At 63.1% G+C, this 57,049-nt stretch carries 52 protein-coding genes (1 of these 52 cut by a window edge); 27 read left to right on the forward strand and 25 right to left on the reverse strand.

Translation table 11 applies throughout. The features are described 5' to 3' along the window. Window positions 1-502: the start of a hemerythrin domain-containing protein gene (locus tag GGR38_RS17855; RefSeq protein ID WP_183627511.1), read on the reverse strand. It extends 626 nt beyond the left edge of the window; only the first 502 of its 1,128 coding nucleotides appear in the window; the start codon lies at window positions 500-502; the stop codon falls past the left edge of the window. Between GGR38_RS17855 and GGR38_RS17860 the strand changes: the two genes are divergently transcribed. Both GGR38_RS17860 and GGR38_RS17865 read left to right on the forward strand, forming a co-directional pair. Continuing rightward, entirely contained in the window at window positions 464-892 is a 429-nt protein-coding gene (locus GGR38_RS17860; RefSeq protein ID WP_183627512.1) for a hypothetical protein, read from the forward strand. The genes GGR38_RS17855 and GGR38_RS17860 overlap by 39 nt on opposite strands. A gap of 246 nt (window positions 893-1,138) precedes the next feature. Next, window positions 1,139-1,777 carry a Crp/Fnr family transcriptional regulator gene (locus tag GGR38_RS17865; protein ID WP_183627513.1) on the forward strand — a complete coding sequence of 213 codons (639 nt, stop codon included), beginning with the start codon at window positions 1,139-1,141 and terminating at the stop codon, window positions 1,775-1,777. 23 nt (window positions 1,778-1,800) lie between these two features. Here GGR38_RS17865 and GGR38_RS17870 read toward each other — a convergent pair whose 3' ends face one another. The 5 genes from GGR38_RS17870 to GGR38_RS17890 form a co-directional block, all read right to left on the reverse strand. Continuing rightward, window positions 1,801-2,466 (reverse strand): Crp/Fnr family transcriptional regulator, encoded by a 666-nt coding sequence (locus GGR38_RS17870; RefSeq protein WP_183627514.1) that lies wholly within the window; start codon window positions 2,464-2,466, stop codon window positions 1,801-1,803. A 104-nt stretch (window positions 2,467-2,570) separates the two neighbouring features. Next, complete coding sequence (locus GGR38_RS17875; RefSeq protein ID WP_183627515.1) at window positions 2,571-2,888, reverse strand: DUF2171 domain-containing protein; 318 nt, start codon at window positions 2,886-2,888, stop codon at window positions 2,571-2,573. 11 nt (window positions 2,889-2,899) lie between these two features. Continuing rightward, window positions 2,900-3,460, reverse strand: coding sequence for an SRPBCC family protein (locus GGR38_RS17880; protein ID WP_183627516.1), 561 nt, complete (start codon window positions 3,458-3,460; stop codon window positions 2,900-2,902). Further along, a complete protein-coding gene (locus GGR38_RS17885; protein ID WP_183627517.1) occupies window positions 3,460-4,053 on the reverse strand; it encodes a DUF4142 domain-containing protein in 594 nt (197 codons plus the stop codon). The genes GGR38_RS17880 and GGR38_RS17885 overlap by 1 nt, the downstream gene beginning before the upstream one ends. 52 nt (window positions 4,054-4,105) lie before the next feature. Beyond that, on the reverse strand, window positions 4,106-5,290 hold the full coding sequence (locus GGR38_RS17890) for a zinc-dependent alcohol dehydrogenase (RefSeq protein ID WP_183627518.1): 1,185 nt from the start codon (window positions 5,288-5,290) through the stop codon (window positions 4,106-4,108). 240 nt (window positions 5,291-5,530) lie between these two features. On the opposite strand from GGR38_RS17890, the gene GGR38_RS17895 reads away from it, so the two are divergent. The 3 genes from GGR38_RS17895 to GGR38_RS17905 all read left to right on the forward strand — a co-directional run bounded on the left by GGR38_RS17895 (window position 5,531) and on the right by GGR38_RS17905 (window position 8,240). Next, window positions 5,531-5,896: a PRC-barrel domain-containing protein gene (locus GGR38_RS17895; protein WP_183627519.1), complete on the forward strand. Its 366-nt coding sequence runs from the start codon at window positions 5,531-5,533 to the stop codon at window positions 5,894-5,896. Window positions 5,897-6,058: 162 nt separating this feature from the next. Continuing rightward, entirely contained in the window at window positions 6,059-7,309 is a 1,251-nt protein-coding gene (locus GGR38_RS17900; protein WP_183627520.1) for an NRAMP family divalent metal transporter, read from the forward strand. Between the two features lie 79 nt (window positions 7,310-7,388). Further along, a complete protein-coding gene (locus GGR38_RS17905) occupies window positions 7,389-8,240 on the forward strand; it encodes an SDR family oxidoreductase (RefSeq protein WP_183627521.1) in 852 nt (283 codons plus the stop codon). 21 nt (window positions 8,241-8,261) lie between these two features. Here the strand turns inward: GGR38_RS17905 and GGR38_RS17910 are convergent, their stop codons facing one another. Both GGR38_RS17910 and GGR38_RS17915 read right to left on the reverse strand, forming a co-directional pair. Next, complete coding sequence (locus tag GGR38_RS17910; RefSeq protein WP_183627522.1) at window positions 8,262-9,656, reverse strand: class II fumarate hydratase; 1,395 nt, start codon at window positions 9,654-9,656, stop codon at window positions 8,262-8,264. Between the two features lie 161 nt (window positions 9,657-9,817). Next, the gene (locus tag GGR38_RS17915; RefSeq protein ID WP_183627523.1) at window positions 9,818-10,033 is read right to left on the reverse strand and encodes a hypothetical protein; all 216 of its coding nucleotides are present in this window, start codon (window positions 10,031-10,033) and stop codon (window positions 9,818-9,820) included. Between the two features lie 280 nt (window positions 10,034-10,313). On the opposite strand from GGR38_RS17915, the gene GGR38_RS17920 reads away from it, so the two are divergent. Continuing rightward, window positions 10,314-10,973: a sigma-70 family RNA polymerase sigma factor gene (locus GGR38_RS17920; protein WP_183627524.1), complete on the forward strand. Its 660-nt coding sequence runs from the start codon at window positions 10,314-10,316 to the stop codon at window positions 10,971-10,973. A gap of 157 nt (window positions 10,974-11,130) precedes the next feature. On the opposite strand, the gene GGR38_RS17925 is transcribed toward GGR38_RS17920, so the two are convergent. Then, window positions 11,131-11,571 (reverse strand): response regulator, encoded by a 441-nt coding sequence (locus GGR38_RS17925; RefSeq protein WP_183627525.1) that lies wholly within the window; start codon window positions 11,569-11,571, stop codon window positions 11,131-11,133. Window positions 11,572-12,039: 468 nt separating this feature from the next. Here GGR38_RS17925 and GGR38_RS17930 point away from each other — a divergent pair, with 468 nt between their 5' ends. The 6 genes from GGR38_RS17930 (at window position 12,040) to GGR38_RS17955 (ending at window position 19,119) form a co-directional block, all read left to right on the forward strand. Further along, complete coding sequence (locus tag GGR38_RS17930; protein WP_183627526.1) at window positions 12,040-14,148, forward strand: catalase; 2,109 nt, start codon at window positions 12,040-12,042, stop codon at window positions 14,146-14,148. A 12-nt stretch (window positions 14,149-14,160) separates the two neighbouring features. Next, window positions 14,161-14,466, forward strand: coding sequence for a plasmid stabilization protein (locus GGR38_RS17935; protein ID WP_183627527.1), 306 nt, complete (start codon window positions 14,161-14,163; stop codon window positions 14,464-14,466). 232 nt (window positions 14,467-14,698) lie between these two features. Further along, window positions 14,699-15,040: a hypothetical protein gene (locus tag GGR38_RS17940; RefSeq protein ID WP_183627528.1), complete on the forward strand. Its 342-nt coding sequence runs from the start codon at window positions 14,699-14,701 to the stop codon at window positions 15,038-15,040. Between the two features lie 133 nt (window positions 15,041-15,173). After that, window positions 15,174-15,929: a trehalose-phosphatase gene (otsB, locus tag GGR38_RS17945; protein ID WP_183627529.1), complete on the forward strand. Its 756-nt coding sequence runs from the start codon at window positions 15,174-15,176 to the stop codon at window positions 15,927-15,929. An 8-nt stretch (window positions 15,930-15,937) separates the two neighbouring features. Next, on the forward strand, window positions 15,938-17,728 hold the full coding sequence (locus tag GGR38_RS17950; protein ID WP_183627584.1) for a glycoside hydrolase family 15 protein: 1,791 nt from the start codon (window positions 15,938-15,940) through the stop codon (window positions 17,726-17,728). Beyond that, on the forward strand, window positions 17,725-19,119 hold the full coding sequence (locus tag GGR38_RS17955; RefSeq protein ID WP_343059160.1) for an alpha,alpha-trehalose-phosphate synthase (UDP-forming): 1,395 nt from the start codon (window positions 17,725-17,727) through the stop codon (window positions 19,117-19,119). The genes GGR38_RS17950 and GGR38_RS17955 overlap by 4 nt, the downstream gene beginning before the upstream one ends. A 67-nt stretch (window positions 19,120-19,186) precedes the next feature. On the opposite strand, the gene GGR38_RS17960 is transcribed toward GGR38_RS17955, so the two are convergent. The 4 genes from GGR38_RS17960 to GGR38_RS17975 are packed head-to-tail and all read right to left on the reverse strand — an operon-like array spanning window position 19,187 to window position 22,246. Then, entirely contained in the window at window positions 19,187-19,819 is a 633-nt protein-coding gene (locus tag GGR38_RS17960; RefSeq protein WP_183627530.1) for an NrsF family protein, read from the reverse strand. Window position 19,820: 1 nt separating this feature from the next. After that, window positions 19,821-20,378, reverse strand: coding sequence for a sigma-70 family RNA polymerase sigma factor (locus GGR38_RS17965; RefSeq protein ID WP_221227148.1), 558 nt, complete (start codon window positions 20,376-20,378; stop codon window positions 19,821-19,823). Between the two features lie 41 nt (window positions 20,379-20,419). Further along, window positions 20,420-21,649 carry a protein-disulfide reductase DsbD family protein gene (locus GGR38_RS17970; protein WP_183627531.1) on the reverse strand — a complete coding sequence of 410 codons (1,230 nt, stop codon included), beginning with the start codon at window positions 21,647-21,649 and terminating at the stop codon, window positions 20,420-20,422. Window positions 21,650-21,688: 39 nt separating this feature from the next. After that, window positions 21,689-22,246: a peroxiredoxin gene (locus GGR38_RS17975; RefSeq protein ID WP_172340894.1), complete on the reverse strand. Its 558-nt coding sequence runs from the start codon at window positions 22,244-22,246 to the stop codon at window positions 21,689-21,691. Between the two features lie 248 nt (window positions 22,247-22,494). On the opposite strand from GGR38_RS17975, the gene GGR38_RS17980 reads away from it, so the two are divergent. Beyond that, window positions 22,495-24,597 carry a methyl-accepting chemotaxis protein gene (locus GGR38_RS17980; protein WP_183627532.1) on the forward strand — a complete coding sequence of 701 codons (2,103 nt, stop codon included), beginning with the start codon at window positions 22,495-22,497 and terminating at the stop codon, window positions 24,595-24,597. Here GGR38_RS17980 and GGR38_RS17985 read toward each other — a convergent pair whose 3' ends face one another. Beyond that, window positions 24,598-25,791 (reverse strand): MFS transporter, encoded by a 1,194-nt coding sequence (locus GGR38_RS17985; RefSeq protein ID WP_183627533.1) that lies wholly within the window; start codon window positions 25,789-25,791, stop codon window positions 24,598-24,600. Window positions 25,792-25,886: 95 nt separating this feature from the next. Here GGR38_RS17985 and GGR38_RS17990 point away from each other — a divergent pair, with 95 nt between their 5' ends. After that, window positions 25,887-26,663: an AraC family transcriptional regulator gene (locus GGR38_RS17990; RefSeq protein WP_183627534.1), complete on the forward strand. Its 777-nt coding sequence runs from the start codon at window positions 25,887-25,889 to the stop codon at window positions 26,661-26,663. Between the two features lie 3 nt (window positions 26,664-26,666). Here GGR38_RS17990 and hmpA read toward each other — a convergent pair whose 3' ends face one another. Further along, a complete protein-coding gene (gene hmpA, locus GGR38_RS17995) occupies window positions 26,667-27,833 on the reverse strand; it encodes an NO-inducible flavohemoprotein (RefSeq protein WP_183627535.1) in 1,167 nt (388 codons plus the stop codon). Between the two features lie 21 nt (window positions 27,834-27,854). Further along, a complete protein-coding gene (locus tag GGR38_RS18000; protein WP_183627536.1) occupies window positions 27,855-28,280 on the reverse strand; it encodes a group III truncated hemoglobin in 426 nt (141 codons plus the stop codon). Between the two features lie 89 nt (window positions 28,281-28,369). On the opposite strand from GGR38_RS18000, the gene GGR38_RS18005 reads away from it, so the two are divergent. Beyond that, the gene (locus GGR38_RS18005) at window positions 28,370-28,795 is read left to right on the forward strand and encodes an RrF2 family transcriptional regulator (protein WP_183627537.1); all 426 of its coding nucleotides are present in this window, start codon (window positions 28,370-28,372) and stop codon (window positions 28,793-28,795) included. Between the two features lie 216 nt (window positions 28,796-29,011). After that, window positions 29,012-30,001: an aromatic ring-hydroxylating oxygenase subunit alpha gene (locus tag GGR38_RS18010; RefSeq protein WP_183627538.1), complete on the forward strand. Its 990-nt coding sequence runs from the start codon at window positions 29,012-29,014 to the stop codon at window positions 29,999-30,001. A gap of 16 nt (window positions 30,002-30,017) precedes the next feature. Here the strand turns inward: GGR38_RS18010 and GGR38_RS18015 are convergent, their stop codons facing one another. Then, on the reverse strand, window positions 30,018-31,310 hold the full coding sequence (locus GGR38_RS18015) for an MFS transporter (RefSeq protein WP_183627539.1): 1,293 nt from the start codon (window positions 31,308-31,310) through the stop codon (window positions 30,018-30,020). A gap of 307 nt (window positions 31,311-31,617) precedes the next feature. On the opposite strand from GGR38_RS18015, the gene copC reads away from it, so the two are divergent. Further along, the gene (copC, locus tag GGR38_RS18020; protein ID WP_183627540.1) at window positions 31,618-32,004 is read left to right on the forward strand and encodes a copper homeostasis periplasmic binding protein CopC; all 387 of its coding nucleotides are present in this window, start codon (window positions 31,618-31,620) and stop codon (window positions 32,002-32,004) included. Beyond that, window positions 32,004-32,909: a copper homeostasis membrane protein CopD gene (gene copD / locus GGR38_RS18025; protein WP_183627541.1), complete on the forward strand. Its 906-nt coding sequence runs from the start codon at window positions 32,004-32,006 to the stop codon at window positions 32,907-32,909. The genes copC and copD overlap by 1 nt, the downstream gene beginning before the upstream one ends. Window positions 32,910-32,945: 36 nt before the next feature. Here copD and GGR38_RS18030 read toward each other — a convergent pair whose 3' ends face one another. Next, window positions 32,946-35,156 carry a xanthine dehydrogenase family protein molybdopterin-binding subunit gene (locus tag GGR38_RS18030; protein WP_183627542.1) on the reverse strand — a complete coding sequence of 737 codons (2,211 nt, stop codon included), beginning with the start codon at window positions 35,154-35,156 and terminating at the stop codon, window positions 32,946-32,948. Further along, the gene (locus GGR38_RS18035) at window positions 35,153-35,614 is read right to left on the reverse strand and encodes a (2Fe-2S)-binding protein (RefSeq protein WP_183627543.1); all 462 of its coding nucleotides are present in this window, start codon (window positions 35,612-35,614) and stop codon (window positions 35,153-35,155) included. Before GGR38_RS18035 ends, GGR38_RS18030 begins: the two co-directional genes overlap by 4 nt. Before the next feature lie 193 nt (window positions 35,615-35,807). On the opposite strand from GGR38_RS18035, the gene GGR38_RS18040 reads away from it, so the two are divergent. After that, the gene (locus tag GGR38_RS18040; RefSeq protein ID WP_183627544.1) at window positions 35,808-36,656 is read left to right on the forward strand and encodes an aldose 1-epimerase; all 849 of its coding nucleotides are present in this window, start codon (window positions 35,808-35,810) and stop codon (window positions 36,654-36,656) included. Here GGR38_RS18040 and GGR38_RS24575 read toward each other — a convergent pair. The 3 genes from GGR38_RS24575 to GGR38_RS18055 all read right to left on the reverse strand — a co-directional run bounded on the left by GGR38_RS24575 (window position 36,647) and on the right by GGR38_RS18055 (window position 42,163). Then, window positions 36,647-38,023: a putative 2OG-Fe(II) oxygenase gene (locus tag GGR38_RS24575; protein WP_183627545.1), complete on the reverse strand. Its 1,377-nt coding sequence runs from the start codon at window positions 38,021-38,023 to the stop codon at window positions 36,647-36,649. The genes GGR38_RS18040 and GGR38_RS24575 overlap by 10 nt on opposite strands. Further along, the gene (locus GGR38_RS18050) at window positions 38,020-39,534 is read right to left on the reverse strand and encodes a tryptophan halogenase family protein (RefSeq protein WP_183627546.1); all 1,515 of its coding nucleotides are present in this window, start codon (window positions 39,532-39,534) and stop codon (window positions 38,020-38,022) included. The genes GGR38_RS24575 and GGR38_RS18050 overlap by 4 nt, the downstream gene beginning before the upstream one ends. Before the next feature lie 97 nt (window positions 39,535-39,631). Then, the gene (locus GGR38_RS18055) at window positions 39,632-42,163 is read right to left on the reverse strand and encodes a TonB-dependent receptor domain-containing protein (protein WP_183627547.1); all 2,532 of its coding nucleotides are present in this window, start codon (window positions 42,161-42,163) and stop codon (window positions 39,632-39,634) included. Between the two features lie 453 nt (window positions 42,164-42,616). Here GGR38_RS18055 and GGR38_RS18060 point away from each other — a divergent pair, with 453 nt between their 5' ends. From GGR38_RS18060 to GGR38_RS18075, 4 genes are all read left to right on the forward strand, one after another. Further along, on the forward strand, window positions 42,617-44,044 hold the full coding sequence (locus tag GGR38_RS18060; protein WP_246404926.1) for an MFS transporter: 1,428 nt from the start codon (window positions 42,617-42,619) through the stop codon (window positions 44,042-44,044). Beyond that, a complete protein-coding gene (locus tag GGR38_RS18065; protein WP_343059161.1) occupies window positions 44,034-46,082 on the forward strand; it encodes an alpha-galactosidase in 2,049 nt (682 codons plus the stop codon). Before GGR38_RS18060 ends, GGR38_RS18065 begins: the two co-directional genes overlap by 11 nt. Window positions 46,083-46,176: 94 nt before the next feature. Next, window positions 46,177-47,346 (forward strand): glycoside hydrolase family 68 protein, encoded by a 1,170-nt coding sequence (locus tag GGR38_RS18070; RefSeq protein WP_343059162.1) that lies wholly within the window; start codon window positions 46,177-46,179, stop codon window positions 47,344-47,346. Window position 47,347: 1 nt separating this feature from the next. After that, entirely contained in the window at window positions 47,348-48,211 is an 864-nt protein-coding gene (locus GGR38_RS18075; protein ID WP_183627549.1) for an ROK family protein, read from the forward strand. A gap of 4 nt (window positions 48,212-48,215) precedes the next feature. On the opposite strand, the gene GGR38_RS18080 is transcribed toward GGR38_RS18075, so the two are convergent. After that, window positions 48,216-49,217: a LacI family DNA-binding transcriptional regulator gene (locus GGR38_RS18080; protein ID WP_183627550.1), complete on the reverse strand. Its 1,002-nt coding sequence runs from the start codon at window positions 49,215-49,217 to the stop codon at window positions 48,216-48,218. Window positions 49,218-49,420: 203 nt separating this feature from the next. On the opposite strand from GGR38_RS18080, the gene GGR38_RS18085 reads away from it, so the two are divergent. Both GGR38_RS18085 and GGR38_RS18090 read left to right on the forward strand, forming a co-directional pair. Then, a complete protein-coding gene (locus tag GGR38_RS18085; RefSeq protein ID WP_183627551.1) occupies window positions 49,421-50,749 on the forward strand; it encodes an acetyl-CoA hydrolase/transferase family protein in 1,329 nt (442 codons plus the stop codon). A 107-nt stretch (window positions 50,750-50,856) separates the two neighbouring features. Further along, window positions 50,857-53,031, forward strand: a complete 2,175-nt coding sequence (locus GGR38_RS18090; RefSeq protein WP_183627552.1) for a carboxylesterase family protein — start codon at window positions 50,857-50,859, stop codon at window positions 53,029-53,031. 43 nt (window positions 53,032-53,074) lie between these two features. Here the strand turns inward: GGR38_RS18090 and GGR38_RS18095 are convergent, their stop codons facing one another. Next, entirely contained in the window at window positions 53,075-53,701 is a 627-nt protein-coding gene (locus GGR38_RS18095; protein ID WP_183627553.1) for a hypothetical protein, read from the reverse strand. Between the two features lie 251 nt (window positions 53,702-53,952). Between GGR38_RS18095 and GGR38_RS18100 the strand changes: the two genes are divergently transcribed. Together GGR38_RS18100 and GGR38_RS18105 are read left to right on the forward strand one after the other, a co-directional pair. Beyond that, complete coding sequence (locus GGR38_RS18100) at window positions 53,953-55,152, forward strand: LysR family transcriptional regulator (RefSeq protein WP_183627554.1); 1,200 nt, start codon at window positions 53,953-53,955, stop codon at window positions 55,150-55,152. 40 nt (window positions 55,153-55,192) lie between these two features. Next, on the forward strand, window positions 55,193-55,792 hold the full coding sequence (locus GGR38_RS18105; protein ID WP_183627555.1) for a DUF938 domain-containing protein: 600 nt from the start codon (window positions 55,193-55,195) through the stop codon (window positions 55,790-55,792). Here GGR38_RS18105 and GGR38_RS18110 read toward each other — a convergent pair. Then, a complete protein-coding gene (locus tag GGR38_RS18110; RefSeq protein ID WP_183627556.1) occupies window positions 55,789-56,970 on the reverse strand; it encodes a cytochrome P450 in 1,182 nt (393 codons plus the stop codon). The two genes, GGR38_RS18105 and GGR38_RS18110, sit on opposite strands and share 4 nt — an antisense overlap. Window positions 56,971-57,049: the final 79 nt, after the last annotated feature.

Raw genomic sequence — 57,049 nt, forward strand, 5'->3', positions numbered from 1 at the left:
CATCGCGCCCAAACTGGCGCGTTTCATCCCGGCGAGGGCGCTGCTGGTCAGCGCGGTCGATGGATATCGGCGGAGTGGCGGCAAGCGGCCCGGCACTTTCAAGCTGGCTGCGCCTTGCGGTAATCCGTCTGGCCAGTTCGGGCGTGTCGATGCCGCAGGCCTGCGCCTTCTGGAAAATGCCGCCCGCCTGCTCTTCTTCGCAGACATGGTGCCGCACCTGTTCGGCCAACACGCGGAATTTGGCGTCGCGATAGGGATCGTTCGACCGCCCGTGCATCAGATCGCCTATGAGGATCTTGACGCTGTCATGCTCGACCTGAGCATCATCGAGCGTGTCTTCCTCGGAAAAATGCTCGCGGCAGGCGGGATAGAAGATCTCCTCTTCGAGGATCGTGTGGATGATCAGCGCCTGCGATACGCGTTCGATGATGTCTGATCGGCGCCGTTCATCGGCATCTTCATATTGATTGAAGAGTTTTTCGACGGCCCGGTGGTCGGCCATCAACAACGCGCTAACATTTTCGCCCGCCTGAGGCTGCGTCTTCTTGACTGCCTCGTCGCCGGATTGTTCCTGGCCGGACGCAGACGCGGCTTTGGCTCCGGCGGCGGCATTGGGCTGCTTTCGCCCGACGCTCTGCGCTTTGGCGGCATCGGCGGTTTTGGATATATCCGACTGTTCGGGCGTGCTGGTAGCCATCAGGCTCTCCTCTTCTTGGATCAGGAAGATCCGATACCGGCAGGCGGTTTCGCGCTGCCGGTATCGGGGAGAACAGCCGACCGGGATGAACGATCCGCAACACTTGCACAGGTTAGCATGATCCGGCCCGAACCGGCCCCGGATCAACGTACCGGCATTTCTGCACGGCTGAACGTCCCCATGGCGGGCTCTTAACATATGTGAATCCGCATGGCTGACTTCGGGTCCACACCGCATAATGAGAGGCGCAGGATGAAAGGCGCGCAAGGCGAGGACCGCATTCTTCGCAGGCGAGCGCCACGCTTCTGGCGCGTCACCAACCCATCATCGCCCCTCTGACTGTTGAGCCGCATCCGTTCGCCGACGCCATGCTCAACCCCAATATCTCCGGACGGGCGCCCCGTTCGCCGGGGCAATATGATCAGGTACGGGAGTGTACCAATGACCGCAGCAAAACTGGAAACGACGCCCACGCGCAATGAGATCCGCCGTCACAAGCATCTGGCGCGTCGCCATGAAAACACCGACCGGATTTTTCGGGTAGAGGAAGGCTGGGCATGTCAGTATCGCCTACTACCCGATGGACGGCGACAGATCATCGCCCTGTTTCTGCCCGGCGATTATTGCGAGGCGCAATGGGTGCTGACCGGCCATGCCAACTGGCCGGTGGTGGCTTTGACCGATATGTTCGTGACGGAAATTCCGTTTCGCGATATCCGCGCCCACAGCGGCCACGAATTCGACGGCATGAAAAGCATGCTCGGTTCGATCATGCACACTTTGAAAAGCCACGAGAAATGGATCGTCAACCTGGGACGGATGAGCGCCACCGAGCGGATCTGCGCCTTGCTGCATGATCTTGTTGAGCGGTTGCGCCCCACTGGCAAGGTCGTGTCGGATCACTGCCCGATGCCGCTTACGCAATATGATCTGGCCGATATTGTCGGGATTTCCTCGGTACACGTCAATCGCGTGCTCCAGATGCTGCGCGGAGAAGGAGTGATATCGCTGGAGGCAGGACGGCTTGCCCTGCTAAATCCGGCTGAGTTGCGGCGGCTGGGCGGTCCCGCCCATGCCTGAGCCGCAGCGGCGCGTGAACAGGCTCAAAACGACATTTGCAGATAGTTGGGCCGAAACCCGCATGCCCGCGCCAGCCGGAACGGATCGGGGATTTCGATGAACTGGTCGCGCCACCGGATCAGATCTTCCCGGCGCATCTGTTTGATGACGCGATTGACATGCACCGCGCTGACGCCCGCCGCTTCGGCCAGTTCGATCTGTGTCAGGGGACAGAAATAGCCGGTCCCCTGCGTCATGCCCACAGCCTTTAGCCGCAGATACAATTCGCATATCAGGCAACCGATGCGCTCGGGCGCGGCACGCGCGCCCAGATTGACCGTCCATTCGCGCTGAATGGCCAGCGAGATCTGCGCATCCATCGCCAGCGCGCGGCGGATACCGATCGATTCCTGCTCGACCGCATCGAGTTGACCGGGTTGAACCATCGCGCAATGCAGATCGTTGATGGCCGCTATCGAATGGTCCAGCGGCATGGTCATGATCGCTTGAGGGATGCACAGATCCCCCGGCAGAAGAAAGCCGACGATCTGGCGCCGACCGTTTTCCAGCATCTTGTAACGGGCGGCCCAGCCCTCCATGACAATCTTGACAAAGACCGGGCGAACGCCCTCGCGGATCATGTCCTGTCCCGCCCCGACATACAGCATCTGTCCGTCGAGCAGAAAATCCAGCAGTTGTTCATCGCGCATGGTCAGATTGGCATAATGAGCCAGTTTGCGCGAAAAAGGCGGCCCCGGGACGTATCCCGAAGCTCGCCGTGTGTTGGGTCGTCCATCTTCCGGCTGATCCATCCTCAGGCGTCTCCCCCGCTCCGGCTGCTGTCGGCCAGCGCCTCTCCACCTTCCTCTTCTTCCAGCAGAGCCGCGTTGGCCGCATTGGCTGAAAGCCGCACCCGGTCCGTTTCAACCGCTGCGATCAGTCCGACCGAGATATAATGGTGGTGGCCGCCGGAACCTTGCGCTGACGATGCGCCTTGCCGCCCGGCATGCGATCCGCAGTCGGACAGCGTCATCTTGATCCGGTTGCCTTCGACCCTGTCCACCGTGCCCAGATGCACGTTATCGGCGCCGACAATGTCCATATGTTCCCTGATTGCGCTCAAATCGGTCATGTTCCTGTCCTTCACCAATGGCCCCCGCCCTGTTGCGGAAGCTCGTTCAACAAGCGGCGATGGCGTGCGGCCGTGGCGATTTCGCGTGCCTCCATCATCTGTTTGAAACTGCGCAGGATGCGGCGCACATGCGAACGGACCAGCGGGCCGGGGTGCAATATCGCGACGCGTCCGCCCGTTTTGGCCGACAATTCAAACGCCATGGTCATGCGCAGGATCGTGCCGCGCGCTCCGGCGTCGACGAAATCGATCCTGCCGCCGTTTTCCACATCCCCGCCCGGCATCGCCTGCCAAAAGATAGTGTTGCCCGGCCGGTCTTCGCTGATAACCGAGATCCAGCTGGCGCGCAGACCTGCCGGTCCTTCGATGGTCCAGCGCGCGTGATCTCCATCCAGCGGAACGATCGAGACGACCGGGCCTACGATAGGCGCCACATTGGTCAAATCCCGCCAGAACGCGTAAAGCTCTCCTCGCGAGCGGGCGATGGTGACGGTCTCGGCGAAAAGTTCGCGGTCCGGCTCGATATCGCGCGAAGAGGTGACGGGCGCATCGTCTTTTTCAGACGCACTCATCAGGCGCCGTCCTGTGGTTTCGTCAGCTTATCCAGCTCATCCAGATGTTTTTGCACCACCGGCGCAATCGCGCCTGCGGCCTCCTTCAGCGCGGGCGTATCGCCATCGGACGCATAATGCCGGTGGAGATCGAGCGCGTCATTATGCGCGCTGCGCTGGCTGGTGAGATAGAGCTGATCCACGTCAGCGGCGGCGGCGGACTTGATGGCGTCCAGCTTCTGCTGCTGATCCTGGCTCAGGCTGGTGGCTCCGGCGGCCAGTTTGAGCTTTTCAGCGGCGCCGCGCAATTTGCGGCTCGATTCCTGATGGGCCGAAATCATCATGTTGGCGAAGTTGCGCACGGCCGGATTTTTGCTGGTTTTGAGCAAGGCCCGCGAGGATTCGATTTCGAAACTGTCCCCGGCGGCCGCCTTGTCGAGATAGGTGCGCGCATCCGTAGGCTGAAGCGTCAGATGCGGCAGAGTGACATCGGGCCCGCTGTCGGTTGCCACCGTGCCTTCGGTCGCATTGACATTTTCAGGGCCATTTTCAGGCTTCTTGTCACATGCCGCCAGCATCAGAACGGGGGCGATAATCAAAAGACTGTACTTCATGGATTGTCTCCTTTCCGATCGGAAAGCGCGATCCTGCCGCGCCTTGCGACGATCACAGCCGATAAGCTCGGGTGCTCAGCACCACCTTGGTCACTTCATTTCGTGCATAGTGAAACTGAAGATAGGCATCGGCGGCCTGCTCAAGATCATGCCGGTGGCTGATCAAAAGAGCGCCGTCGATTGCCTCATCGAGAACCAGCCTCAGCAATTGAGGCATATGGCGCTGCACGTCGGCCTGACCGCTGCGCAGTATCAGACCCTTGCGCATCAGCGCCCCAAGCGGGAATTTATCGATCATACCGCCATAGCATCCGGACATGGAAATTCGTCCACCCCTGCGACATGCCATGATCGCCTGATAAATGACGTGCGCCGGGTCCATGGTGGGGGAAATCGAACTGTTGACCGGATCGGCGATCATCTCGAAAAATGTGCCATGCGCGTCCATGCCCACCGCATCGATGCAGGCGTCCGGACCAACACCGCCCGTCATGTCGATCAGCGCTTCGTGGACATTGGTATGGCTGAAATTGACCGCCTCGGCCCCCAATGCGCGAGCCTGTTCCAGACGGTTGGCGTAATGGTCAATGGCAATCACCCGCTCGGCGCCCATAATGCGGGCTGCCTGCACCGCGCAAAGCCCGACCGGGCCACAGCCCCAGACCGCCACCGTATCGCCCGCTTCGATGGCCGCGTGCTGGGCGGCCTGCCATCCGGCGGGCAAGGTGTCGGCAAGCAGCAGCAACCTGTCATCAGCCACGCCGTCGGGCACGACAAGCGGACCGGTATCGGAAAACGGCACGCGCACGAATTCCGCCTGTCCGCCCGAATAGCCGCCGGCCATCCGTCCGCAGCCAAATCTGGCGGCAGAGGGAAGCCCGTAATGCGGGCTGGCAAGATCCTGATTTTCAGGCGGATTACCGTTTTCGCAGGCTGAATATTGCTGCTTGGCGCAATGATAGCATCCCCCGCAGGCGATCGTGGAGGGCACGACTACCCGCTGTCCCCGGCGCAAGGTCGAGGCGGCACCGATCTCGACCACTTCGCCCATGAATTCCTGCCCCAGAATATCTCCGGCGCTCATGGCGGGGATCAGACCATCATAAATATGCAGATCGGACCCGCAGATCGCGCTTGACGTGACGCGCACGATGGCATCGCGCGGATTGACGATACCGGGATCGTCCACCGTATCGACGCGGACATCATGTTTGCCATGCCAGGTCAGCGCACGCATGATCCGTTCTCCTGTCGCGCCATAGCTCCGGTCATCCCCTTATCCGGGCCCGGTCCGGGGCCATCTTCCTGCTGCGGTTAACGTCCGGCGGGCCGAGATGATCCATGCCCATGCGCTAACGTGGATTAGGATGATGTGCGCCGCGGGGTGGAACAAGGTCAGCTCCGCCCTGTTCCGGTTCATGTCAGGCTGCGGCAAACCGGCGCGCCGGCATGTTTCATACCCTTCAGGAGATTCATCATGCCCGAAACCACGGACACCTACGAAACGCACGACCTGATTTCCTCCGACCGGGTCGAAGGCACCGTCGTCTATAATCTGCAAGGCGAACGGCTGGGCACGATCAGCCGGTTCATGGTCAACAAGCGCACCGGCAAGGCCCAGTATGCCGTCCTGCAATTTGGCGGATTGCTGGGTCTGGGCAGCGACTATTACCCCCTGCCCTGGCAGATCCTGACCTATGATCCGACGCAGGGCGGCTATGTCGTCAACATCAACCCGGAGCAGCTGGAAAACGCCCCCCATTACAGCGATGCCGACACGCCCACGTATGACAACGATTATAACTGGCGCGTCTATTCGCATTACGGGCTGACCTATGCCTGATGGCCATCGAGAAATGGCACCACATCTGGCCAACCCGACATGAAACGCATGACGGGCAGGAGCCGTTAAAGGAAGGAAGCGCGCTGTCACAGCCGCTTCCTTCTTCACATCCACCGCTTATGCCGAGGAAACAGATGCCGCAAACGCGATCAGAAGTCAGCCATGAGTAAGACGAAGCTGACCGACCGGCTTGGTCCGGGGCTGATCACCGGGGCCGCCGACGATGACCCCAGCGGCATTGCCACCTATGCCATAGCGGGCGCGCAATTCGGCACCTCGCTGCTCTGGACGATGCTCTTCACCTATCCGCTGATGGTGTCGGTCCAACTGGTCTGCGCGCGGGTCGGGCGGGTCACGGGGCATGGCCTCTCGCACAGTCTGGGCGCGGTTTTGCCCCGCTGGGGCATGGCGGCTATCCTGCTGCTGTTGTTTTGCGCCAATACGATCAACATCGGCGCCGATCTTTCCGCCATGGGCGAAGCGGCCGCCATGATCGCGGGCCAGGGCCGCCATGCCTTCACCATCGGCTTTGCGGTGCTCTCGCTGGTGCTGCAATTGTTCGTGCCTTATGACCGTTATGCCCGGCTGTTGAAATGGATGACGCTTACATTGCTGGCCTATGTGGCGTTGCTTTTTATCGTGCGGGTGGATTGGGGCGCCGCGCTGCATAATCTGCTTGTGCCCCGGATCAGCGGTCCGGGCGCTCTAACGGCCATCGTGGCCATTATGGGCACCACAATCAGCCCCTATCTCTTTTTCTGGCAGGCTTCGCAGGAGGTGGAGGAGATCCGTCAGGTCGAGGAGCGCAAGCCCCTTCGCCGCGCGCGCAATCAGGCCGCCGATGCCTTTGCCCGGATCCGGATCGACACGTGGAGCGGCATGGCGGTATCGAACCTCATCGCTCTGGCGATTATGCTGGGCACGGCGGTGCCGCTGCACAATGCGGGAAAAACCCAGATCAATTCGGCCGCCGATGCCGCCCGCGCGCTTCAGCCTGTGGCGGGGGATCTGGCCTTTGCGGTCTTTGCGCTAGGCATTGTCGGCACGGGGCTGCTGGCAATCCCGGTGCTGGCGGGCGCATCGGCCTATGCCATTTGCGAGGCCACCGGACGCAAGGCCAGCCTTCAGGACACGCCACAACACGCCCGCGCCTTTTATCTGATCATCGCGCTGGGCATGGTGCTGGGCATGGCCATGGACTGGCTTGGCCTGAACGCGATGAAGGCGCTGTTCTGGAGCGCGGTGATCAACGGCATCGTGGCTGTGCCCGTGCTGGCCGCGCTGATGCATATCGTTTCACGGCCCGCGATCATGGGGTCCTTTGTCGCGCCGCGTCTGCTGCGGATCGCGGGGTGGGTGACCACAGGCACGATGGCGCTGGCCGTTCTGGCCATGCCGTTTTCACCCGGATGAGGCCCGGGCACGACAATTGACCAGCGGACCGGCGAACATCGTCCCGCCCGGCCCATTCCCTTTGAACAGGAGAAAAACCATGGTTGAAACCCAGAGCATGATCCACGAAGACGCCCTGCCCGGCAATGAACACGAGCTTGATCCCAAGCCGGAGTGGCAGCCGCGCTATCCCGGCTCGGGCCGGTTGCAGGGCAAGGTCGCGGTCATCACCGGCGGCGACAGCGGGATCGGGCGAGCGGTGGCGGCGCTCTTTGCGCGCGAAGGGGCCGATATCGCCATCATCCATCTGATGGAGGACGAGGATGCGGCGGAAACCCGGCGCATCGTCGAGGCCGAGGGGCAACGCGCGCTGGCCATCCGCGCCGATATAGGCGACAAATCCGTCTGCGAAGGGCTGGTTCGCCAAATCATCGCCAGTCTGGGCCGCATCGACATTCTGGTCAACAATGCGGGCGAACAGCACCCCGACCCCGACATAACCAATATTACCGAGAACCAGCTACTGCGCACCTTTCAGACCAATATTTTCGCCATGTTCTATATGGTTCAGGCCGCCCGCCCGCATTTGGGCCAAGGCGCCGCCATCATCAACACCACCTCGGTTACCGGCTATCAAGGCAGCAGGAACCTGCTGGATTACAGCGCGACCAAGGGGGCGATCACGGCCTTTACGCGCTCGCTATCGGAAAATCTGGTGAAGGACGGCATTCGCGTCAACGCCGTGGCGCCGGGGCCGATCTGGACACCGCTCAACCCCTTTGGCGGCGCGGACGAGGAAAAGATCAAGCATTTCGGCCAGTCCACCCCCATGGGCCGCCCCGGACAGCCTAATGAGGTGGCTCCTGCCTTCCTGTTCCTTGCCTGCGAGGATTCCAGTTATATGTCGGGGCAGGTGCTGCACCCCAATGGCGGCACGGTGATCAACGGCTAAGGCCGAAACTCGCCACGGGCCCTACCCCGGCGGCCTTTGACCGATCATATCCTGCGGACGCACCAGTCGGTCAAAGGTCTCGGCGTCCACCAGCCCGCTCTCCATCGCCGCCTGACGCAGGCCCACGCCGCGCTTATGCGCGTCTCTGGCGATCCCGGCGGCCTTTTCATAGCCCAGATGCGGCACCAGCGCCGTCACCAGCATCAGCGAGAGTTCGACAAGGCCTTCCAGACGCGCGCGGTCGGGCTGCATGCCGATCAGCGCATGATCGACGAAATTGTCGATCGCACAGCCCAGCAAGGTGATCGAGCGCAGCACATTCGCCCCGATCTGCGGCATGAACGTGTTGAGTTCCAGATGCCCCTGCATGCCGCCCAGCGTTGTGGCCGTGCCATTGCCGATGACCTGAGCGCAGACCATCGCCATCATTTCGCATTGCGTGGGATTGACCTTGCCCGGCATGATCGAGCTGCCCGGTTCGTTTTCGGGCAGCAGCAATTCGCCCAGCCCCGCGCGCGGCCCCGATGCCATCAGGCGGATATCATTGGCGATCTTGGTCAGCGCCACCGCCAAGTGCACCAGCGCGCCCTGCAGGCCGACCAGCGCGTCGCGGCTTGCCAGCGCCTCGAAACTGTTGCGCGCGCGGCGAAAAGGCAGGCCGGTCAGACGGCAGATTTCCTCGATCACAGCCGGACCAAATCCCGCCGGAGCATTAAGCCCCGTGCCCACCGCCGTTCCGCCCTGCGCCAGTTCCCATACCCCGTCCATCGCATGGGTGATGGTCTGGCGCGCCCGCGCGATCTGGCTGGCATAGCCGGAAAACTCCTGCCCCAGCGTCAGGGGCACCGCGTCCTGCAGATGGGTGCGGCCGATTTTGACCACATCGGCCCATGCCGCCTGTTTGCCTAAAAGGTCTTCATGCAAACGCTCCAGCGCGGGGCCGAGCTGCGCGGCGATGGCCTGCTGCGCGGCAATGTGAAGAGCGGTGGGAAAGCTGTCGTTGGAGGATTGGGCGCGGTTGACATGATCATTGGGATGGACCGGCGCCTTGCCGCCGCGCGCGCCGTTCAGGATCTCATTGGCCCGTCCGGCGATCACCTCGTTGACGTTCATGTTGGTCTGCGTGCCCGACCCGGTCTGCCAGATCGCCAGCGGGAACTGATCGTCATGGCGCCCGTCGATCACCTCCTGCGCGGCGGTTTCCATCGCCTCGGCCAGCATCGGGTCCAGTCCGTGGCTTCGGTTCACACGGCATGCCGCCAGCTTGATGATCGCCAGCGCATGAATGATGGAAAGCGGCATACGCTCCTGCGCGGGAAAGGCGAAATTGGTCAGGCTACGCTGAGTCTGGGCGCCCCAATAGGCATCGGCAGGAACCGCGACGCTGCCCATGCTGTCGCTCTCGATTCTTGTCATGCCGACCACCGGCTCAGATCGCGCCGACCGCAATTCATGCACGGGGCATCAGGCAAGGTTTCGCCATTCATCGAGGGCTCCCGCTTTCCAAATTGCGCGTTAAACAGACAAATACAGGAAGCGCCCGGCAATGGCCAGAGATGCCGACCATAGAGGGCGGATCACCCGGCACGCGCACCATCGGTTCCCTCAGGGCTGGCGCAATCGGTGAATTCTTCGTCTTTCTTCTGTTCATCGGTAACCGGCTCTGTCGCGCTGTGGGGCGCTTCGCCCTTACAACCGACCCAGCCGATCATCTCATTTTCCACCTCGCGATTTTTCGGCCGCTTGCGCGGTTTGACGGGCTGAGGGGAAAGATCGGGATTGATTTGCGCCATGACATCCTCCTGGCGAGGCAAAGCATATCGAAGGAAGAATGGTCCGGCCCGACAGTTCCTCCCTTTTTACGCAAGGCAGGGCGATCCGTGGGAAAAATGCGACCATGGCGCCTTTGTCCCGCATGCGGATCGGGAGGATGGGCGCCCCTATTCGGGTCACCCCGGTTTCAACCCCATCCAACGCCAATTGCCCTGTTCCGGCCGGAACCCGACCCCGTTTGGTCACTTGAATTATTACGATATCCCGGATGTCTTTGACGTCTTTGTCGGGGGGGCTCCCATGACCAAGCAGACCCAAATCGATAATACCGTTGAGGAGAGAACCGCGCTTCCCGACGCGCAATTTCGCCGGGAACTGGTTGCGGCCATGCCCTCGTTGCGCGCCTTTGCCCGCAGCCTTTGCGGCAATCGAGACCATGTCGAGGATCTGACGCAGGAGACGATGATGCGGGCGTGGGCCGCGCGCCATCATTATGCCGCCGGCACCAGCTTTCGCGCATGGACATTCACGATCCTGCGCCACCATTATTTCGGGCAGTTGCGCAGGCAGCGCCTGTTCGGCGATTATGATGAGGCCAAGGCCGAACAGATCCTCAACCGCGAAGGCGATCAGGAATCCCGTCTGGAGGCGGCCGATGTGCTGCGCGCGCTCGAAACGCTGCCCCATGCCCAGCGCGAGGTTCTCATCCTGATGGCGGTCGGTTCGGTCAGCTATGAGGAAATCGCGCAAGTCTGCGGCATAACGATCGGCACAGTGAAAAGCCGGATCTCACGCGCCCGCGCAGCCTTGTCCGCCGCGCTGGAAAAGGGGCTGCTGCCCGGATCTCGGCGCAATTTCGCCTTTGACGGTGAAGTGGTCGATGCTTTTTTCGCCAAATTCAAAACCATTGTGCGCCCCAATCTGGCCCGTCTTTCGCGCAATCTGGGATGGGCAGCATAAGATGACCGGGCCGCATGGAATGTCCGGACTAGGCATGGCGAAACTGAAAACTGCGACTGGCCGCTTGGCCTCCCCCCGGAGCGGTCAGGGAGCAGTTCCTCCGGCGGCGCGTCCAATCGCGCCGCCGGAGGGTCCGGGATGCGCAAGGGCACGATTTTCAGGCGGGAAGGACCGGCAGCTGCATGACCGACAGGAACAATCCGAGCTGGCGAATGGCATCGGAAAAGCTGTCGTAATTGAGAGGCTTGGTGATGTAGACATTGCAGCCCAGCTCATAACAGCGCGCCACTTCCTGCTTGTCATCGGTGGTTGTCAAAACGATCACCGGCATCAGGCTGAGCGGCGGCCTTTCCTTGATCCGCGCCAGAATATCAACGCCGTTCATATCCGTCAGGTTGAGATCCAGCAGGATAAGCACAGGGCCGCCCTGATCGCGCAGAACCGTGCCATCGCCCAGAAATTCCAAAGCAGCGGTGCCATTGTCGAAATGGGTGATGCCATTGGCGATGCCCGCGCGCCGAATACTCTTTTCGATCAGGCGCGCATGGCCCGGATCGTCTTCGATCATAATGATCGTTACCGGCTGAGGATCGCCCATAATGCCTGACTTTGTTTGAGGGGCAAACCCTATCCAAGCGAGAGGAACAGGCCGCCTTTCGGATTCCATCGCGATCCGAAGGCACAGACAATAAATCACCCTATCAGGTCACACCAGCCTGTGTTCTTCGTCCTGTCCGTCATGCGCCTCGGACTGTCGTAATAAATCAAAAATGAATATAAAGTTTTTTGAATTTCATATCCCTCTCCCTGCCTCTTCATCGCCCAGATGCCTGAGCGACTGCAACAGTCTGATTGCTGATTTAAAAGCCGTGGCTGATTACAGAGCCGCCAACAGCGTCCCTCATCCGTCAATTTCCCTATTTTTCCTGATGACGACAGAGTTTGCGCTTCATCGCGCAAAAAGCACAGGTCGGGACAAAGCATGGAACAGTGGGCGCCTACACCTTTTTAAAAAGTTGGAGGGGGCGCCGCGCCTTCCGACAGATCGCAAAGATCAGGAGGCAGCATGGCCGACACACACCCGTCCTACGAAACCGCCACCGGCGACGCCGGAGAAACGCATCAGCAGGTGCCGGTCAACGGCCCGCACGGAAACCAGCGGGATGCGGCCCGCAGCCATTTGACCACCAATCAGGGCCTGCGCATCAGCGACAATCAGAACAGCCTGAAGGCGGGCGCCAGAGGGCCCACGCTGCTGGAAGATTTCGTCCTGCGCGAAAAGATCTTTCATTTCGACCATGAGCGCATCCCCGAGAGGATCGTCCATGCGCGCGGATCGGCCGCCCATGGTGTGTTCGAATGCACCCATGCCATCCCCGAATTGACCAGCGCAGGCCTGTTTGCCGCCATCGGCAAGCAAACGCCAGTATTTGTGCGCTTTTCAACCGTCGCGGGCGGCGCGGGCAGCGTCGATACGCCGCGCGATGTGCGCGGCTTTGCGGTCAAATTCTACACCGAGGAAGGCAACTGGGATCTGGTGGGCAACAACATCCCGGTCTTCTTCATCCAGGATGCGATCAAGTTTCCCGATCTGGTCCATGCGGTCAAGATGGAGGCCGACAAGGGCTATCCTCAGGCCGCCAGCGCCCACGACACCTTCTGGGATTTCGTCAGCCTGATGCCCGAAAGCATCCATATGGTACTTTGGCAGATGAGCGACCGGACCATCCCGCGCTCGCCCCGCTTTATGGAAGGTTTCGGCATCCACACCTTCCGGCTCGTCAATGCCGAGGGCGCGTCCAAGCTGGTCAAATTTCATTGGAAACCGGTGCTGGGCCTGCAATCGACCACATGGGACGAAGCGGTCAAGATCGCCGGGGCCGACCCGGATTATCACCGCCGCGACCTGTATGAGGCTATCGACACGGGCGCCTTTCCGGCATGGGATCTGGGCGTGCAGGTTTTTGAGGAAAGCTGGGCCCAAGAACAGCCCTTCGACGTCCTGGACGCCACCAAGCTGATCCCGGAGGAACTGGTTCCGGTGCGGATCATCGGGCGGATGACGCTCAACCGCAATCCGGACAATTTCTTTGCCGAAACCGAACAATCGGCCTTTTGTCCGGCCAATATCGTGCCCGGCATCGATTTCACCCCCGATCCCCTGTTGCAGGGGCGGCTGTTCTCCTATCTCGACACGCAGAAATCGCGGTTGGGCACGGCCAATTTCCACCAATTGCCGATCAACGCGCCCAAATGCCCGATGCGCAATTTTCAGCGCGACGGCATGATGCAGATGGAGATCCCCAAGGGCCGCGCCAATTACGAGCCCAACAGCCTGAACGAAGCGGGCGAGCCCACCGGCCCGCGCGAATGTCCGGCCACCGGCTTTACGACCTTTGCGCGCGGCATGTTGCCCAACAACAGCGATCAGCATCTGCGGGCGCGCCCTGCCCTGTTTGCCGACCATTATTCGCAGGCGCGCCTGTTCTATCGCTCGCAGACGCCGGTCGAACAGGCTCACCTGGCCAGCGCCTTCGTGTTTGAACTGTCCAAGGTGGGGCTGGAGCATGTCCGCCACCGGATGCTGACGGTGTTGGGCGCGGTGGATGAGGATCTGGGGCGCCGCGTGGCCGGCGGACTGGCGATGGAATTGCCTCCGCCCGCCGATATGGCGGCCCCGGTTGTCGAGATGGCCCCCTCGCCTGCACTTTCAATCCTGAGCCACGGCCAGCCGCCTATCGAGGGACGCAAGATCGGCATTCTGTTTGCCGAAGGATCGAGCCTGAAGGCCATCGAAGCGATGAAAACGGCCATCGAGAGCAAGGGCGGCAAGGCCGTGCTGATCGCGCAAAAGGTGGGCGGCATTCCGGTTGATGACGGCATGCTCAAGGCCGAGGGGCAGTTGATGGGCAGTCCGTCGGCGCTGTTTGATGCGGTGGCCTCGATCATCCATCCCGATGCCCTCGACCATCTGCGATCGGACCATGCTGTGCATGCCTGGTTTGCCGATGCCTATGCTCATTGCAAAACCATCGGCGCCTGTCCGGCCACGCTCCGGCTGCTGGAAGAATGGGGGATCGCCAGAGATGACGGCATCGCCAGTCTCGAAGAATTCCCTGACCTTGCCCCCGCGCGCCATTGGGACCGCGAAGGCAAGGTCCGTCTGCTGGCCTAAAGGAGACACGATATGCCGCAGGGAGACAAAAGTGCCTATACGGCCAAGCAGAAGCGTCAGGCCCGCCATATAGCCGAAAGCTATGAGGATCGCGGAGTGCCCCATGACGAGGCCGAGGCGCGCGGATGGGCCACCGTGAACAAGGAGACCGGCGGCGGCAATCTGTCGGGCTCTGGCCGGGGAAAGCCCGACACACATGTCTCTTCCTCACGCGGCGGGCGAGCCCACAAATCGGGTTCTTTCGAGCAGCGCAGCGCCGCCGCGCGCAAGGGTTGGGATACCCGCCGGGCCCGCGAGCGAGCGGCAGGCAAGGTATGAGCGCTTTCGCCGCAAACGGGCTCACAAGGAAAATCTCCAATTGATGAAGGAACTTTTACCCAAAATCAGAATTTATATACATGAATATTATGATTAAATTTAGATACTACCCCTCGCCTGTTCGACATCATCTTATCGCGCTTCAGCAATGTCTGAGCGCATTTGTATCGACAGCGGGGAAATAAAAAATAGGTTCTTCCCATCCGGGGGGACAATATCCGGAGAAACCAAGATGAAAATTCTGAAATACATGATCGCGGCAACTGTTGCTGCTGCAATTCCTCACGGGGCGCTGGCTCAAAACGTGCCGCAATCCCCGCAACCTCCGCTGGATTCAGCGCCCGCAGACGCTCCGGCGGCCCAACCGATCAAGCCTCTGGCCGGCGACATTGTCTATGACAAAGTTGGCGAACAGATCGGCACGATCGCCAGCACCACCGACCAACAGGTCGTGGTGACAACCCCTCGCGGCAAGATCACCATTCCTGTCGCCTCGCTCTTTACCGGGGCAAAGGGGCTGGCCATCAATATGACCCGAGGCGAAGTCGACGCCGCGATCCAGTCGGCCCACTAGGCGCAGATCGCGGGCGGGGCCGGGTTTTAGCCCCCCTTCGCCGGGGCAGGTGTCCTGCCAATTGCTGTGAAACCATTCCCTTGGGGCGCCATTCGCGCCCCGAACCAAGGGGAAATCCGCTCTGGAGACATCGATGCCTACAGCCCCGCTTTCCGATCTGCTCGCCCCGCCGCCATCTTTGCCCGGCGGGGCGAGCCTGTTTCTGGATTTCGACGGCACGCTGGTGGACATTGCCGAAAGGCCCGATGAGGTGGTGATCCCGCGTGGTCTGCCGGACCTGCTGCTTACCATGTCCGCGCGGCTTCAAGGCCGTCTGGCGCTGGTCAGCGGGCGCTCGATTGCCCAGATCGACAATCTGTTCGGCCGGGCGATGCATGCGCTCGCCATTTCGGGCAGCCATGGATGCGAATTCCGCTGGCAGGATCAATTGGTCCATCCCGTCCGCCCCGTTGCCGAACTCGAACATGCGGCGCGAAAATTTGACGATTTCGCCTTTGGCCATCCCGGCACGCTGGTCGAGATCAAGACCTATGGCGTGGCGCTCCATTATCGCGGCGATCCGGCCTGCGCCCCCTATGCGCAGCAACTGGCCGAACACCTGGCGATAGAAAGCGGGCTGGTCGTTGAAAATGGCAAGATGGTGGTCGAACTGCGCTTTGGCGGCTGCGACAAGGGTACAGCCCTGCGCAATATGATGGCCTGCGCGCCCATGATCGGGGGAAAGCCATTTTATCTGGGTGACGATCTCACCGATGAATCGGCTTTTGCTGCGGTGAACGCGCTGGATGGCGTTTCGGTTCTGGTCGGCCCCGCGCGGGTGACGAAGGCGTGCTTCAACCTGCCCGGCCCTGCGGCCGTGCTGGCCTGGATGGCAAGGCCGGTGTCATGAGCGCCGGTATGAATGGAGCTCTCAACCTCTGGCCGATCGGCAATTGCCAGATTTCAGCGCTGATTGATCGCGACGGCGCCTTCGTATGGGGCTGCCTGCCGCGCGTTGACGGCCCGCCCGCCTTCAGCGCCCTGCTCGACGACGGCCTCCATCCCGACGGGCAAGGCTTCTGGGCGATTGAGCTGGAAGGCTGCACCAAGACCACACAGCGCTATCTGCGCAACACGCCCATTCTGGAAACCCGCCACGAGGATGATGCGGGCAACGCCATTGTGGTCACCGATTTCTGCCCCCGCTTTCATCGGCATGGGCGCATCTATCGGCCGGTGGCCTATATTCGCATTGTACGCCCCGTTTCGGGCAGCCCGCGCATCCGGGTGCGGCTTCGCCCCACGCGCGACTGGGCCCGGCGCGAGGTCGAGCGCACCTGCGGATCGAACCATATCCGCTATATGCTCGGCCATATGACCCTGCGGCTTTCCACATCCGCGCCGATCGGATGGATCGAGGATGAGCAGGTGTTCCGCGTCGAACGCCCCCTGCATTTCTTCCTCGGCCCCGACGAAGGCTTTGACGGCAATATCGCCACCACGGCCGAGGAAATGCTCGATCTGACCATCCGCGAATGGCGGCATTGGGTGCGCGGTCTGGCCATTCCGCTTGAATGGCAGGAGGCCGTGATCCGCTCGGCCATCACGCTCAAACTGTGCCAGCATGAAGAAACGGGCGCGATTGTCGCCGCGCTCACCACCTCGATCCCCGAACATGCCGGGTCGGGGCGTAATTGGGATTATCGCTTCTGCTGGATCCGCGATGCCTATTACACCACGCAGGCGCTCAACCGGCTGGGCGCGCTTGATGTGCTGGAATCCTATCTCGAATATCTGCGCAACATCGTCGACAATGCCCGATCGGGCCATATCCAGCCGCTCTATGGCGTGGGCGGCGAGGCGCGGCTGGAGGAAAGGATCGAGGCCGGGCTGGCGGGCTATCGCGGCATGGGGCCGGTGCGGGTGGGCAATCAGGCCTATGCCCAGATGCAGCACGATGCCTATGGCCAGATCGTCCTGTCCAACGTTCAGGCATTCTTCGACCAAAGGCTGTATCGCATGGCGGGCGAGGAGGATTTTCGCGCGCTCGAACGGGTGGGCGAAAGGGCGTGGCTTTCCTACGATCAGGCCGATTCCGGCCTTTGGGAATTGCGCGGCCGGTTTCATGTCCACACCTACTGCGCGGCCATGTGCTGGGCGGCCTGCGACCGACTGGCCAAGGCAGCGCATCATCTGGGCCTGCATGACCGCCAGACAGTATGGCAGGAGCGCGCGGACCGCATGGGCCGCGTCATCATCGATGCGGCATGGCGCGAGGATACACAGCGCATGTCGGCCACATTCGACGGCGATCTGCTCGACGCCAGCCTGATCCAGTTGCTCGACCTGCGCTTTCTGGCGCCCGATGATCCGCGTTTTCTGGGCACGCTGCGCGCGGTCGAACATGGGCTGCGCCGGGGTTCGCATATGCTGCGCTATGCCGACGAGGACGATTTCGGCCTGCCGCAGAGCGCTTTCAACATCTGCACCTTCTGGCTGATCGAGGCGCTTCACGCCACTGGCCGCCATAGCGATGCGCGAGACCTTTTCGAGGAAATGCTGGCCCGCCGGACTCCGGCCGGGCTGCTGTCGGAAGACACCAATCCACACACGGGGGAACTATGGGGCAATTATCCGCAAACCTACTCACTCGTCGGCCTGATCAATTGCGCGACCCTGCTCAGCAAACCATGGAGCGCGGTCAGGTGAACCGTCTGATCGTCATCTCAAACCGAGTGTCGCCGCCAACGGGCGATGGACCCGGCAATCAGGGCGGTCTGGCCGTCGCGCTCTCGGCGGCGCTGAGGGAGAGCAGCGGCATCTGGTTCGGCTGGTCGGGCGAGGAAACCGACGCATTTACCGGCCACATCAATTTCCAGCGCAGCTATGGCGTCACCACCGCCACCGTCGATCTGGAAGCGCAGGACGTCGAGGAATATTACAACGGCTATGCCAATTGCACTCTTTGGCCGCTGTTTCACAACCGGCTCGATCTGGCCGAATTCGAGCGCGGCTTTGCCGGGGGCTATGAAAGGGTCAATGACCGTCTGGCCGAAACCGTCGCGCCCCTGATCGAGGACAGCGATCTGATCTGGGTTCATGACTATCACCTGATGCTGTTGGGGCGAAACCTAAGAGCACGCGGGGTGAATAACCGCATCGGCTTTTTCCTGCATATTCCATGGCCCCCGGCGCGGCTGCTGGAATCGCTGCCGGGGCATGGCGAATTATTCGACGCGATGCTGGATTATGACGTCATCGGCTTTCAGTCGGAAAACTGGCGCGATTCCTTTATCGAATATGTTCAAGGCCACACCGAAGCCACCATCGACCAGAACGGCCCCGATCAGAACGGTATAATCAGCCTTGGCGAGCGGCGGGCCCAGATTATCGTCTGCCCTATCGGCATCGACTTTGCAGAATTTCACGAGGCCGCTCATGGCGAGGTCGCGCGTGAAAGCTGCCGTCGGATGAAGCGCAGCGCAAACGGGCGCACGATGATTGTGGGGGTGGATCGCCTCGATTATTCCAAGGGCCTGCCCGAACGCTTTCTGGGCTATGAGCGCCTGCTCGCCTCGCGCCCGGATCTGCATGGGCAACTCTTCCTGCTCCAGATCGCCCCGCCCTCACGCGAACAGGTGCGCTCCTATCAGCAGATACGCGCCACGCTCGACAGCCTTTCCGGACGGATCAACGGCGAATTTGCCGATGCCGAATGGGTGCCGCTGCGCTATATCAACAAGGGCTATCCGCGCGATGCGCTGGCGGGGATTTATCGCGCCTCACGCATTGGATTGATAACGCCTTTGTGCGACGGGATGAATCTGGTGGCCAAGGAATATGTGGCCGCGCAGGACCCGGAAGATCCCGGCGTCCTCATCCTCTCGCAATTCGCAGGCGCCGCCCGCCAGTTGACCGACGCTCTGATCGTCAACCCACACAGCCCGGACGAACTGGCCGAAGCCATCGACCGGGCGCTGCGGATGAGCAAGAAAGAGCGCAAGGAGCGCTGGCATTCCCTGATGGCCAATATCCGCGACGAAGACGTCCGCTGGTGGCAGGAATGCTTTGCCAAAGCGCTGGCCGGTTCGCCCGTCTAGTGGATTGATTTTGACATTTGCATCCCCTGTCGGCCGGGATTGCTCTGCAAATGTCGAAATCGGACCACTAGGCCCTGACCGCCCGGTGGCCGACGGCAACCGTCACCGCCCCCAGCGTCAGCGCGGCCAGAACGTGCATGACGAAATCGGCCACCGACATTTGCGCAGGATGGCAAAAGGCCAGCAAGCCGAACGAGAGAAAGGCAATCGCCATCCCCGCCGCCAGCAACGATGGCCCCGGCCGCAGCGAGCGCGTCCGGCGCAAGGCCAAAATGACCACGCCGACCATCGGCAAACCCGCCGTCAGCACGAAAGTATAGCAATAACGTCCCACCCCCGGCGCATAAGCCAAGGGGTGCGACGCAAGGGCCATGCTGGCGGCGGCCAGCGCGATCCATGCGATCAGGCCCAGCACCATCCAGCCTCGGCCCAAGGCGCGCCCGCCCGCCACGCTGATCGAAAGCGCCGAGGCGAATGCGGCCAGCCCCAGCCCTATCGACAATGCCGCATTGGCCGCGGAAAGCGCCGCATGGGGCCCGTCCCAATCGGGAGAGAAACGATGCAGCATCCGCGTGGACAGATAGCCCGCCCCCAGCGCCACCGGCGCCCAGCCCAGCGCGCGCCACGATGCCGGAAGCACCCGCCGCACCGGCGCCGCCCCTTGCGAGAGTTCGTCAATCAGCGTTTCGAAATCGCGCATCTCAGGAATTCCCATATTCGCGAAGTCTGGCAAGAGCGCGGTGGAGCAGCGACTTGACCGCCGGCACCGACAGCCGACTGGCATCGGCCGCATCATCAAGGCTCATGTCGCGCAGCTTCACCATTTCCACCATCATCCTCTGCCGTTGGGGCAACAGATCGAGCAACCTTGCGACCTCGCGTTCATGCCCCAACGCCTCGCCCGGTTCCGGCGCGCGCAGGTCCGGGGCGGCGGCCATCGCTTCTTCATCGACAATTTCAAACCGCCGCGCCCGTCCGCTCCGGCGCAGCGCGTCAATCGAGCGGGCATGGGCGATGGCAGCGATCCATGGCCGCAAGGGGCGCCCCGGATCATAAGTGTGGCGCAGGCGATGAAGGGTCATCAACGTCTCCTGCACCGCATCTTCGGCCAGCGCCTCGTCGGCAATCCTGCGCCGCGTCATCTTGCGGATCGCGGGCAGCAGCGCGCGCAGGACCATGCGATAGGCGACCTGATCGCCATCCTGCGCCCGCCGCATCAACGCGGGCCATTCGCCTTCGGGGGGAAGATCACCCGTCACGCCGCGCCTATTCTATCCCCGAAACGGTCTGCATCATCGCTTCAACCCTTTCCGCCCGCGGCCACATCGAGCGCGCCGGTCGCCATGCCAATGCTCAGCACCTGCGGCAGGATCACCGGCTTGCCGCCGCCCGCAGGATAGACAAGGTATAGCGGCAGGCCGGTACGTCCCAGATCGCTCATCGCTTTCTCGATTTCCGCGTCATAATTGGTGGAGTCGGCAATCATAAAGGCTGTATTGGTTCGCGCCATCGCTTCCTTGAAGGCAGGGGTCGAAAGCACGGCCTTTTCATTGACCTTGCAGGTCAGGCACCATGAGGCGGAAAAATCGACGAAGACCGGCCTGCCCGCCGCCGTTTCACGCGCCACGCGCGCGGGCGACCAGCGGATCGGGCCGCTATCGGCCTGCGCCACCGGGCGGCGCGTTTCAAAGGCCTGTCCCGGCATGGCAAAGGCCGCGCCAATCGCCGCAAGGCCCGTGGCCGCCGCCAGCGTCAGCGCGCGTGCGGGCTTGCCTGACATGGCGCGCCGCTGGGCCAACCCATAAAGCCATGCGGTCATGGCTAGCAGCAGCGCACAGCCCAGAATGAAGGGCAGGCCCGCCGAACCCGTCTGCGCGTCCAGCACCCAGATCAGCCATGCCGCCGCCGCCAGCATGGGAAAGGCCAGCCCATGCTTGAGCGTGACCATCCATGCGCCGGGCCGGGGCAGCATCCGGGCAAGCGGCGGGCAAAAGCACAGCAGCGTGAAAGGCGCCGCCACGCCCACCGCCAGCGCGGCAAAAACCGCCAGCCCAACCAGCGGCGGCTGAACCAGCGCATAGCCCAGCGCGCCCGCCATGAACGGCCCGGCGCAGGGCGTGGCCACCATCACCGACAGCGCGCCGGTCAGCGCCGTGCCGATCAGGCCCGAGCGGCCGTCCATCGCCTGCCCTGCCCGCTGAAGCCCGATGCCCATCTCGAACAGGCCCATCAGATTGAGCGCCGAGCCGATCATGACCAGCGCCAGCAAGGCGACGATGGCGGGCGACTGGAGCTGAAAGCCCCAGCCCACCGCCTCTCCGCCCGCCCGCAGCGCCATCAGCACCCCGGCCAGCGCCAGCATGGCCAGCAGCGAGCCGACCAGAAACGCTACGCCTTCACGGCGCAGATGAGCCTGATCGCCTCCCTGTCGCAGCAGCCCGAACGCCTTGAGCGATATGATCGGAAAGACGCAGGGCATGCAATTGAGGATCAGTCCGCCCAGAAAAGCGGAGAGAATGGCAATAAGCATCGAAAACCTCGTTGCGACAGAGAAGCGGTCAGAAAGTGATCAGCTATGCTTGGCCTTCCACTCGCGCACGGCGGCCATCGTCTGGTCAATATGGGCCTGAGGATTGCGGTCGGTATAGCTGAGCAGGATCTTGCCGTCGGGCGCGATCACGAAGGATGTGCGCTCGGACAGTGTCTTGTCCTGGAACTGCATCACGGTCTTGTATTCAGCGGCAATCTTGGCCCCGGGATCAGCGGCCACGGCGAATTTATCGCGGCATTCCAGCTTGGAAAATTCGGCCACGCGCTCAACATTGCCCGCCGTCACGCCCACGACCGTCGCGCCCATCTTGCGGAAACTGTCGGTGGCTTCGGCGAACAGATGCGCCTCAATCGTGCAACCGGCGGTGAAGGCGGCAGGGAAGAAATAGAGCACGACCGGCCCCTTGCGCAGCGATTGATGCAGCGAGAAATTGAACGGCTTTCCGGCCTTGGCTGCACTCAGCGTAAAGTCGGGCGCGCCTGCGCCTTGCGGCAGGGCGGCGATGCCGGGCGCCGGAACAGAGGCGGCCAACAGCCCAAGGGCAAGCGATACGGCAAGGTTTTTCCGAAACTTCATCTGCTGTGCTCCCACTCGAAATCGGTTGGAGGAGGCGACCATTTCCGCTTCCTTCCATCAATCAGTTCGCTGGCGCATCGCAAAAGGTTGCGGTCAAAATGAGCAGCGCGAAAAATTTTTTCGACTGCCCCGCCCCATTTCCGCAATTTACGGAATTTAACAGATCTCTACGGGCAACCCCGATGGCCCAATCCGTCAAATATAAGGCGTTGGCACGATACAGTTCCCCTTCAGGGAGAATTCTGTCCATGCATGCGCCTGTCCGCCAGCCTACCATTTCCGCCACGCTCAGCCTGCGTTCGGCCATTGCCATTGCCATCATGGTGCTGGTGGGATCGGGGCTGACGGCGCTGATGCTGGAAATCACCGCCCGTTCGCAATTGCGCGAAACGGGCCGCATCGTGGCCGATCAGGCCGCCGCGCAGGTCAACAGCCAGTTCGACCGCCCCATCGGCATCGTGGGCGCAATGCGCGATGCGCTGGACGCCGCGCGGCGCCAGCATGAAACAACGCGCGCCTTTCACAATGGCATCCTGCGCCAGACGCTGATGGCCAGCCCGCAATTGCTGGCCACATGGACCGCATGGGAACCGGGCGCCTTTGACGGCAAGGACGGCGCATTCATCAACCAGCCCGGCCATGACGCCACGGGCCGCTTCATCCCCTATTGGCACCGCGACGGCGCGGGCGTCGCGCTGGAGCCTTTGACCGATTACACCAAACCGGGACCGGGCGATTATTACCTGCTGGCCCAGCAAAGCCGCAAACCGGTGCTGGTCGAGCCGTATGAGTATAAAGTTGGCGGCAAAACAGTGCTGATGACCTCAATCGCAATGCCGGTGGTGGATCAGGGGCGCGGCCTTGGCGTGGTGGGCAGCGATCTGGCGCTCGACGCGTTGCAACAGCGGATGGCAGCGATCAAAGTGCCCTTTGGCGGCCAGATTTCGGTGCTTTCGGCCCATCGCGCCTATGTGGTCAGCGCCAATGCCGCCCTGCGGGGCAAACCGGCGGGCGCGGCGAGCGAAGCGATGGGCTTTGCCGACCATCCGCAACTGGGCAGCGTGTTGCGGGTGGAAACGCCGGTGCATTTCTCCGGCTTTGACACGCCTTGGGTGGTGCGGGTCGATCTGCCCCTGTCGGCGGTCTTTGCCTCGACGCGGATGATCGAGGGCGGACTGGCTCTGTCGGCGCTGCTGATGATTGTCGGGCTGGCATGGATGGTGCGGCGCGCGGCGAACCGCGTGGTGGTCGAGCCTTTGGCCGGGTTGCGGCATGAGATGGTGCAGCTGGCGGGCGGCAATCTGGCCCCGATGGGCATGGCTCAGGCAGAAACCGTCGAAATTGCCGAAATGCAGGAGGCGCTGGAAGTGTTCCGCCAGAACGCGCTTGCCAAGAAGAATGTCGAGGATGAACAGGCCGCCATGGTCGCGGCCCTGGCGCAATGTCTGGAAAGGCTGGCGCGGGGCGATCTGACCACGCGCCTCAACGGGCATTACACCGGCGCGTTCGAGCGTTTGCAGGGTGATTTCAATCAGGCCATCGTGCGTCTGGATAATGCTCTGGAGGGCGTGGCCCATAGCGCGGGCGATGTCACCAACGGGTCGAGCGAAATCCGCACTGCGTCCGAAGACCTTGCCAACCGCACCGAGCGGCAGGCCGCCGGGCTGGAGGAAGTGGCCGCCGCGATCAGCGAAATCAACGCCCGCGTTTCCGAAGCGGCCCAATCGGCCAGCGAGGCCAACCATGTAGTCGAACTCTCGCAAAAGGAGATCGAGAGCAGCGGCGTGGTGATCCGCCGCGCGGTCGAGGCGATGGGCGGCATCGAGCGGACATCCTGCGAGATCGGCGAGATCATCGGCGTAATCGACGCCATCGCGTTTCAGACCAATCTGCTGGCGCTCAACGCCGGGGTCGAGGCAGCCCGCGCCGGGGATGCGGGCAAAGGCTTTGCCGTGGTCGCCTCCGAAGTGCGCGCGCTGGCCCTGCGTTCATCCCAAGCCGCGCAGGACATCAAGGGCCGCATCGCCGCCAGCACCGAGCAAGTCAAGATCGGCGCAGCGCTGGTGAGCGAAATGGACGGGGCGCTGGAACGGATCGTGGCGCGCATCAGCCAGATCAGTCTGCACGCCCACACCATCGCCACGGGCGCGCAGCAGCAATCCACCAATGTCGGCGAAGTGGATATCGCCATCCGCCAGATGGACAGCTTTACCCAGCAGAACGCGGCGATGGTCGAGGAAACGACCGCCGCCGCGCGCCACCTGACCGATCAGGCCCAACATCTGGCCAAGCTGATGGCCCAATTCACCGTGTCGCGCCGCCATAGTTTCGCGGCGCGCTATGCCGCCTGATCAGCCCCTTTTCGGATTGGGCAGAAACACCGCCAACAGGCCGATGGCAGGCAGGAAAGCGCAGATGGCGTAAACCGTCTCGATCCCTGCGCGGTCGGCCACTTCGCCAAGGACCGCCGCGCCCAGCCCGCCCATGCCAAAGGAAAAGCCGAAGAACAGGCCCGAGATCATGCCGATCTTGCCCGGCACCAGATCCTGGGCGAACACGACGATGGCAGGAAAGGCCGAGGCCAGGATCAGGCCGATGGCCACCGTCAGCGGCCCGGTCCAGAACAGGCTGGCATGGGGCAGCAGCAACGTGAAGGGCAGCGCGCCGAGGATCGAGAACCAGATCACATATTTGCGCCCGAACCGATCGCCCAGCGGCCCGCCGACAATCGTGCCAACCGCCACCGCGCCCAGAAAGACGAACAGGTGGAGCTGCGCCACCTCGACCGAGACGCCGAAACGGTGGATCAGGTAGAAGGTGAAATAGCTCGTCAGGCTGGCCAGATAGACATACTTGGAGAAGATCAACGCCAGCAGCACCGCAATCCCGCCCAGCACTCGCCCGCGCGGCAGGGGATCGGCCGATTTGCGCGCGCCATTACCCGCCGAGAGCCGCGCCAGACCGTGATGGCGATACCATTGCCCGACATTCCACAGGATCGCGCAGGACAGGAGCGAGAGCAACGCGAAGGCGGCCAGACTGGTCTGGCCCCAGCGCACGACGACAATCGCGGCGGCCAGAGGGCCAAGCGCGGAACCTGCATTGCCGCCCACCTGAAACATCGACTGGGCCAAGCCATGCCTTTGCCCCGCCGCCATACGCGCCACGCGCGAGCTTTCGGGGTGAAACACCGACGACCCCATCCCCAGCAGCGACGCGCCCACCAGCAACAGGCCGTAGCTATGCGCCACCGACAGCACCAGCAGCCCGGCCAGCGTGAACAGCGTGCCGCCCGGCAGCGCCAGCGGCGTGGGGCGTTTATCGGCATAAAGGCCGATCAGCGGCTGAAGGATCGAGGCGGTGATCTGATAGGCCAGGGTGATCAGGCCGATCTGGGCAAAGGACAGACCAAGCTCGTCCTTTAGATTGGGATAGATCGCGGGCAGCAGCGATTGCAGCATATCATTGATGAGATGGCAGACGCTGATCGCGGCGATGATGCCGTAGGCGGTTGTTTGGGGTGCGGTGGATCTGGTCCCGTGCATCGTTCATATCCAATTGTGTTGCCCGCCCGCTATAGCGCCTCGCGCCTTGGCCCGCATTCCTGTATGGGTCTTTCCTTTTCGCGATTGGGACAGGCATGCCGTGGAATAATCCCGAAGCCATCGACCATATCGACCGGCCCATCATCGGCGTCGGCAATGAATATCCGCCCGCCTTTGAGCTGGACTGGCATCAGCATCGGCGCGGGCAATTGCTCTATGCGGCGCGCGGCGTGGTGGTGCTGTCCACGCCGCAGGGCGCATGGGTGGCCCCGCCAGAGCGCGCGGTGTGGACGCCGGGGGGATGCCCCCACGCCGTGCGCATGGTGGGCGCGGTCAGCACGCGCAGCGTTCTGGTCGAACCGGGGGTGCAAGGCTCGCTGGGCGAGGAAACCAAGGTCATTCAGGTCTCGCCCTTGCTGCGCAGCCTGCTGGAGGCGGCCTGCGAGATTGCGCCCGAATATGACCGCGAGGGGCGCGATGGCAAGCTGATGGCGCTGTTGCTGGCCGAACTGGCGCTGGCGCCCACAGTGCCGCTGGCGGTGCCTTTTCCGCAGACGCCGGCGATGGCGGCCAAGTGTCAGGCCTTTCTGGAACAGCCCACCCCGCGCGACAGCATCGATCAGTGGAGCGCCGATCTGGGCATGGGGCGGCGCGCCTTCACCCGCGCCTTTCGCCGGGAAACGGGGCTGAGCTTTGGCGAATGGCGGCAACAGGCCTGCGTGCTGATCGCCCTGCCCCGTCTGGCGCAGGGCGAGGCCGTGACCGGCATAGCATTCGATCTGGGCTATGACAGCGCGGCGGCCTTTACCACCATGTTCAAACGCCGCCTTGGCGTCCCGCCCAGCCGCTATCTGCCGGGCGGGAGCCAATAGGCATCAATCGAGCGCTTCGGCGGGGCCAAAGAATTCGAAATGGCGGCGGGTTTCAGGCAGGCCGAGCTGCGCCAGCGTGCGGTTCACAAAGCCCATGAAAGGCTTGGGACCGAGGAAATAGGCATCGGCCTCAACCGGCACCCATGCCTGCAATTGCTCGACCGAGGGGCGGCCTGAGGGGCCATCCTCATGCCCGCCCTGTTCATAGACGATATGCGCGGTAAAGCGCGGATAGTTGCGCGCCCAGCCGTCGATCACATCGCCAAAGGCATGGACATCGCCATTGCGGGCATAGTGGATGAAGGTCACGTCACGGTTGCCTTCCTCCAGCGCGACCTGCGCCATGGCCAGCGTGGGCGTCACGCCAATCCCGCCCGAAATCAGCGCCAGCGGCGCATCGCCAGCTGCCAGCACGAATTCGCCCGCCGGGGGAAACACGTCCAGCACATCGCCCTGCCCCACATGGTCATGCAGATGGTTCGAGGCCACGCCGCCATGCTCGCGCTTCACGCTGATGCGCAGGGTGCGGCCATCGGATTTTTGCGAGAGCGAATAGTTGCGGCGCAATTCCTGCCCGTCGATATTCAGGCGCAGGCCCAGATATTGCCCCGGCTGATAATCGACCACCGGGCCGCCATCGACAGGTTCGAGATAGAAGGAGACGATCTCGGCGCTCTCCACCTGCTTGCGCGCCACGCGGAATTGACGCGCCCCGCGCCATCCGCCCGGTGCCTGCGCAAGGCGATCATATTCGGCACCCTCGGCCCCGATCAGGATGTTGGCCAATTGCCAATAGGCCGCGCCCCATGCGTCAATCACCGCATCCGTGGCGATATCCTCGCCCAGCACTTCGCGGATCGCGCGCAGCAGGCAGGTGCCGACGATGGGGTAATGTTCAGGCAGGATCTGAAGCGCGACATGCTTTTGGATGATCTGCGCCGGAAGCGCGCCCAGCGCGCCCAGATTGTCAATATGGCGGGCATATTGCAGCACCGCATTGGCCAGCGCGCGCGGCTGGGTGCCATCGGCCTGATGCGCCTGATTGAACAGCGGACGCACCTCGTCATATTCGGACAGCATGATGCGGTAGAAATGGGTGGTCAGCGCCTCGCCGCCGGTTTCCAGAAGGGGAACGGTGGCCTTGATGATGGCGGTCTGTTCGGGGGTCATTGGGGGCTCCTTTGGGGGTTTTCAGGCAGCGTTTTGGGCGCGGGGCAGACGGAAAAAGAGCGCCAGTTGCAGGCTCTCGGCAATGCGGCGCGCCTTGGTCTGTACGGCCAGCGCGTCCTGCGGGCTCAGGCACTGGCGCGCGGTATGCTCCCACAGCGCCAGCCAGCGGGCGAACATAGATGGGTCCATTGCCGCGCGATGGCGCATATGGGCGGCCACGGGATTGCCGTGATAGGCCCCGCTGCTCAACATCACCGAGGACCAGAACTGCGCCATGCGGCCAAGGTGGGCAGGCCAATCGGCCTCGGCAATCGCCCCGTTGAACATCGCGCCCAATTCAGCATCGGCGCGCACGCGGGCATAAAAAGCATCGACCAGAGTGGCCAGCGCGGCATCGTCAAGCGCAGGCGTGGGCAAGGGATCGGGGCGGTTTTCAGGCGAGATCATGGAACGACTCCAAATCATGCATCTGGGATGCTATATATGGAGGTGAATTATATCATGCAAGTGAAATGCATCTTTATGGACAAGCCCCTATGCGTCTGACCCGCTTCTCTGACTATGCCGTGCGCGTGATGCTCTATCTGGCCACGCATACCGACCGCCTCTGCTCGATTGGCGAGGTGGCAAAGGCCTATGACATCTCGCAAAATCACCTGATGAAAGTGGTCAGCGATCTGGCCGCGCATGGCTATATTCAGGCGCTGCGCGGGCGCAACGGGGGGCTGCGCCTTGCGCGCCCGGCGGCGGAAATCAACATCGGCCGCCTGATCCGCCATACCGAGGGCGAGATCGATCTGGTCGGCTGCGGCACCTGCAAACTGGCGGGCGCGTGCCAATTGCCCGGCCCGCTCGATCTGGCGCTCGATGCGTTTTTTGCCGTGCTGGAGCGCTATACGCTGGCCGATGTGATGGGGCCGCAGGGAGAGAAATTGCTGGAGCGCCTTTCGATCCACGAATGATTCTTGACTCGAACCACTATTCCAATTTATCCCTTCCATGCCCGTTCGCGGGCACAGCCTGGTGACCGGTGCAAGCCGGTCTGGGAAGACGCCTATGGCGTCATGCTGCAGGCCCCACAGCTTTATGCGGGAAAAGTCCCGCGCGTGGGTGCGGGCATGCAGCAATCAAAGACACTCGGCATGGCCCGCTCCCTCGTTTGGAGAGGAGAATTGGAAATGGCCGCCTATATCCGCAACGCATGGTACATGGCCGCATGGGCCGCCGAAGTCCCCAAAGACGGCTTTCTTGCACGCACTTTGCTGGACGAACCATGGCTGATCCTGCAATCGGGCGATGGCGCATGGGTGATGATGGCCGACCGCTGCCCCCACCGCTTCGTCCCGCTCAGCCGGGGGCGGCGCGTGGGCGACAGCATGGCCTGCGGCTATCACGGGCTGACCTATGGCATGGATGGCGCCTGCGTCTTCAACCCCTTTGGCAAGACCCTGCCGCCTGAGGCGCGCGTGGCCACCCGTCCGCTGGTCGAACGCCATGGTGGCCTGTGGTTCTGGCCCGGCGATGCGGAGCGGGCCGATCCCGCCACAATCCCGGATTTCTCCTTCATCGACGATGGCAAGGATGCCCGTGACCATCTGCTGATGGATGTGAATTACGAGCTGATCGCGGACAATCTGCTAGACCTGAGCCATGCCGAATTTCTGCATACCGAGACATTCGGGGTGAATGGCGCCCTGTTCGAATTTGGCGAACAGACGGTCGAAAGCGATGACAGCGGCGCCGTGTGGAACAAGTGGGACATGAACGGTTCGCGCCCGCCCGAATGGGCCGTGCCGATGGTGGGAGACGCGCGGGTCGATCAATGGCTGCATATGCGCTGGCATGCCCCGGCCTCGCTGGCGCTGATGATCGGCGTGGTGCAGTCAGAAACCCGCGCGCCGGTGGTGCCGCCCATGGCCAACCCGCATATCCTGACCCCGAAAAGCCTGCGCGAGACGCATTATTTCTTCACCTGCGACCATGGCGAGGAAGCCGCGCAAATGGCGCGCCGGGTCTTTCTGGAAGAGGATGAGCCGATGATCCGCGCCCAGCAGGAGGCAATGGGCGATCAGGATTTCTGGGCGCTGCGCCCGGTGATCATGCCGTCGGACGCCGCCGCGATCCGGGCGCGCCGCCGCCTGATCCAAATGCGGCGCGAGGAAGCCTGAACGATAAGGGGGCGCGTCAGGCCGCGCGCCCCTGCATCCCGATGGCCAGCGCCGCAAACAGCGCCGGGATCGCCAGCAGCATCAGGATCGAGGAATAGCCCAGCCCCAGCCCCAGCAAGGCCCCGCCCGCCAGACTGCCGACAATCGAACCGATCCGCCCGCAGGCATTGGTCCAGCTGACCCCGGTGGCGCGCACGCGGGCCGGATACCACCCGGCGGCATAGGCCATCAGCCCCACCTGCCCGCCCGAAACCGTGGCCCCCGCCATAAAGATCAGCGCGGGAAGCAACACATGCTGCGCCGGAACCCGACCGATCAGCACGACAAACACCCCCACCAGCGCAAAGGCCACCGCCAGCACCCGGCTGGGGCGGAAACGGTCCATCAACAGGCCCAGAACCACCGCCCCGATGGTGCCGCCCACCTGAAACATCGCGGTGGCCAACGAAGCCTGCTTCATCGAGAAGCCCTGCGCGGTCAGCAGCAAGGGCATCCAACTGGTCATCAGATAGACGATGGACAGGGTGATAAAGGACGTGACCCAGAGCAGCACAATGCCCCCCGCAGGCCGCGAGCGAAACAGATCGCTCAGGATCGAACCCTGCGCCCGCTGCGGTACGACAGCATGGGCCGACCAGCCCTCCACCCCGGCGATACGCTCAGCAATGCGATCAAGAGCGCGGGCATTGCCGCCGCTGCGTTGCAGATAATCAACCGATTCCGGCACCAGCATCCACGCTACCGGCACCAGCAGCAAGGGCGCCACCCCTGCCCCCATAATCACCATCCGCCATCCCACCAGCGGCTCGGCCCATGCGGTGATAAAACCGCCCACCGCCGAACCGAAGGTGAAACCGCAGAACATCGCCGTGGTCAGGCTGGCCTTCTTGCGATCCGGGCAATATTCCGAGGTCAGCGCCGTGGCGCAGGGCAACGCCCCGCCAAGCCCAAAGCCGGTCAGAAACCGCCACAAGGAAAGCGAGGCCAGATCAGGCGCATAGGAGGACACAATCGTCATCGCCGCAAACCACAGGGTCGATGCCACCATCATCCGCTTGCGCCCGAACCGATCCGCCATCGGCCCGATGATCAGCGCCCCGGCTACCGAGCCGAACTGCCCCGCGCCAAACACAGAGGCCAATTCAGGCGGCGCCAGATGCAGCCCCTTGCGAATCGCGGGCGCCAAAAAGCCCATCAGCGCGACATCGAAACCATCGAGCGCCGCCACCATAAAGCAGACCGCAAACAGCGTGATCTGCAAGGCCGAGAGGCGGTGGGCATTGACCAGCGAGGGGAAAGTGGTTTCCATGAACGAACCTTTGTTGCGCGCAAAGGCCCTGTCCCGGCCCCATGGGCGCGCGCATCGGGCGGGCATGGCCGCCTGGCTGCGTTCTTCTCCCCTGTGGCCCGGTCTGGGAAACCCTTGCCGGATCTGATGCAGGGATAGGATGGCGCGCTGGCCGGGTCAAATGAGGGCGGCGTGAATACGATGCCAATGAGCCGCCGCGAAACGGCATAGTGTTGCGCGGCGCACCTCTGAAATGCCCTTTCACTCCTGCGCCCGATGATCGTATGACAGGATCGGGCAAAAGCCTTACCTAAGGGAGTTCGATCTGATGCGCCATATTCTCGCCTCCACTCTGGCCGCCTGCGTTGCGGTTGCCGGTTTTGCCGCGCCCGCGCTGGCCCATCCCAAGATCGTGTCGGCCACCCCGGCCGAAGGCGCCGCCGCCGCCAATGTTTCCCAGATCTCGATCACGTTCAGCGAACCGCTGGTGGCCGCGATGTCGGGCGTGGATGTGGTGATGACCGGCATGCCCGGCATGGCCAATCACGAACCGATGAAGATGACCGGCGTTAAAACCGCCCTTGCCGCCGACAAGGTGACGCTGGTGGCCAAGCTGCCCCGCGCGCTGCCCGCCGGCACCTATGAGGCCAACTGGCATGTGGTTTCCACCGACACGCATCGCGTTGCTGGCAAGCTGAACTTCACCGTCAAGTGATGGGCGAAACGCTGGTCTGGCTGCGCTGGCTTCAGTTCATCGATCTGGGGCTGGTGTTTGGCGCTGCCCTGACGGCCCGCCTGCTGGGCCAGCGTGTCGCTTCGCCGTGGGGGCGACGGGTGCTAGGGCTGGGCTGCGTTCTGGGTCTGGCGCTGGGGGCGGGCGAATTCGCCTTTATCCTTGCACGCATGGCGGCCGGGCCGGTTGCTGATCTCGGCGCCGAGACGGTCTCGATGATGCTGACGGATACGGCGCTGGGCTGGGCGGTGATCGCGCGGGGTGCGTTTCTGACGCTGGCGCTGGGGGTGATCCTGTGGCGGCGGCGCAATGCGCCTTTGCTGGCGGTCGCGTTGCTGGGAGGGCTGGCAACCACCTGTCTGGCATGGGGCGGCCATGCGGCAGCCTCCATGGGTTTTGCCTCGGTGGTCCGGCTGAGCGGCGATATGGCGCATTTGTGGGCGGGCCTGACATGGCTTGGCGCGCTGCTGCTGTTTACCGCGCTGGTGTGGAGCAGCGGGGCCAATGATCGCACGGCGCTGGCCCGGTTGGGGCGGCAATTGGGCGGATTTGCGCTGATCGGCACGGTGCTGGTGGGCGTTTTGGTGCTCAGCGGGCTGGCTAATCTACTGTTTCTGGCCCCGCCGGGGCAATGGGGGGTGATGGCGAACGCGCCCTATGGCCGGTTGCTGCTGACCAAGCTGGGCCTGTTTGGCGCGATGTTCGTGCTGGCGGGGCATAACCGGTTCCATCTGGTGCCCGCGCTGGAACAGGCGATCGATCCGCGCGCGCGCCATCGCGCTCTGGCCGCACTGCGTCGCAGTGTCACGCTCGAAACGCTGCTGGCGCTGGGCGTGATCTGGTGCATTGCGGCGGCGGGCACGATGGATCCAATGGGCGCCGCATAGGCAAGCGGCGGGTTTTACCCCGCCGCTCCGCTTCATTCACGCAAACCCGGCCAGCGGCATCTTGCGCAGGCGTTTGCCCACCAGCCGCGACACCGCATTGGCCACCGCAGGCGGCACAGCAGGCAGGCCCGGTTCGCCAATCCCGCCCATCGGCGCGCCGCTTTCCACGATCCGCACATGCACGCGCGGCATCCGGTCGGGCGTCAGGATCGGATAGCCGTCGAAATTGCGCGCCGCGCGCAGGCCATCCTTATAGACGGCCTCCTCGATCAACACTTCAGACAGGCCCAGCGCCACGGCGGAATTGACCTGCGCCTCGATGATCGCGGGGTTGACGATGCTGCCCGGATCAATCGCCTGCCAGACATCGTGGACCTTGATCTGGCCATCAGCGATGGAAACCTCGGCAATCGCGGCGGTTTCGGTGCCAAAGGGCGACGCCATGGCGATGCCGCGCGCGCGCTTGCTGCCATCAGGCGCGGTGAACGGCCCGGCCTTCCAGCCGCCCGACAGATCGACCGCCGCCTTGATCAGATTGGTCAGCCGCACATTGCCCTCCAGCAGTTTCAGGCGCAGCGCATAGGGGTCCTGCCCGCCCTTGTCGGCCATTTCGTCAAGGAACGTCTCATAGAAGAAGTCGTTCATCGAATTACCGACCGAGCGCCAATAGGCCAGCGTGGTCGGGCTTTTGACGAAAACCTGCGCGATACGCTTGGCGGGCAGCGCATATTTCTTACCCGTCAGCCCCTCCAGAGCGGCGTCGTCCAGCTTGGCCGCGCGCTTGTCGGCAATGCCCTCGGTCGGCCCTTCGGTAACGCTGATCGCCTCGATGGCAATCGGCATCCCCTTGGCGTCCAGCGCCCCGCGAAACCGCACCGCCGCCATCGGGCGCAGTGGATCGCGCAGGAATTCCTCTTCGCGCGTCCAGATCAGCTTGACCGGGCGCCCAACGCGCTTGGCCAGTTCCAGAGCCTGCGGCCAGGGCGTGCCATGGGGATAGATGAAGTGGCGGCCAAAGAACCCACCCAGGAGCGGCGAATGGATATGGATCTTGTCCGGCGCCAGCCCCGATGCCTTGGCGATTTCGGCCAGGAACATTTCGGGCGCCTGATTGGGAAACCACATGTCCAGCGTGCCGTCGGCATTGTACCGCGCCAGCGCCGATGGCGGCTCAAGCTGGGCATGGTTGACGAACTGGCTGTGATAGGTGGCGCTCACCGTGCTGGCGGCCCCGGCGAAACCGGCGGCCATATCGCCTGCGGTTTCGGCAACCTCTTCCTTGCCCTGATAATTGGCGAGGTATTGCGCGAAGGCCTCGGTCGAGAAATCCGCGGGCATCGGGCGATAGGTCTCGCCGGTTGCCTCGGCCCAATCGACCTGCGCGGCCTCCACCGCGCGGCGCGCGTGCCAGAAACGCTCGGCCACAACAGCCACCGCGCCGGGCAGGACATGCACCGAATGCACGCCCTTCATCGCCTTCACCTCAGCCTCATTGCGGATCTTGCCCACTGTCTGACCCAGACGCGGGGCGTGCTGAACCGCAGCGTGCAGCATGCCATCGACCTTCATGTCGATGGAGAATTGCGCCTTGCCGGTCGATTTGGCGCGCACGTCCAAACGCGCCTGACGCTTGCCGATCCAGCGGAAGTCCTTGGGGTCCTTCAGCGCCACATTGGCGGGCGCAGGCATATCCAGCGCGGCGGGCGCCAGTTCGCCATAGGTCATCGCCTTGCCGCTGGCCTTATGGATCACGCGGCCAGGCTGCGTGGTCAATTCACCCGCCGGAACGCCCATCTTCTGCGCGGCGGCCTGCACCAGCATGGCCCGCGCCGTCGCGCCCAATTTGCGCATCGTGGCATAGGAACTGCGCACCGAGAAAGACCCGCCGGTGATCCGCATCTGGCCAAAGACGACCTGATAATCGGGGCCCGGAGGCGCGTTTTCGACCGTAAAGCTGGCCGGATCGGCGTCGAGTTCCTCGCCCACGATCTGCGCCATTGCGGTCCACACGCCCTGCCCGCCCTCGGCAAAGGGGCTTTGGAACAGAATGGTGTTATCGGGCCGGATCGCCAGAAAGGCCGGGACCCGCGTGCCGGGCACCACCTTGGCGGCGGCGCCCTGCGCGCGCGCCGCGCCCATCGGCACGCCAAAGCCCAGCACCAGCGCGCCCACACCAGCGCCCGCAATAAAGCCGCGCCGCGAAACATTGACCGGATCATTCACCGGCGTTTGAAACGGCAGGTTCATGCCTTGGCCTCCAATCCGGCCACATCGCGCACCGCCGCCTTGATGGCATTATACGTGCCGCAGCGGCACAGGTTGACCATCGCGGCCTCGACATCGGCATCGGTGGGCTTGGCGTTCTGCTTCAGCAAGGAGGTCGCCGCCATCACCTGACCCGACTGGCAATAGCCGCATTGGGGCACCTGATGCTTGACCCATGCCTCGACGACCTTGGCGCCCACGGCGTCCTTTTCCATTGCTTCGATCGTGGTCACTTTGCGGCCCGCAACCGCCTCGACCGGCGTGACGCACGACCGCATCACCGAACCGTCGACCAGCACCGAGCAGGCGCCGCATTGCGCCACGCCGCAGCCATATTTGGTGCCCGTCATCCCCAGATCATCGCGCAGGACCCAGAGCAAAGGTGTGTCGCTCTCGGCATCGACTCGGCGTTTTTGGCCGTTGATGGTCAATTCGATCATGGTTTTTCCTGAAATCTCGGCATGTTGAGGGCCTTGGCGGGGGTGCTTGGCCCATCATCGCATGGGCCGACATTAACGACTTGGATCATAGCATTCATCATGAATGTCATTCAACGCGGACTGAGTATAATTTGCCATTCCATCCGTTTGCACGCCCCTTCTCTTTTCCACCCATCCGGCTAAAAAGCGGCCCATGACCGACCAAACGCTGCTCCACCTCGCCAAGGGCGATGCCATTTGCCAGATCGCCCCTGCGCTGGGCGGCTCGATCATGGCGCTTGATTGCGGGGGCGTGCCGGTGCTGCGCCGCGCGGTGGGGAATGATCTGCTCGATACGGCCTGTTTTCCGCTGGTGCCTTTTGCCAATCGGATCGCGCATGGGCATTTTGCCCTGAACGGCACGGATCATGCGATTGCGGTCGATTATCTGGGCGCGCCTCATGCGATCCATGGCAATGGTTGGCGCCGGGCGTGGAGCGTGGAGCAGGCAGGCCCCGATCACGCCACGCTGCGGATGGACGAGGATGCGAACGACTGGCCTTGGCCCTATGCTGCGTGGCAGGCCTTCACGCTAGAGGAGGACGGCCTGTGGGTCGAACTGACCATCGAGAACCGGCATGAGAGCGAGGCGATGCCCGCAGGCTTTGGCCTCCACCCCTATTTCCCGCGTTCGCCCGAAAGCACCGTGACGGCCAGTGCCGAGGTGATGTGGTTCAACGATCCCACCGGCCTTGCCGTTTTGGCGCAGGAATCGGGCCTGTTTTCCGGCGCGCCGGTCGGGATCGAGGCGCTGGAGGGGCTGGACAATTTCTTTGTCGCGCCCGATCCCAGCATCGTGATTGCTGCGCCGGGAATGAGTGTCACCCTATCCGGCCCCGGCGCGGGATTTCACCTCTATTGCCCCGGCGATCATGATTTCTTCTGCGTCGAACCCGTCAGCCATGCGCCCAACAGCTTTGGCCGGGGCGAATGGGGGCCGCAGGACATCCTGCCCGCCGGAGAGCGCCGCAGCCAGCGCTATCACTTTGCCTTTCAGGCTTGAGCAGGCACGACGTCGAAGGCGATATTGAGCCGCTCCCCAGAGGCAGTCGGCACCGTGCCGTGCCAGAGGGTTGAGGGGAACAGCACCAGATGGCCGCGCTGCGGCGCAATCGTGGCATAGGGCGTGAGATCGAGGCCGAGTTCGGGCGGCGGCGCGCCATAGTGGAAATGACCGGCGGGCGCGGGTGCGGTATCCTGCGGCAGGCTGACGTAGAAGGCGCTGCTGATCCAGCCCATCGGGTGCGAATGGGGGATGTTATAGCCCCCGCCCGTCAGGCGCACTGACCAACTGCCGCTGATCCGCAGATGGTCACGCGGGCGCGACAGCAAGGGATGCGCGGGATCGGGCGCGGGCAAAGTCGCGACATAATCCTTCACCGCCGCCATCAATGCCACGCGGGCGCGTTGCAGGATCGGTTCGTGGCGCAGCAGGACCGAGCGGTCGGTCTGCGTACCGCCACGCACCGATTGTTCGGGATAGGGCAATTGCGCGATATGCAGCGCGCGCAGGCATTCGCCCAGCTCATCCAGCTCGCCCTCGCCCAGCCCGACATCCATGCTGCGCACAAAATCGCCATCGAGCCAGTCCCTGCGCGGATCATCCAGCAGGCGCCAGCAGGTCGAGACATAGGGCCATGCCTGCCCGGCCAGCGGCGATCCGGGCGCGGCCTGCGCCAGAGGCAGGGCGATGGACAGCGCGCGCGCCGGATCGCCCGCGCGCAGGGCGGCGCGGATGCGGGCGACCTGAATAAAAGGATCGTCCCAAGCCTCTGTCGAGGCCAGCAGGCGCGCGGTCTCGCCCCCATCCCCGCTCTCATTGGCGATGAACAGGCGCGCCTCGGTCAGGGGTTTGGTCTGGCCCAGATGGCGCTCGGCCTCTTCCAGAATGGCGCGGGCGCGGGGCCAGTCGCGGTGCTGCGCGACGGCGGAAAACCAGCCAAGCCACAGGCCCTGAGCACGCGGATTTGCGCGGGCGGCGGTGGCATAGGAGGCATCGAAATCCTGCGCATCGCCCGCCACCCAGCGCAGCGAGGCCAGCACGCGATGCCCATCCAGCCATTGCGGATTTTGCGCCAGCGCGGCGGTGAGCAGATCGACTGCCGCGCCAATATCGCCCTCGCTGGCCAACGCCATGGCGTGATTGCGCAAGGCGTCGGGATTGTCGGGCCACAGGCGGCAGACCTGCGCAAACAGATCCGCCGCCCGGTGGCCCAATTCATAGCGCGATTGCGCATGGAGAAAGGCGACCAGGCGATCTTCAGGCGCCAGCGCATGGGCCTTGGCAATCGCCTCATCGGCCTCAATCATACGCTGCTGAGCGCGCAGGGCACGGGCCGTATCGCGCCACTGGATCGCCTCTGAATTCACGTCGCCGCGCAATGTTGGGCCAGAACTGCGCCATGCATCGGCATACGCCCCGCCTCGGCCGCCATCGCGCCGCGCAATCTGCCCAGCCAGTCGCCCGCATCCACCCCGCGATAGTCGATCAGCGGGTCGAGGCCCTCAGGGATATTCCCCTGCCCCACATGCACCGCCAGCCATGAAGGCGGTGCAAACAGATCAAGCTCGCGCGCGATCAACCGGCCATGGCGACGGAAATGCTCGATTTTCAGCGCCAGCGTGTCGGGAATATCCATGGCCGATACATAGCGCCACAACTCGCTATCCTGCCGCTGGGTCAGCTTGTAATGCAGGATGATGAAGTCGCGGATGCGCTCCATCTCGCCATGGGCGATGCGGTTGAATTCATCGCGTGTGGCGGGATCGAAATCCTTGTCGGGGAACAGCGCGAGGATCTTGGAAATATTGGCCTGAATCAGGTGAATCGAAGTCGATTCCAGCGGTTCCAGGAAACCCGATGACAGGCCCACCGCGATGACATTCTTGTTCCAGTGCTGACGCCGGCGGCCTGCGGTGAAACGCACATGGCGCGGATCGCCCAAAGCCTCGCCATCAAGGCGCTGGGTCAGCAGATCGGCGGCGCGGTCATCCTCCATAAAGTCGCTGCAATAGACATAGCCATTGCCGATGCGATGTTGCAGCGGAATGCGCCATTGCCAGCCCGCCTCGCGCGCGGTGGAGCGGGTATAGGGTGTGGGATTGGGATCGGCCTTGGGATGGGCGCAAGGCATCGCCACCGCGCGATCGCAGGGCAGCCAGTGCGACCAGTCCTCATAGCCGGTTTTCAGCGCCCCCTCGATCAGCAGCCCGCGAAAGCCCGAGCAGTCGATGAACAGATCGGCCTCAATAACGCGCCCATCCGCCATCGTCACATCGCGCACATAGCCGGTTTCTCCATGCAGGCCGACATCGGCAATCTTGCCCTCCACCCGCGTCACGCCGCGCTTTTCGGCATAGGCGCGCAGGAAGCGGGCATAAAGGCCAGCATCGAAATGATAGGCATATTCAAAAGTGGAGAGCACGCTGCGCTGATCGGGCGAAGGGTGGGAAAAGCGCCCGGCACGCGCGATATGCCACGCCATCGAATAATCATCGAGCGGGGTGTCATCCCCCGCCATCCGCGCTTTCAGCCAATATTGATGCAGCGGCACCATGTCGAAATTGCGCCCATGCGGGCCAAAGGGGTGGAAATAGCGCGTATCCTCGCGCCCCCAACCGACAAATTCAATGCCCAGTTTAAAGCTGCCCTTGGTGGCGGCCATAAACTCGCGCTCGTCAATGCCCAGCGTTTCGTTGAAGATGCGGATGGGCGGGATGGTCGCCTCGCCAACGCCGATGGTGCCGATCTCCTCGCTTTCCACCAGCGTGATCGCGCAATTCTGCTTCAGTGCATTGGCCAGCATCGCCGCCGCCATCCAGCCCGCCGAACCGCCGCCAACCACCAGAATCCTGCGGATTTTCCGATCGGAATCGCCCATCGCCCTCTCCCTTTGCTTTGTTCTAGACCAAAAAGAAGGCGGGCCGGAAGTGTCCTTCCATGCCCGCCCACCTTATTTGCAACCCATTCGGGCGATATCAGAAGCTGAAGCGTGCCGAACCCATGACCGTGCGGCCCACCATGCTGGTGATGTTGATGATCGAGGTGTTGCCCGAGGTGCTGGCAATGCCATTGCCCGGACCCATCGCGGTCAGCGTGTTGAACAGGTTCTGGACATTCACGCCCAGTTGCAGGTTCTTGATCGGGCTGTACTTCACATTGGCGCCGACCACGGCCGCACCGGGATATTCCAGACCATTGTTGTCCACCGTGCTGGTCACGCCGGTCACGTTCGCGCCGATCGAGGCGTTGTCGGTGATCGAGTAATTGGCAGCGAACGTATAGGACAGGTCAGGAATGCCATCCGAACGGACATAGGCAGCGGTGCCCGCGGGCATCTTTTCGGCCTTGTTATACGTCAGGTTGGCGATGAAGTTGAACGGACCACGGCGATAGGTGCCATAGAATTCCGCACCCATCGTGCGATACTTGTTGGCAATAATGCAACCCGTGGCCGAACCGCCGCACTTGGTGGCCGACAGTTCATAGGTGGTGATGTTGAAGTTCGAGCGATAGACCGTCAGTTCGGCCGTATAACGACCGCCCAGCAGGTTGCCGCCGTTCTTCACGCCCACTTCATACTGGTTGACGTAATCGCCCACCGCCGCCGCGCCGCTGGTGCTGTTGAGCGAGCCGTCCTTGTTGAAGTAACCGTTGAAGGTCATGCGGTCGGCATTGAAGCGCGACCCGCGCGAGGCGCGCACGAAGACCGACATGTTCTGCATCGGCTTATACAGGCCGCCGAACGACCACGAGGTCATCTGCTTGCTGTAATTGATCACCTCGGCCGCCGCATCAGGCAGGTAATAGGGGATCGCCGTGGTGACATAGGCGGACTTCACCGGATTATACTGATAAACATTGGCGGTATAGGCATTGCCGGTGCTGATCGAACCGGTGCCCTGGCCATGGTTGAAGTCCTGACGGACCGAACCATCGACCTGCCATGCGCCGCCGTCGAGGTTGAGGCTCAGGTAAGGCGCGTTGTCGGTGAAGGTGTAGTCGTAATTGCGCGCGCAGCACGAACCCCAGTTGTTGCCATAACCGGCAATACCATTGGCCGTCAGCAGGTTGCCCGCCGAGTCATACAGGTCCAGCATCGCCGGATTGTTGCCGCTGACTTCGCTGAAGGTCTTGTTGGTGTGCCAGTCCATCGCAACATTCTGGCTCATGAAGAACCAGCCGGCATAGACATTGGCGCGGATCTTGCCGTTCAGGTCAAACTTGCCCGACAGTTTCAGATCGTTGACGAAGCTGCCCAGATCACGGATACGGGCATAGACGTCGGTGTTGTTGTTGAGCAGCGCGCCGGTGTAAAGCTGACCGGCATTCGGCCCGTTGGCATAGCGAACCTGCGCCACGGTGGCGCTGGTCAATTCGTTGGGCGCGGTGCCGATCACGCTCGAGGTGGGGGCAGCGTTGAAGAAGCCCGAAGAGAAACCGCCGCTGATCGCGCTGTAACGCGCATTGTTGTCCAGCTTGATCTGGGGCGTGAATTCATAATGGAACTGCAGTTGCAGCGTCTTCTGATTGGTGGTGATGCCGTTCAGAGGAGTGGTCTTGCGCGTGCCGTCGACATCGACATAGGCGAAAGAAGCGTTGTTGAGCGAATAGATCGACTGCTTGCGCGTGTCGAAATTGCTGCAAGGCCCAAGGTTGCTGACCTTGCCGCCCCAGCCGCTGCCGCCGGTGATGTTGCCGCAGGCGATGCCGCCGGTGTCATTGGGTTCCTGCGTATCGGCCACCTTGAAGAGCAGGCGCAGATAGCCCTTGCCGTCGCCCAGTTCCTTGGTGATGTTGCCGCGGATCTGATAGGATTTCGACACGTTATAGGACGCATGGCGGGGACCATGGCCGATGTCGACGAAACCGCCCAGGTTGTAATAGAGCGTGTCGTTGATGATGCCGGAATCGCGGAAATTGACCTTGGTGTAGTCAAAGTTCACGCCCTTTTCCAGCTCGACATAGCCGCCCTCGGACTTGCTGGTCTTGCTGAGATAGTTGATCACCGCGCCCGGCGCCTGGCTGGCCATGGTGGCCGCCGTACCGCCGCGCACCGCGTCCACGCTTTCGGTCAGCGCGTCGAACTTGGTGAAATAGTCGTTGTTGCCGAACTGAATGTCGCCATACAGAACCTGCGGCAGGCCATCTTCCTGAAGCTGGACGAAGGTGGCGCCGCCGGTGGCCACGGGCAGACCGCGCACGGCAAAGTTGCCGTTACCGCCGGGGCCCGAAATGTTGGGCTGAAGACCCGGCAGCAGGCGCAGCAGGTCACCTTGCGAGGCGGGGTGGAAATCGGCGATGGTCGAGGCCGAAACCGACGAGATCGAGATCGAACTGTTCAGCTTGGTCTTGTCGCCGGTCGAGGCGGTCACGACGATGGCGTTCAGGCCATCGTCGGCGGCCGGGGCCTGTGCGGCGGGCGCCTGATCGGCGGCGAAAGCGGGAGCCGAAAGGCTGGCGAAACCCAGCGCAGCAAACGACACGCACGACTTGAAAACTGACTTCATGATCAGATCCTCCCCCAAGAGGTATGGAACGCCCCCGGGTTATTCCGGGCAGCTCATAAAAAATCCCTCTAAACCCCAAAACAATCGGTTGCAATAGCTTTTGCAATCGAGTGCAAATGCAATTCTGACTTTTCTTCTCCTGTGACAAATGGGCTACACTACCCGGCCCTCATCACCGGTATGTAGACTCGGATAATCCTTCTACACCCTCGCGCACACCTGTTGAAGTTACGACAAGGCAAGTTGCGGATTACCTGCCAACCCATCAGGATCGGATCTATCCATGCTGCGCGGGGAAACTCTTCCACCACCAATCCGGCACAAGATAGAATGCGCGAATCGCAGACGCAGTAAAACTATGCAAACGATTGTTGCACTTCCTCGCAACTCAGGCTAAGCCAAAAGGACAAGAACGAGTCAGCCCCGCAAAGAGGGTGTCAGGAAAGGAAGCCCATGGCCCACGCCGCCCCCGCCGATCTGGCCGTTGCCCCGGCCCGCACAGACGCACGCAAGCCGCATCTGTCGCTGCTGCGCATTGTTGAAATGAACCTTGGCTTCCTTGGGCTGCAATTCAGCTTTGGCCTGCAACAGGGCAATATGGTGCCGATCTATTCGTGGCTGGGCGCGGACGAGGCGAGCCTGCCGATCCTGCAACTGGCCGGGCCGATGACGGGCCTGTTGATCCAGCCGCTGGTGGGCGCGATGAGCGACCGGACCGACTCGCGTTTTGGCCGTCGGACGCCCTATTTCCTGATCGGCGCGATCCTGTGCAGCCTTGGCCTGTTTCTGATGCCGCATTCCTCCAGCCTGCTGATGGCGGCCAGCCTGCTGTGGCTGCTCGATGCGGGAAATAACACCACAATGGAGCCTTATCGCGCCTATGTCTCCGACCGGCTTAACGCCGATCAGCACGAGATCGGCTTTCTCAGCCAGAGCGCGTTTACCGGCCTTGCGCAATGCATGGCCTTTCTCAGCCCTTCGATCCTGGTCTATTGGTTCGGGGTGGATCGCAATGCGGTGGATGCGCATAATATCCCCACGATCACGCATATTTCGTTCCTGATCGGGGCGGTGCTGTCGATCTGCACAATCCTGTGGTCGGTGCTGCGCGTGCCCGAATTGCCCACCACGCCCGATGAGCGCGAACGCATCGCCGCCACGGAAAAATCGGCGAGCGCGGCCCTGCGTGAGATCGTTCAGGCCATTGTCGAAATGCCCCGCGCGATGCGCCAGATGGCGTGGATGAGCCTGTTCCAATGGTATGGCTTTTCGATCTACTGGTCCTATGCCGCACTTTCCATCGGCCGCTCGGCCTTTGGCACGGCGGACAAAACCAGCGCCCTGTTCCGCGATGCGGTACTGACCACCCAGCAACTGGGGGCCTTCTATAATCTGATCGGCTTTGTCGCGGCCTTTGCCATGGTGCCTCTGGCGCGGCGGTTTGGCGCATCGCGGATGCATATGGTGGCGCTGATGGCCTGCTCGCTCTGCCTGCTGATGCTACCGGGCGTTGGCGCGGGCACGGCCCATGCCCCAGCCATTTTCACCACGCTGGCCATGCCCGAACTGGGCAGCCACCTGTCGCTGATGATTCCGGCGCTGGGCCTCGGCCTTGGCTGGGCCAGCATCATGGGCAACCCCTATGTCATCCTGGCCCGCGCGATCCCGCCCGAAAGGACCGGGGTTTATATGGGCATTTTCAACATGATGATCGTGGTGCCCATGCTTATCAACGGGCTGACCTTCGGCTGGATCTATCGCCACGTGCTGAACGCCGATCCGCGCCATGCGATCAGCTTTGCCGCCCTTCTGCTGTTCTGCGCGGGCCTGACCATGATTCGCGTCCGTGACATTCCTGAGGAAAACCGCCGTGCAGCCTGAATTCGTCACTCTCCATTCGCCCGCCTGCACAGCCATCTGGGAAGCGCGGCCCGATGAAGCACCGCTGTGGCGCTATTGGGGCCCACGCCTGCCCGATGGGGTGGTGCCCCCCGCCCCCCTGCGCGATACGCGGCCCGAGCCCAGCTTCTCGCTGCATTTCGACCAGCCGCTGTCGATCTTTCCCACCATGGGCATGGGCTGGTTCGGGCAAAGCGCCCTGATGGCCAGCCGCGCCGGGCAGGATTGGGCGCAGCAGATCACCGCAACGCGCGCGGAAAAGATCGCCGATGGCGTGATCTTCCATATGGCTGACGATGTGGCGCGGATCAGCGTGGCCATCACCATCCGCCTCAATTCGGCCACCGACACGCTCACGCTCTCCACCACACTGACCAATATGGGCGATGACGTGCTGGAGGTCAGCTTTCTTGCCTCAGGCAATCTGCCCCTGCCCGCCGATTCGGCGCATGTGCGGTCCTATGGCGGGCGGCATAACAGCGAATTTGTCGCCATCGACGATGCGCTGACCCGCAGCCAGTGGCGGCGCGAAAACCGGCGCGGGTTGACCAGCCATGATTGCTTCCCCGGCGCGATCGTTTCCTGCGCGGATGGCGCAGCCTATGGCGCGCAACTGGCGTGGAGCGGCAATCATCTTCAGACCATCGAATGGCTGGACGACGGCCGCCGTCAATGGATCATGGGCGAGGCGCTGGCGCCGGGCGAAATGCGCCTCGCGCCCGGGCAGAGCATGACCACGCCAGAGCTTCTGGCGACATGCAGCGCGGATGGTGCGAATGGTGTGTCATGGGCGTTCCATCGCGCCATCCGGACGCGGATGACATGGCCCGATGGTGTGATGAAACCCCGTCCGGTCCATCTCAACACGTGGGAAGGTTTCTATTTCGACCATGACCTTGATGCGCTGAAAGAGCTGGCCGAGGCCGCCGCGCGCGTGGGGATCGAGCGCTATGTGCTGGATGACGGCTGGTTTAAAGGGCGCGATGATGACACCTCCTCGCTGGGCGACTGGGTGGTCGATGCGCGCAAATATCCCGATGGGCTGATGCCTCTGGCGCGCCATGTGGTCGACTCGGGAATGGAATTCGGCCTTTGGGTCGAACCCGAAATGATCAACCCCGACAGCGACCTTTACCGCGCCCATCCCGACTGGGCGCTGCATATCGGGGGCCGCCCCTTGCTGGGCGCGCGCAATCAGCTCGTGCTGGACATGAGCCTGCCGCAGGTGCGCGACTATCTGTTTGATGCGGTGGCGCAGCATTTGCGCAACCTGCCGATCTCCTATCTCAAATGGGACCACAACCGCGACCTGACCCATGCCGGAAACAGCGCGAAGTTCCGCAGCCAAGTGCTTGGTAGTTATGAATTGATGGCCCGACTGCGCTCGGCCTTCCCCGATGTAGAGATCGAGAGCTGCGCCGGTGGCGGCGGCCGGATCGATGCGGGCGTGATCGCCCATACCCATCGTTTCTGGACCAGCGACTGCATCGACGCGATCAGCCGCGTTTCGATCCAGCGCGGTTTCCTGCAATTCATGCCGCCCGAGGTGATGGGCAGCCATGTCGGCGCCTGCCCCGCCCATTCCACCGGGCGGATGCAGTCGATGCCCTTCCGCGCGGGCGTCGCCCTGCCCGGCCATTTCGGGGTCGAGCTTGATCTGCGCAAACTGACACAGACCGAAACGGACGATCTGGCCGCCACCATCGCGCGTTACAAAGCCCTGCGCAACCGCCTGCACCATGGACGCGTGTGGCAGGGTGAGGCGGGCGACAGCGTGGTCTGGCAGGCGCATGGCGATGAGGATCAACTCCTGCTGATCGTCACCCGCACCGCCCCCACAACGATGCGCCACCAGCCGCATCTGCGCCTCGATATGGTCGACCCGGCGCGGCGCTATCGTCTGATGCGCGATGGCGCGGCGCCGGTCGACATGGACGGCGCTTGGCTGGCCCGGATGGGTCTGCCCCTGCCCCCAATGAAGGGGGAGGAAGTGCTGGTCTATGAATTGGCCGCGCGCTGATCCGACACGTTCGCATAAGAATGCAAACGATTGCCTGTTTACTGAACATCACCTATAAGGCCTGACAAGCCAGACATACCGGGAGAGAATGAAAGTGACGCAGCCCAGCGTTCCCCCCTCGATTTCCACGTGGCGCGCCGATCACATCGGCGCCATCGCGCCATCCGCGCAAAATACCATCCCGTTGATCGATCCGGCCGATGTTCACCCCATCCTGCCCGGCATCGACCTGTGGGATCTCTGGCCGCTGCAGAATGCCGATGGCAGCACGACTCTGTTTAACGGAGCCAGCCTGTGGTTCGTCCTTTGCGCCCCGGCCCTGCCCGATCCCGAGGCGCGCCATGATATCGTGCGCATCCGTTTGATGACCCATGCCGCCGATAGCACCTGGCGCGACCATGGCCACGCCTTGCCCGATGGTTTCAACCCCGGCAGCCGCGAATGGGCGGGCAGCGCCCTTTGGCATCCTGAAGCAGGCGACGTCACGCTGTTCTACACGGTCGCGGGCTATCCGGGCGAGGAAGCGCGCTCCTTTGCCCAGCGCCTGTTTCAGACCACGGGCAAGTTGAACACCGATGACTTTACCATCACTGGATGGAGCGCCCCGCACGAGAATATCATTGCCGACAATGTGCATTACACGCTGGTCAACCAGCGCGAGGGCGCGCCCGGTTTCATCAAGGGTTTCCGCGATCCGGCCCATTTCCGCGATCCCAAGGATGGCGCAACCTATATCGTCTTTACCGGCTCGCTCAAAGCCTCGACCCATGCCTTCAACGGCTGCATCGGCATTGCGCGGGCGACCAATGACGCGCTGACCGAGTGGCAGATCCTGCCGCCGATCCTCAGCGCCGATGGGCTGAACAATGAACAGGAGCGCCCGCTCCTCATCCATCGCGGTGGGCATTATTACCTGTTCTGGTCCACCCAGCGTAAGGTCTTTGCCCCCGATGGCCCCTCCGGCCCCAATGGCGTTTATGGCGCGGTGGCCGATGATGTGCTGGGGCCGTGGCGTCCGCTCAACGGCACCGGCCTTGTCGCAGCCAACCCGGATGACGCTCCGTTCCAGACCTATAGCTGGTGGGTGGACGCCGATCTCGATGTCTGGGGCTTTATCGACTATCCGGCTTGCACGGCGGAAACGAAAGTGGACGATCCGGCATGGCGGCGCGCCCATTTTGGCGGTACGCCTGCGCCCACGTTCCGCATCGCGCTGGATGGCGATCGGGCATGGGTAGATCAGGCTGGGGCAGAGGGGCAATAAGATGGCGCAATATGGCCTGATCGAGGCGGGCGGCACCAAATTCGTAGCAGGGATCGCCGATGAGGAAGGCACGATCTTTGCCCGCCACCGCATCCCCACCACCACGCCGGAGGAAACGCTGGGTGCGACCATCGGCTGGTTTCGGCAGCAGGGCCTCAAGCCCGAGGCCATCGGCATCGCCAGCTTTGGACCTTTGGATCTCAACCGCGCCTCGCCCACATGGGGCCATGTCACCCGCACGCCCAAGCCGCATTGGAGCGGGGCGGACCTGACCGGGCCGTTTGCGCGCGCATTTGGCTGCCGCGTGGGGCTGGAAACGGATGTGAACGGCGCGGCTCTGGCCGAGGCGCGCTGGGGCGCGGGCAAGTCGGCGGGATCGCTGCTTTACCTGACCATCGGCACGGGCGTTGGCGGGGGCTTTGTTTCCGAAGGACGGTTGCTGCACGGGCTGTCGCACCCGGAAATGGGGCATATCCGTATGCCGCGCCATCCGCTCGATCTGGATTTTGCCGGGCATTGCCCGTTTCATGGCGATTGCCTCGAAGGTCTGGCCTGCGGCCCGGCGATCATCGCGCGCTGGGGCGTCTCGCTCTCCGAATTGCCTGAAGGCCATCCGGGGTCTGACATCATCGCATGGTATCTGGCGCAGGCCGCCGTAACGTTTCAGGCGATCATGGACCCGGCCCGCATCGTCATGGGCGGCGGAGTCACGGCCACGCCCGGCCTGCTGGACAAGATCCGCACCATGGCAGCGCAAAGCGGCGCGGGCTATTTCGTTGGCAATCCGGCCGAGGTGATCGTCGCCCCCGCGCTGGGCGACAATTCGGGCCTTTTGGGCGCGCTGGCGGTGGCGTTGGGGATCTGATCCCTTACGCCGAAGCGCGCAGGACCAGTTCCGGCTCCATCACCACGCTTTGCGTATCCTCGCCCGCGATGCGGCGCACGAGCATGTCCACCAGATGCTCGGCGCCGCGCACCAGATCCTGACAGATCGTGGAAAGCTGCGGCACGGTGTGCTCGCCGATGGTCAGCCCGTCATAGCCCATCACGCGCACGTCATTCGGCGCCGACAGGCCCATGACCGCCATCGCCCGCAAGGTCTTGAGCGCAATCACGTCCGAAGCCGCCACGATGCCGATCGGCCCATCGGCGGCCTGCCCCAGAAAACCGGCGATTTCCGGCCCGAATTCATCATCGGTCAGATGCGCCGGCTCGACATGCGGCTCGCCCATACCGGCGCGCTCCAGAGCATCGCGCACGCCCTGCAAGCGCTGCTCGATCTCGCGCGTTTTGGGGTCGCCGAAAAAGGCGATCTTGCGACAACCCTGCGCGATCAGATGGCTGGCCGCCAGATCGCCGCCCTTACGGTTGTCGCTGCCCACGCTGCAATGCACCTGATCGGCGTCATAGCCGCCCCAGACCACCAGCGGCCGGTAATCCTTGGCCACCGCGTCAATCGTGGCCGCCTGATCCGATTGCCCGATCACGATCAGCCCGTCGACGCGCCCCGATGTGGCGATCCGGTCCAGCCACGCGCTGTCGGTGGGGATCACGCGGCTGAGCAGCAGATCATAGCCGCGCTCGGTCAGCTTGTCGGCCAGCAGGCCCAGCATGGTGATGAAGAAAGGATCGGTCAGATGCTGGGCTGTTTCATGGCCCAGCGGGATCAGCACGCCGATGGTATTGGTGCGCTGAATCCGCAAATTGCGCGCCAGCAGATTGGGCCGAAATCCATGCTCCTTGGCCAGCGCCTGAATCCGTTCGCGGGTCTTGAGGCTGATCAGGGTCGAGCCTGCCAGCGCGCGCGAAACGGTGCCTGTCGACACTCCGGCCAGATCGGCCAGTTCCTTGATATTGCGAATTCTGCTCATGCCTGAGGGGCGCTTTCTGGCGAAGGATCGGGCCTTCTCGGGCCACAGGCAAACAATTGCAAGATTATTCTATGGCGACGCAAATCCCAATAATCCGATGGTCGGGCATGATTGGCCCTTGGCAGGCCTTGGCCGCGCGCGCCTCTGCCTCTACTCTGACGCGCAGACCCCGCCGAAGCGGGGCGCGAGAGGATGAGACGGTGATGATGGATCTGAATGCGCAATATCGCGCCCGCCTGACCACCCCGGCCATGGCCGCCGCGATGATCCCCGATGGGGCGCGGGTTGCGCTATCCCTAGGCGCGGGAGCGCCGCCGCTTTTGCTGCATGCTCTGGCCGATCGAGCGCGGGCGGGTGCGGCGCGCGACATCCGCTTTTACTATATGCTGTGCACCGCGATTGCCGGGCGCACAATCTTTGACCCGCAATTGACCGACCGCCTGATCCCGATGAGCTATTTCCACAGCGGCGTCGAACGCGTGCTGGACAAGGGGCGCGGGGGCGATGAGTTCCTCGTCGATTACATCCCATCGCATTTCAGCCAGATCCCGCGGTCCATGGTCGAACATGTCGGCGTCGATACGCTGATCGCCACCGTCTCGCCGATGGATGACGAGGGGTTCTTCAGCCTTGGTACCAACACCGATTATGCGCTGGCCGTGGCGCGCAAGCCGGGGGCAAGGATCATCTTTGAGGTGAACCGCCATATGCCGCGTGTGCGGGGCGATTGCCGCGTGCCATTGTCGGATGTGGCCGCCCTGCTGGAAAATGACGCGCCGCTGGTCGAAGTGCCGCCCGCACCTTTGTCTCCGGTCGATATACGCATTGGCGAGATCATTGCCGGACTGGTCGATGATGGCGCCTGTTTGCAGATGGGGATTGGCGCGCTGCCTGATGCGGTCTGCGCGGGGCTGCATCATCATCATCGCCTTGGCATCCATACCGAGCTGATGACGCCGGGCCTTGCCGAACTGGTGCGCCGGGGCGTGGCGGACAATTCGGCCAAGCAGACGCATACCGGCACGACGATCTTCACTTTCGCTCTGGGCGACCGGGCGCTGTATGATTTCATCGACGACAACCCGGCCGCGCAGGCTTTCCCGGTCGAATATGTCAACAACCCCGCCGTGATCGCCCGCAATGATCGCGTCGTCTCGGTCAATGCCACAACGCAGGTCGATTTCCACGGCGCCTGCAATTCCGAATTCGTGGCCGGGCGGCAATTTTCGGGCACGGGCGGACAGGTCGATTTCGTGCGCGGGGCCTATATGTCGGCGGAGGGCAAATCGATCATCGCATGCCATTCGACGGCGGCGGGCGGCACGATCTCGCGCATCACGCCGCGCCTTTCCGGGCCGGTGACGACGGGGCGCAATGACACGCATCTGATCGTTACCGAATATGGCGTGGCCGATATGAAGGGCAAGACGCTGAGCCAGCGCGCCGACGCCCTGATCGCCATCGCCCATCCCGATTTCCGCGAGGAGCTTTACCGCGAGGCCCATGCGATGCGATTGGCGGGGAATGGCTGATCAGACGGATATTCGATCTATCCTGCCCAAAATCCTATAGGTATCGCTTGGCGCCCCCGCCGCTATGTCGCCTCAGACAAATCGCATAACAGATGGGGATGACCGTGATGGCGAGCAACAAGACAAGGTGGCGTCTGGCGGCGCTTTCAGCGGGCCTGCTCTGGGCCGCCCATGCGCAGGCGCAGGAAGCGCGCATCGGCCATGATGGCCAGATCCTGATCAGCGCCCTTGCCGCCCCCGCACGCCTTGCCGTCAGCAGCCCGCAGATCGACGCCAAGGGCGCGCTCTCACCCGATGCCACGCAATATGGCGCGAACCGCTTTCCCGGCCTGACATGGAGCGCGACGCCCAAGGGCACGCGCTCTATCGTGGTGGTGGTGCAAGGCGAACTCAGCAATAACACCAGCCTGCATCTGGTCGCCTATAATCTGCCCGCCGATGCGCGTTCGCTGGCGCCGGGCATGAATGATCTACCGCCGGGCGCGGCCTATGGGCCGAACGTGCATGGCGCCAGCGCGCCCTATGCCGGGCCGCATCCCCATGATGCAGCGCCCCATGCCTACCATCTGCAAGTCTTTGCGCTCGACATCCGCCTGCCCGAAGGCGGCGATTATGCCGCGATGAAGGCGGCCATGGCGGGCCATGTGCTGGCCAGCGGCAAGGCCATCGGCCAGTTCGCCCGCCCTGCCCCGACCGCCGACGATGGCACTGTGCACATAGACAGCGGCGCTTTGAAAGGCACCACCGGGCGCGATGCCTCGGTCGCGGTGTATAAAGGCGTGCCATTTGCAGCGGCGCCTGTGGGCGATCTGCGCTGGCGCGCGCCTGCCCTTGCCCCGGCGTGGCAAGGCGTCCGCGATGCCTCGACCTTTGGCCCGCTCTGCCCCCAGCCCGGCCCCGAGATGGCGCGCGGCATGGCCCAGAGCGAGGATTGCCTGAGCGCCAATATCTGGACCACCGCCAAGCCGGGCACCGATGAACGCCGCCCGGTCTATGTCTGGATCTATGGCGGGGGCTTTATCGGCGGCACCGGCGCCAACCCCGAATTCGACGGCGAGGCGCTGGCCAAGAAGGGCATCGTCGTCGTCACCTTCAACTATCGCGTGGGCGCGCTCGGCTTCCTCTCCACCCCCGCGCTCAGCCGCGAGAGCGCGCAGGGGACCTCGGGCAATTACGGACTGTTGGACCAGATCGCCCTGCTCCGCTGGGTACAGCGCAATATTACCGCGTTCGGCGGCGATCCGGCGCGCGTGACCATTGGCGGGCAATCGGCAGGGGCCGGTTCGGTGGGCTTCCTCACCATGTCGCCGCTGACCAAGGGCCTGTTCCGCGCCAGCATCGGCGAGAGCCACACGCGCCACCCCGGTGACACCGAATTGCGCTATCTCTCCGTCTCCTATCGCACCCGCGATGCGGCGGAAAAGGCGGGGCAGGCCTATGCCGAGGCCCATGGCAGCACCGACCCGGCGGCCCTGCGCGCGATGCCTTGGCAAAAGATCATCGAGGGCAGCAACACCGTCGATATGGAGGTAGAAACCGGCAGCGACGGCAAGCCACCGCTGTTCCGCCCGGTGGTCGATGGCTATGTCATCCCCAAGGGCTATGCGGCCACCTATGCCGCCGGGACGCAAAACCACGTCACCTATATTTCGGGCAATAACAAGGATGAGACGGGCGCCGTGCCCGAAACCGCCTTTGAACGCCTGCGCGCCAATCCGCCGCCGCCGCGCGCGGGGATGCCACAGACCAATGTGACGCTGGCGGCCTATACCGCATCGGCGCGGCGCAAATTCGGGGCGATGGCCGATGAATTCCTGCGCCTCTATCCGGCCGCCAATGATGCCGAGGCCGCGATCCAGAACGATGCCGCCGCGCGCGACTGCTCGCGCGTCTCCACCTTCCTGTGGGGCCAATTGTGGAGCAAGGGCTCGCCCCTGCCGGTCTACACCTATTTCTGGACCCATGCGCAGCCGGGGCCGAGCCATGATATGCGCGGGGCCTTTCACGGTTCGGAAATTCCCTATGCGTTCAACAGTCTGGACGCGGTGAACCTGCCTTGGAACGAACAGGACCGCAAGATTGGCGAAACCATGTCCTCCTATTGGGCCAATATCATCGCCAAGGGCGACCCCAATGGCCCCGGATTGCCCGAATGGCCGCGCTATGATCCGACCAAGCCGCGCGTGATGGAACTGGGCGAGAATTTCGGCCCGATCCCGGTGGCCGCGCCAGACAAGATCGCTTTCTGGCAAAAGTTCTTCAACAGCCAGCCTCAGTGGTAAAATGAAAGGGCGGCGGGGCTGATCCTCCCGCCGCCCTTTTTATTCAAGGCCGCGCCGGAACCGTCAATCGCGCCGCCCGCATCACCCCATCCGCGCCCGGCCTCATCACCGCCGATACCGCCAGCCCCGGCCGCGCCAGCGAGCGTTCGAGCGGGACCGACACGTGGACATTCATCCCCTCGTCCACATCAATCACCCGGCATCCACCCGGATAGAACACCTGCAACGCCAGTTTGCCGCCCGATTTTTCCGCGCCAAACACAAAGCCATGGGTCATCATCGTGCCCTCCGCTGAGCCCGGAGCATTGAGCGTATGCGTGCCATATTCGGGAAGGTAGCCCGGTTCAAACACGCGGACCTCATTGGCCGCGCCATGCCCATCGCCCAGAGGCCGGTTGGCCGAACCGATGAATTGCCCCACCCTCAGCGCATCCACCCCAGCATCCGCCGGATAGGACAGGGTCCAGCCCGGAACCATCGCCACGGTGACCAGCGCGCCGTCCTTCTGGCGCAAGTCGACCCGATCATCGCCCGCCGCAACTATCACGCCGGCAACGCCCTTGGGCGGCGCGGGGCGCGCCTGTTCCGCCACGCGATCCGGCCCCGCTGTACAGGCCGACCCAGTTGTCAAAGCCGAAACGACCCCAGCCAGCAACAGATGCTCCAGCATATCTCTTCCCCCTCTCCGTTATCGCCGGATTTGCCACCCGGCCGGTTCAGAAAGAGCAGGATGACCGAGGCCGCCGGGCAGGAAGCATCGATTTCCCGTCCCCATCCATTGAATGATTGAAGGTGCAAAACCGCACAAGTGTGATAACAATTCCGATCACAATCGACTGCATTTTAAGCGCCCCCCGCCCTTGCCAAGCCGCCAAATACGGTTAGACCGCAAGGAAAGTATCGGATGCACCAGTATTTCCCATGGTTCACGTAGTTCGGCCCGACGAGAGCATCAACGCGATCAGCCCGCGACAACTTGTGTTGTTCGAGGTGGCCGGACGGCTGGGCTTTATCACCGATGCGGCGGCGCAATGCGGCCTGTCGCAACCCGCCGCCACTCAGGCGCTTCAGCAATTGCAGGAGCATACCGGCCTCACCCTGTTCGAGCGCGGCAATAAGGGCGCGGTGCTGAGCGCGGCGGGCAAGAGTTTCCATCGCGATGTGGCGGGCCTGCTCGATCATCTGGGCGAAGCGCTGGGGATGGAGCAGCCGATTGACCTGTGGCGGATTTCGGCGCGACATATGCGGGCGCTGGTCTGCATTCATCAGCGCGGCTCGCTGGACAAGGCGGCGGCCACGCTGGGCGTGACGATGCGATCGATCGTGCGCGGGGTTCAGGCGCTGGAGGAAAGGATGGCCCAGCCCTTGCTGCAAGGCGCCGCCGCCCAGCAGAAGCCGACCGCGCAAGGGGCGGCGCTGGCCGAGAAATGCGCGCGTTTCCTGAGCGAACTGGAATGGGCGATCCGCAAGGCGCGCGATGTTCAGGACAATAGCGAAGCCACCTTTGTCGTGGCCGTAACCGCCGACCCCGGCCTTGCCGCCATCGGCACGGTAGCGCGCGAGCATCTGGGGCGCCACCCCAATGCCTGCCTTCAGGTGGAGGAAGCCGCCGCACCCGAATTGCTGACGCGGCTGGTGATCGGTCAGGTCGATCTGATCTTTGGCTATACCGACCTGCCCACGCCCGAGGGGATCGTGTGGGATCATCTGGACGCGGCGGAATTTCGCATTGCGGCCGCGCTCGATCATCCGCTGGCGGGGCGCAGCGATGCCGGTCTGGCCGATCTGGCGCGTTATGACTGGGTGGACTCATCGGGCGATTCCCAGCGTCATGCGGCATTGATGGCTCTGTTTGCCGGGCGCGGCCTGCCCCGGCTGCGGTTGATTACCAAGGCCCCGCCGCTGATCGCGCAGGTGATCGCGGGCAGCACGGCGCTGGGGCTGATGACCGATTACGAACTGGCCCAGCGCAGCGACAGGCTGATCGCGCTGCCCTGTTCGCCGCCGGGATTGATGATGCGGATTGCGGTGGCGCGGCGGACCGACTGGCAGCCCGATGCCGCGCAAGCCGACCTGTTGCAGCGCGCCAGCCATTATTTCGCCAATCGCCACGCGCGGTAATCGCTTGGCAGGCGGGAGGATTGGCGCCTAATCTGGACCTATGAGCAACCAAGACCCACGCCGTATCGCGCCCGCCGCCGCGCGCAATCGTGATCCGATCCTTGATGTGCTGCGCGATGCGCTGCCTTCTTCGGGCTTGGTGCTGGAACTGGCCAGCGGGTCGGGCGAGCATATTGTCCATTTCGCCCGCGCCCTGCCCGATCTGCATTGGCAGCCTTCCGATCCCTCGCCCGATGCCCGCGCCTCGATTGCGGCATGGGCGCAGGGGGTGGATAATGTCGCCCCGCCGCTGGCGCTGGATGCGGCAGGGGAATGGCCGGTGGTGCAGGCCGATGCGATCCTGTGCATCAACATGATCCATATCAGCCCATGGGCCGCGACCGAGGGATTGATGCGCGGCGCGGGCGCTGTCCTGCCTCCGGGCGGTCTGCTCTACCTCTATGGCCCCTATCGCCGCGCGGGGGTGGCGCTGGAGCCGAGCAATGCGGCGTTTGACGCCGATCTGCGGGCGCGCAACCCGGAATGGGGTCTGCGCGATCTGGATGATGTCAGCGCTTGCGCGGCGCAGCACGGGCTGCGGGTCGAGGCGGTCCTGCCCATGCCCGCCAACAATCTCTCGGTCCTGCTGCGCCGCGTTTAGGGGAAGCGCAGCGGCACAGAGAGCGCGCCGATTTCGGGCCAGCGGCTCATCGTAATTTCGCCCGCCAGTTCAAAACCGTTGGGGGTTGCGGCAAGGATCTCCTCCAGCGCGACCTTCAACTCCATCCGCCCCAGATGCAGGCCGGGACAATTATGCGGCCCCCGGCCAAAGGCGAGATGCTCGGCAATATTGGGGCGGTTGAGGATGAACTGATCGCCATCGGGAAAGACCTCCTCATCGCGGTTGGCCGAACCGTAGAGCAAGGCCACCGCCTCGCCCGCGCATATCTTTTCACCACGAATTTCAACATCCTGCACCGCCGTCCGGGCAAAGCCGCGATAGGGAGTATAGAGGCGCAGAAATTCCTCGACCGCCGCCGGGATCTGGTCGGGATGTGCGCGCAACTGATCCTGCAACGCGCGGTCGCGGCACAGATGCACCGCCATATTGCCCACCATCACCAGCGGCGCGACAATGCCCACCAGCAGGATTTGCCGCACCGAACCCACGATCAATTCATCGGGCAGGCCCTGCCCCTCATGCCGCGCCTCCAGCAGCGCGCTGGTCGGGTCAAGCGCGGGGTCTTCGGGATGTTCGCGCCGGATGGCGATCAAGGCCCGCGCCATGTCATAGAGGCGCAGGCTGGTTTCCTTCATCTTGTCGGGATCGTTCAAATGCACCGCCAGCACGAATTCGCGCCCCTGACGATGCAGCGTTTCGAGCCATTCGCCCGGCATCCGCATCCATTCGCCAAAGATCTGCACCGGCAGATGCGAGGAAAACTCGATGCAAATATCGCCTCCGCCCTGCGCCACCAAGGGGGCCAGCGCGGCGCGGGTCAATTCACGCGCGCGCGGCTCAAGCGCGTCAGATCTTTCACGCGAAAGCAATGGGTTGAGCGCCTTGCGATAGGGCGTATGTTCGGGTGGGTCGAGATGGAGCGGAGGCCGCCGCCCGGTAAAGGCCACCTTGGGAACAACATTCTGCACCGTGGTCGTGAAAGCAGCGTAATCGGAGGCCGCCTTTTTCACATCCTCATATTTGGTCAGCGCCCAAAAGCCGCCCAGTTCCGTGGCATGGGCCACCGGGCATTGCGCGCGCAGGCGGGCATATTCGGCATGGGCGCTGTCGAAATCTTCGGGGGCGACAGGATCAAAATCGGCGCGAGTCTGTTTCATAGCGTCCATGGATATGGCGCGCGACCTATCTATGCAAGCGCTATCATAATCTCTTGCATAAAGGATTGCATAAACGCAT

The sequence above is a fragment of the Novosphingobium sediminicola genome, from assembly GCF_014196525.1.
Lineage (GTDB): Bacteria > Pseudomonadota > Alphaproteobacteria > Sphingomonadales > Sphingomonadaceae > Novosphingobium > Novosphingobium sediminicola.

Coding starts and splice junctions, on each gene's coding strand:
- GGR38_RS17865 (WP_183627513.1), top strand. CDS start 1,139: ATGACCGCAGCAAAACTGGAAACGACGCCCACGCGCAATGAGATCCGC.
- GGR38_RS17870 (WP_183627514.1), bottom strand. CDS start 2,466: ATGCGCGATGAACAACTGCTGGATTTTCTGCTCGACGGACAGATGCTG.
- GGR38_RS17875 (WP_183627515.1), bottom strand. CDS start 2,888: ATGACCGATTTGAGCGCAATCAGGGAACATATGGACATTGTCGGCGCC.
- GGR38_RS17880 (WP_183627516.1), bottom strand. CDS start 3,460: ATGAGTGCGTCTGAAAAAGACGATGCGCCCGTCACCTCTTCGCGCGAT.
- GGR38_RS17885 (WP_183627517.1), bottom strand. CDS start 4,053: ATGAAGTACAGTCTTTTGATTATCGCCCCCGTTCTGATGCTGGCGGCA.
- GGR38_RS17890 (WP_183627518.1), bottom strand. CDS start 5,290: ATGCGTGCGCTGACCTGGCATGGCAAACATGATGTCCGCGTCGATACG.
- GGR38_RS17895 (WP_183627519.1), top strand. CDS start 5,531: ATGCCCGAAACCACGGACACCTACGAAACGCACGACCTGATTTCCTCC.
- GGR38_RS17900 (WP_183627520.1), top strand. CDS start 6,059: ATGAGTAAGACGAAGCTGACCGACCGGCTTGGTCCGGGGCTGATCACC.
- GGR38_RS17905 (WP_183627521.1), top strand. CDS start 7,389: ATGGTTGAAACCCAGAGCATGATCCACGAAGACGCCCTGCCCGGCAAT.
- GGR38_RS17910 (WP_183627522.1), bottom strand. CDS start 9,656: ATGACAAGAATCGAGAGCGACAGCATGGGCAGCGTCGCGGTTCCTGCC.
- GGR38_RS17915 (WP_183627523.1), bottom strand. CDS start 10,033: ATGGCGCAAATCAATCCCGATCTTTCCCCTCAGCCCGTCAAACCGCGC.
- GGR38_RS17920 (WP_183627524.1), top strand. CDS start 10,314: ATGACCAAGCAGACCCAAATCGATAATACCGTTGAGGAGAGAACCGCG.
- GGR38_RS17925 (WP_183627525.1), bottom strand. CDS start 11,571: ATGGGCGATCCTCAGCCGGTAACGATCATTATGATCGAAGACGATCCG.
- GGR38_RS17930 (WP_183627526.1), top strand. CDS start 12,040: ATGGCCGACACACACCCGTCCTACGAAACCGCCACCGGCGACGCCGGA.
- GGR38_RS17935 (WP_183627527.1), top strand. CDS start 14,161: ATGCCGCAGGGAGACAAAAGTGCCTATACGGCCAAGCAGAAGCGTCAG.
- GGR38_RS17940 (WP_183627528.1), top strand. CDS start 14,699: ATGAAAATTCTGAAATACATGATCGCGGCAACTGTTGCTGCTGCAATT.
- otsB (WP_183627529.1), top strand. CDS start 15,174: ATGCCTACAGCCCCGCTTTCCGATCTGCTCGCCCCGCCGCCATCTTTG.
- GGR38_RS17950 (WP_183627584.1), top strand. CDS start 15,938: ATGAATGGAGCTCTCAACCTCTGGCCGATCGGCAATTGCCAGATTTCA.
- GGR38_RS17960 (WP_183627530.1), bottom strand. CDS start 19,819: ATGCGCGATTTCGAAACGCTGATTGACGAACTCTCGCAAGGGGCGGCG.
- GGR38_RS17970 (WP_183627531.1), bottom strand. CDS start 21,649: ATGCTTATTGCCATTCTCTCCGCTTTTCTGGGCGGACTGATCCTCAAT.
- GGR38_RS17975 (WP_172340894.1), bottom strand. CDS start 22,246: ATGAAGTTTCGGAAAAACCTTGCCGTATCGCTTGCCCTTGGGCTGTTG.
- GGR38_RS17980 (WP_183627532.1), top strand. CDS start 22,495: ATGCATGCGCCTGTCCGCCAGCCTACCATTTCCGCCACGCTCAGCCTG.
- GGR38_RS17985 (WP_183627533.1), bottom strand. CDS start 25,791: ATGCACGGGACCAGATCCACCGCACCCCAAACAACCGCCTACGGCATC.
- GGR38_RS17990 (WP_183627534.1), top strand. CDS start 25,887: ATGCCGTGGAATAATCCCGAAGCCATCGACCATATCGACCGGCCCATC.
- hmpA (WP_183627535.1), bottom strand. CDS start 27,833: ATGACCCCCGAACAGACCGCCATCATCAAGGCCACCGTTCCCCTTCTG.
- GGR38_RS18000 (WP_183627536.1), bottom strand. CDS start 28,280: ATGATCTCGCCTGAAAACCGCCCCGATCCCTTGCCCACGCCTGCGCTT.
- GGR38_RS18005 (WP_183627537.1), top strand. CDS start 28,370: ATGCGTCTGACCCGCTTCTCTGACTATGCCGTGCGCGTGATGCTCTAT.
- GGR38_RS18010 (WP_183627538.1), top strand. CDS start 29,012: ATGGCCGCCTATATCCGCAACGCATGGTACATGGCCGCATGGGCCGCC.
- GGR38_RS18015 (WP_183627539.1), bottom strand. CDS start 31,310: ATGGAAACCACTTTCCCCTCGCTGGTCAATGCCCACCGCCTCTCGGCC.
- copC (WP_183627540.1), top strand. CDS start 31,618: ATGCGCCATATTCTCGCCTCCACTCTGGCCGCCTGCGTTGCGGTTGCC.
- copD (WP_183627541.1), top strand. CDS start 32,004: ATGGGCGAAACGCTGGTCTGGCTGCGCTGGCTTCAGTTCATCGATCTG.
- GGR38_RS18030 (WP_183627542.1), bottom strand. CDS start 35,156: ATGAACCTGCCGTTTCAAACGCCGGTGAATGATCCGGTCAATGTTTCG.
- GGR38_RS18035 (WP_183627543.1), bottom strand. CDS start 35,614: ATGATCGAATTGACCATCAACGGCCAAAAACGCCGAGTCGATGCCGAG.
- GGR38_RS18040 (WP_183627544.1), top strand. CDS start 35,808: ATGACCGACCAAACGCTGCTCCACCTCGCCAAGGGCGATGCCATTTGC.
- GGR38_RS18050 (WP_183627546.1), bottom strand. CDS start 39,534: ATGGGCGATTCCGATCGGAAAATCCGCAGGATTCTGGTGGTTGGCGGC.
- GGR38_RS18055 (WP_183627547.1), bottom strand. CDS start 42,163: ATGAAGTCAGTTTTCAAGTCGTGCGTGTCGTTTGCTGCGCTGGGTTTC.
- GGR38_RS18060 (WP_246404926.1), top strand. CDS start 42,617: ATGGCCCACGCCGCCCCCGCCGATCTGGCCGTTGCCCCGGCCCGCACA.
- GGR38_RS18075 (WP_183627549.1), top strand. CDS start 47,348: ATGGCGCAATATGGCCTGATCGAGGCGGGCGGCACCAAATTCGTAGCA.
- GGR38_RS18080 (WP_183627550.1), bottom strand. CDS start 49,217: ATGAGCAGAATTCGCAATATCAAGGAACTGGCCGATCTGGCCGGAGTG.
- GGR38_RS18085 (WP_183627551.1), top strand. CDS start 49,421: ATGATGGATCTGAATGCGCAATATCGCGCCCGCCTGACCACCCCGGCC.
- GGR38_RS18090 (WP_183627552.1), top strand. CDS start 50,857: ATGGCGAGCAACAAGACAAGGTGGCGTCTGGCGGCGCTTTCAGCGGGC.
- GGR38_RS18095 (WP_183627553.1), bottom strand. CDS start 53,701: ATGCTGGAGCATCTGTTGCTGGCTGGGGTCGTTTCGGCTTTGACAACT.
- GGR38_RS18100 (WP_183627554.1), top strand. CDS start 53,953: ATGGTTCACGTAGTTCGGCCCGACGAGAGCATCAACGCGATCAGCCCG.
- GGR38_RS18105 (WP_183627555.1), top strand. CDS start 55,193: ATGAGCAACCAAGACCCACGCCGTATCGCGCCCGCCGCCGCGCGCAAT.
- GGR38_RS18110 (WP_183627556.1), bottom strand. CDS start 56,970: ATGAAACAGACTCGCGCCGATTTTGATCCTGTCGCCCCCGAAGATTTC.